The 57671-nt window shown below is 39.2% G+C and carries 48 protein-coding genes and 3 pseudogenes (1 of these 51 running past the window's edge); 44 read left to right on the plus strand and 7 right to left on the minus strand.

Going from position 1 to position 57671, the window contains the following annotated elements:
• The 7 genes from WYK_RS21525 to rarD all read left to right on the plus strand — a co-directional run.
• Positions 1–1192: septation ring formation regulator EzrA (locus WYK_RS21525; protein ID WP_040376485.1), on the plus strand; the 1192-nt coding region annotated here is incomplete at its 5' end.
• A 160-nt stretch (positions 1193–1352) separates the two neighbouring features.
• Entirely contained in the window at positions 1353–2489 is a 1137-nt protein-coding gene (locus WYK_RS21530) for a cysteine desulfurase family protein (RefSeq protein WP_040376486.1), read from the plus strand.
• A gap of 4 nt (positions 2490–2493) precedes the next feature.
• Complete coding sequence (gene thiI, locus WYK_RS21535) at positions 2494–3708, plus strand: tRNA uracil 4-sulfurtransferase ThiI (RefSeq protein ID WP_040376487.1); 1215 nt, start codon at positions 2494–2496, stop codon at positions 3706–3708.
• Between the two features lie 100 nt (positions 3709–3808).
• Positions 3809–4012, plus strand: coding sequence for an alpha/beta-type small acid-soluble spore protein (locus WYK_RS21540; protein WP_040376488.1), 204 nt, complete (start codon positions 3809–3811; stop codon positions 4010–4012).
• Between the two features lie 155 nt (positions 4013–4167).
• Complete coding sequence (mbcS, locus tag WYK_RS21545) at positions 4168–5751, plus strand: acyl-CoA synthetase MbcS (RefSeq protein WP_040376489.1); 1584 nt, start codon at positions 4168–4170, stop codon at positions 5749–5751.
• Positions 5752–5900: 149 nt separating this feature from the next.
• A complete protein-coding gene (locus WYK_RS21550; RefSeq protein ID WP_040376490.1) occupies positions 5901–7514 on the plus strand; it encodes an amidohydrolase in 1614 nt (537 codons plus the stop codon).
• A 29-nt stretch (positions 7515–7543) separates the two neighbouring features.
• Positions 7544–8467 carry an EamA family transporter RarD gene (rarD, locus tag WYK_RS21555; protein WP_040376491.1) on the plus strand — a complete coding sequence of 308 codons (924 nt, stop codon included), beginning with the start codon at positions 7544–7546 and terminating at the stop codon, positions 8465–8467.
• Between the two features lie 570 nt (positions 8468–9037).
• On the opposite strand, the gene WYK_RS21560 is transcribed toward rarD, so the two are convergent.
• Positions 9038–9832, minus strand: a complete 795-nt coding sequence (locus WYK_RS21560; protein WP_040376492.1) for an NAD kinase — start codon at positions 9830–9832, stop codon at positions 9038–9040.
• Positions 9833–9989: 157 nt separating this feature from the next.
• Here WYK_RS21560 and sppA point away from each other — a divergent pair, with 157 nt between their 5' ends.
• From sppA to argH, 13 genes and pseudogenes are all read left to right on the plus strand, one after another.
• On the plus strand, positions 9990–10991 hold the full coding sequence (gene sppA / locus WYK_RS21565) for a signal peptide peptidase SppA (RefSeq protein ID WP_040376493.1): 1002 nt from the start codon (positions 9990–9992) through the stop codon (positions 10989–10991).
• Between the two features lie 94 nt (positions 10992–11085).
• Positions 11086–11547 (plus strand): RDD family protein, encoded by a 462-nt coding sequence (locus tag WYK_RS21570; protein WP_051387831.1) that lies wholly within the window; start codon positions 11086–11088, stop codon positions 11545–11547.
• Positions 11548–11631: 84 nt separating this feature from the next.
• Complete coding sequence (locus tag WYK_RS21575; protein WP_040376494.1) at positions 11632–12309, plus strand: DUF2953 domain-containing protein; 678 nt, start codon at positions 11632–11634, stop codon at positions 12307–12309.
• A 16-nt stretch (positions 12310–12325) separates the two neighbouring features.
• Positions 12326–12892 carry a GerW family sporulation protein gene (gene ytfJ / locus WYK_RS21580; RefSeq protein ID WP_081705000.1) on the plus strand — a complete coding sequence of 189 codons (567 nt, stop codon included), beginning with the start codon at positions 12326–12328 and terminating at the stop codon, positions 12890–12892.
• A 132-nt stretch (positions 12893–13024) separates the two neighbouring features.
• On the plus strand, positions 13025–13525 hold the full coding sequence (gene tpx / locus WYK_RS21585) for a thiol peroxidase (protein ID WP_040376495.1): 501 nt from the start codon (positions 13025–13027) through the stop codon (positions 13523–13525).
• A 145-nt stretch (positions 13526–13670) separates the two neighbouring features.
• Positions 13671–14657 carry a class I SAM-dependent methyltransferase gene (locus tag WYK_RS21590; RefSeq protein WP_040376496.1) on the plus strand — a complete coding sequence of 329 codons (987 nt, stop codon included), beginning with the start codon at positions 13671–13673 and terminating at the stop codon, positions 14655–14657.
• A gap of 229 nt (positions 14658–14886) precedes the next feature.
• Positions 14887–16089: an acetate kinase gene (locus tag WYK_RS21595; protein WP_040376497.1), complete on the plus strand. Its 1203-nt coding sequence runs from the start codon at positions 14887–14889 to the stop codon at positions 16087–16089.
• Between the two features lie 398 nt (positions 16090–16487).
• Positions 16488–17405, plus strand: coding sequence for a hypothetical protein (locus WYK_RS21600; RefSeq protein WP_040376498.1), 918 nt, complete (start codon positions 16488–16490; stop codon positions 17403–17405).
• Between the two features lie 321 nt (positions 17406–17726).
• Positions 17727–18575 (plus strand): EcsC family protein, encoded by an 849-nt coding sequence (locus WYK_RS21605; protein ID WP_040376499.1) that lies wholly within the window; start codon positions 17727–17729, stop codon positions 18573–18575.
• Entirely contained in the window at positions 18566–19075 is a 510-nt protein-coding gene (locus WYK_RS21610; protein ID WP_040376500.1) for a MogA/MoaB family molybdenum cofactor biosynthesis protein, read from the plus strand. The genes WYK_RS21605 and WYK_RS21610 overlap by 10 nt, the downstream gene beginning before the upstream one ends.
• Before the next feature lie 146 nt (positions 19076–19221).
• A complete protein-coding gene (locus WYK_RS21615; RefSeq protein WP_040376501.1) occupies positions 19222–20895 on the plus strand; it encodes a glycoside hydrolase family 13 protein in 1674 nt (557 codons plus the stop codon).
• Between the two features lie 498 nt (positions 20896–21393).
• A pseudogene (locus WYK_RS21620) lies at positions 21394–22609 on the plus strand (argininosuccinate synthase).
• Entirely contained in the window at positions 22606–23979 is a 1374-nt protein-coding gene (gene argH / locus WYK_RS21625) for an argininosuccinate lyase (protein ID WP_040376502.1), read from the plus strand. Before WYK_RS21620 ends, argH begins: the two are co-directional and overlap by 4 nt.
• A 62-nt stretch (positions 23980–24041) precedes the next feature.
• On the opposite strand, the gene WYK_RS21630 is transcribed toward argH, so the two are convergent.
• On the minus strand, positions 24042–24488 hold the full coding sequence (locus WYK_RS21630; RefSeq protein WP_040376503.1) for a universal stress protein: 447 nt from the start codon (positions 24486–24488) through the stop codon (positions 24042–24044).
• 103 nt (positions 24489–24591) lie between these two features.
• Entirely contained in the window at positions 24592–25686 is a 1095-nt protein-coding gene (locus WYK_RS21635) for a M24 family metallopeptidase (protein ID WP_040376504.1), read from the minus strand.
• Between the two features lie 151 nt (positions 25687–25837).
• Here WYK_RS21635 and WYK_RS21640 point away from each other — a divergent pair, with 151 nt between their 5' ends.
• From WYK_RS21640 to WYK_RS21650, 3 genes and pseudogenes are all read left to right on the plus strand, one after another.
• Positions 25838–26521: a metal-dependent hydrolase gene (locus WYK_RS21640; RefSeq protein ID WP_040376534.1), complete on the plus strand. Its 684-nt coding sequence runs from the start codon at positions 25838–25840 to the stop codon at positions 26519–26521.
• 121 nt (positions 26522–26642) lie between these two features.
• The gene (locus tag WYK_RS21645) at positions 26643–26873 is read left to right on the plus strand and encodes a hypothetical protein (protein ID WP_040376535.1); all 231 of its coding nucleotides are present in this window, start codon (positions 26643–26645) and stop codon (positions 26871–26873) included.
• Positions 26874–26950: 77 nt separating this feature from the next.
• Positions 26951–28269: pseudogene (locus WYK_RS21650) on the plus strand (DRTGG domain-containing protein).
• Between the two features lie 55 nt (positions 28270–28324).
• Here WYK_RS21650 and WYK_RS21655 read toward each other — a convergent pair.
• Entirely contained in the window at positions 28325–28630 is a 306-nt protein-coding gene (locus tag WYK_RS21655; RefSeq protein ID WP_040376505.1) for a YtpI family protein, read from the minus strand.
• 174 nt (positions 28631–28804) lie between these two features.
• Here WYK_RS21655 and WYK_RS21660 point away from each other — a divergent pair, with 174 nt between their 5' ends.
• A complete protein-coding gene (locus WYK_RS21660; RefSeq protein ID WP_040376506.1) occupies positions 28805–29761 on the plus strand; it encodes a DHH family phosphoesterase in 957 nt (318 codons plus the stop codon).
• Positions 29762–29784: 23 nt separating this feature from the next.
• Here WYK_RS21660 and ytrI read toward each other — a convergent pair whose 3' ends face one another.
• Both ytrI and ytrH read right to left on the minus strand, forming a co-directional pair.
• The gene (gene ytrI, locus WYK_RS21665; protein ID WP_040376507.1) at positions 29785–30285 is read right to left on the minus strand and encodes a sporulation membrane protein YtrI; all 501 of its coding nucleotides are present in this window, start codon (positions 30283–30285) and stop codon (positions 29785–29787) included.
• Positions 30282–30617 (minus strand): sporulation membrane protein YtrH, encoded by a 336-nt coding sequence (gene ytrH, locus WYK_RS21670; RefSeq protein WP_407951440.1) that lies wholly within the window; start codon positions 30615–30617, stop codon positions 30282–30284. The genes ytrI and ytrH overlap by 4 nt, the downstream gene beginning before the upstream one ends.
• Before the next feature lie 179 nt (positions 30618–30796).
• Here ytrH and dnaE point away from each other — a divergent pair, with 179 nt between their 5' ends.
• The 10 genes from dnaE to aceA all read left to right on the plus strand — a co-directional run bounded on the left by dnaE (position 30797) and on the right by aceA (position 44232).
• Complete coding sequence (gene dnaE, locus WYK_RS21675) at positions 30797–34144, plus strand: DNA polymerase III subunit alpha (protein WP_040376509.1); 3348 nt, start codon at positions 30797–30799, stop codon at positions 34142–34144.
• Positions 34145–34267: 123 nt separating this feature from the next.
• Entirely contained in the window at positions 34268–35509 is a 1242-nt protein-coding gene (gene ystJ / locus WYK_RS21680) for an NADP-dependent malic enzyme (RefSeq protein WP_040376510.1), read from the plus strand.
• Positions 35506–36144 carry a FadR/GntR family transcriptional regulator gene (locus WYK_RS21685; RefSeq protein WP_040376511.1) on the plus strand — a complete coding sequence of 213 codons (639 nt, stop codon included), beginning with the start codon at positions 35506–35508 and terminating at the stop codon, positions 36142–36144. The genes ystJ and WYK_RS21685 overlap by 4 nt, the downstream gene beginning before the upstream one ends.
• 72 nt (positions 36145–36216) lie before the next feature.
• Entirely contained in the window at positions 36217–37080 is an 864-nt protein-coding gene (accD, locus tag WYK_RS21690; RefSeq protein ID WP_040376512.1) for an acetyl-CoA carboxylase, carboxyltransferase subunit beta, read from the plus strand.
• Positions 37077–38063 (plus strand): acetyl-CoA carboxylase carboxyl transferase subunit alpha, encoded by a 987-nt coding sequence (gene accA / locus WYK_RS21695; RefSeq protein WP_040376513.1) that lies wholly within the window; start codon positions 37077–37079, stop codon positions 38061–38063. The genes accD and accA overlap by 4 nt, the downstream gene beginning before the upstream one ends.
• A 394-nt stretch (positions 38064–38457) precedes the next feature.
• Complete coding sequence (gene pfkA / locus WYK_RS21700) at positions 38458–39417, plus strand: 6-phosphofructokinase (RefSeq protein WP_040376514.1); 960 nt, start codon at positions 38458–38460, stop codon at positions 39415–39417.
• A 39-nt stretch (positions 39418–39456) separates the two neighbouring features.
• Complete coding sequence (gene pyk / locus WYK_RS21705) at positions 39457–41217, plus strand: pyruvate kinase (protein WP_040376515.1); 1761 nt, start codon at positions 39457–39459, stop codon at positions 41215–41217.
• Positions 41218–41358: 141 nt separating this feature from the next.
• Positions 41359–41763, plus strand: coding sequence for an FxsA family protein (locus tag WYK_RS21710; protein ID WP_040376516.1), 405 nt, complete (start codon positions 41359–41361; stop codon positions 41761–41763).
• A gap of 475 nt (positions 41764–42238) precedes the next feature.
• Positions 42239–42907 (plus strand): aldolase/citrate lyase/malate synthase family protein, encoded by a 669-nt coding sequence (locus tag WYK_RS21715; RefSeq protein ID WP_040376517.1) that lies wholly within the window; start codon positions 42239–42241, stop codon positions 42905–42907.
• A gap of 35 nt (positions 42908–42942) precedes the next feature.
• Entirely contained in the window at positions 42943–44232 is a 1290-nt protein-coding gene (gene aceA / locus WYK_RS21720; RefSeq protein WP_040376518.1) for an isocitrate lyase, read from the plus strand.
• 49 nt (positions 44233–44281) lie between these two features.
• Here aceA and ytvI read toward each other — a convergent pair whose 3' ends face one another.
• On the minus strand, positions 44282–45412 hold the full coding sequence (gene ytvI, locus WYK_RS21725; RefSeq protein WP_040376519.1) for a sporulation integral membrane protein YtvI: 1131 nt from the start codon (positions 45410–45412) through the stop codon (positions 44282–44284).
• A gap of 186 nt (positions 45413–45598) precedes the next feature.
• Here ytvI and WYK_RS21730 point away from each other — a divergent pair, with 186 nt between their 5' ends.
• From WYK_RS21730 to polA, 10 genes and pseudogenes are all read left to right on the plus strand, one after another.
• On the plus strand, positions 45599–46057 hold the full coding sequence (locus WYK_RS21730; protein ID WP_040376520.1) for a DUF441 domain-containing protein: 459 nt from the start codon (positions 45599–45601) through the stop codon (positions 46055–46057).
• Positions 46058–46497: 440 nt separating this feature from the next.
• On the plus strand, positions 46498–47613 hold the full coding sequence (citZ, locus tag WYK_RS21735) for a citrate synthase (RefSeq protein ID WP_040376521.1): 1116 nt from the start codon (positions 46498–46500) through the stop codon (positions 47611–47613).
• Between the two features lie 115 nt (positions 47614–47728).
• Positions 47729–48997 (plus strand): NADP-dependent isocitrate dehydrogenase, encoded by a 1269-nt coding sequence (gene icd, locus WYK_RS21740; RefSeq protein WP_040376522.1) that lies wholly within the window; start codon positions 47729–47731, stop codon positions 48995–48997.
• A 101-nt stretch (positions 48998–49098) separates the two neighbouring features.
• Entirely contained in the window at positions 49099–50031 is a 933-nt protein-coding gene (gene mdh, locus WYK_RS21745) for a malate dehydrogenase (protein WP_040376523.1), read from the plus strand.
• Positions 50032–50143: 112 nt separating this feature from the next.
• Positions 50144–50617 carry a MaoC/PaaZ C-terminal domain-containing protein gene (locus WYK_RS21750; protein ID WP_040376524.1) on the plus strand — a complete coding sequence of 158 codons (474 nt, stop codon included), beginning with the start codon at positions 50144–50146 and terminating at the stop codon, positions 50615–50617.
• A 128-nt stretch (positions 50618–50745) separates the two neighbouring features.
• Entirely contained in the window at positions 50746–51462 is a 717-nt protein-coding gene (locus tag WYK_RS21755; protein WP_040376525.1) for a response regulator transcription factor, read from the plus strand.
• A complete protein-coding gene (pnpS, locus tag WYK_RS21760; protein ID WP_040376526.1) occupies positions 51459–53234 on the plus strand; it encodes a two-component system histidine kinase PnpS in 1776 nt (591 codons plus the stop codon). The genes WYK_RS21755 and pnpS overlap by 4 nt, the downstream gene beginning before the upstream one ends.
• A gap of 247 nt (positions 53235–53481) precedes the next feature.
• Positions 53482–54474 (plus strand): FtsH protease activity modulator HflK, encoded by a 993-nt coding sequence (gene hflK, locus WYK_RS21765; protein ID WP_040376527.1) that lies wholly within the window; start codon positions 53482–53484, stop codon positions 54472–54474.
• Positions 54464–55389, plus strand: a pseudogene (gene hflC, locus WYK_RS21770) (protease modulator HflC). Before hflK ends, hflC begins: the two are co-directional and overlap by 11 nt.
• A gap of 264 nt (positions 55390–55653) precedes the next feature.
• Positions 55654–57671: the 5' portion of a DNA polymerase I gene (gene polA, locus WYK_RS21775; RefSeq protein WP_040376528.1), read on the plus strand. The gene runs 616 nt beyond the window's last position; 2018 of the gene's 2634 nt are visible here — the first part of the coding sequence; it begins with the start codon at positions 55654–55656; the stop codon falls past the right edge of the window.

Consider the following 57671-nt stretch of genomic DNA (forward strand, 5'->3'; position numbering starts at 1 on the left):
AGAAACACTGCTGGATGAAGTTACAGGTATACTTCAGCAATATGAAACGGCTACTGAAAACGGAAATTATTTAAATGCTCGGGAGCTTGTTTTATTGATTAAGGACAAGCTGGCAAGTGTGGAACATAAAATGGAAATGATTCCAGATCTTATGGCGGAAGGACTAGTTGCTCTTCCTAATCAATTAGCAGAACTTAAAGATGGATATTTAGATATGGTAAATCAGGGATATCCTCTTGAACATCTTCAATTTGATAAGGAGATTTTTCAGCTGGAACAAGAATTGGAGCATTATAAAGCCCAAATAGATGTGGCTGAAACAGATGAAGTAGCAAAAGGCATTCAAGACCTCAATGAAAGTGTAAATGTTTTATACGACTTACTTGAAAAAGAGGTTCTTTCAAGACAATATGTCCTCGAAAATAAAGTGAAGATTAACGAGCAAATCCAGATTCTTGAATATGAAAACGATAAGCAGAAGGCGGAAACCGTTATCGTTCAGCATAGTTATCACTTGAATGAAAATGAGCTTGAAGGACAGAGAAAGCTTGAAAAACATATTCAATCGCTTTCGAAACGTTACCGTCTTCTTTCACTTAAGATAGCTGAAAATGCCTCATCTAATTCAGTTCTTGGAGAAGAAATGCAAGAGATTGCGGATAAAATTCAGAATTTAAAGGATGAACAAGTTATATTCACTGGTAAACTTCAAGCGTTGCGGAAAGATGAAATGGAAGCGCGTGAAACGCTTCAGGAATTAAGACGGAAAATGAGTGAAACAGCAAGAATTATTTCAAAAAGTAATATTCCAGGTTTACCGGAAGATTACAAGGCGTATCTGCGTGAAGCAAAAGAAAGCTTGGCAGATGTGGAAGATAAGCTGGAAGAGAAACCTTTGGATATGGCCTCTGTACAGATCTTCCTTGAGAAGACTGTAGCATCTGTTGGAGAACTTCTCGAAAAAACAGAAACACTAATTGAAAAGATGTATCTTGCTGAGAAGGTTATCCAACATGGAAATCGCTACCGCAGTAAATATCCTTCTGTAGCTGAAGCTTTAAGATTGGCTGAGGAGAAATTCAGGGATTATGAGTATGAAGACGCCTTGAATACGGCAGCGACCGCCATTGATAAAGTGGAACCTGGAAGCTTAAAACGAATGAATGCAGATTTAGAGCATATTTCTTCTTAATAGATGGAAAGAAAGGAACCAATGCGGGAAAGCATTGGTTCCTTTCTTTTGGAGTCAGTCCTTTCTTCCTATTCATCAATATGTTAAAATTAGTAGTTGCAAATATAAAAATTAAAAGCTGCCTAGCGTAGCTTCTTATAGAATACAGGAGGGTGAGGCTATGATTTATTTTGATAATAGCGCAACAACCAAGCCGTATCCTGAAGTGATTGAATCCTTTGCTAAAGTAGCAGGAGAATACTTTGGAAATCCTTCTTCTCTCCATGGACTTGGAGCCAGCGCAGAACGATTACTTCAGAAGGCACGAAAGCAAATTGCTGATCTCCTTCATACAACGCCTTCGGAGATAGTTTTTACTTCTGGAGGTACTGAAGGCAATAACCTAGCTATAAAAGGGGCCGTTCATGCAGCAGCTAAGAATGGCAATCATATTATTACTACCGAAATGGAGCATGCTTCAGTCCTTGAAACATGTCGTTCTCTTGAACAAGAAGGATTTGAGGTTACGTACCTGCCAGTTACTAAAGATGGCAGCATCGTATTATCAGACTTAATTCATGCAATTAGAGAGGATACCATCTTAGTATCCATCATGCATGTGAATAATGAAATAGGATCTATTCAGCCTATTGAAGAAATTGGCCGATATCTGGCAGACTTTCCGAAAATTATGTTTCATGTTGATCATGTCCAAGGAATCGGCAAAGTACCTCTGGATTTTAACAAATGTCACATCGATTTATGTACTATGTCCGGCCATAAATTTCATGGGTTAAAGGGTACAGGAATTCTTTATGTACGCAGCCATGTTAAATTAAGTCCGTTATTTACTGGCGGGAACCAGGAATCCAAATTTAGAAGTGGAACAGAAAATGTCGCTGGAATAGTTGCTATGGCGAAAGCATTACGGATGACATTAAATAAACAGAATCAAGCTAGTGATGTTGCTGAAATTCGTGATTATTTGATGAGTGAGCTTAAGAAAATCGAAGGAGTTAAGATAAATAGTCCAGAATCAGGTGCACCGCATATCGTTAATTTTTCGATTCCTGGTATCAAGTCTGAGGTGTTTATCCATGCTTTAGAGGAATCAGGGATATTCGCTTCAACGACCAGTGCTTGTTCATCAAAAAATAAGGCAATCAGTGAAACAGTATTAGCAATGTTCCATGATTTATCTCGTGCAGAAAGTGTCATTCGGATTAGTACGTCTTATGAGAACAATTTAGAAGAAGCAAAAGCTGTAATACAGGCTGTCATTGAGAAAATGGCAAAACTACAAAAGGTAATGAGGTAGCTAAATGGAATTTGATCATATTATTATCCGTTATGGAGAATTATCTACGAAAAAAAGAAATCGTAAAAGCTTTGTTGATAAAATGAAATCACATATCCGCTGGGCAATAAAGGATCTTAAACATGCAAAAGTGACTTCAAGCAGAGACAGAATGTATGTCCTATTAAATGGAGAAGACCATCTTGAAGTCATTCAGCGTATTAAAGGAGTCTATGGCATTCAATCCTTAAGTCCTGCCCTTAAGATTGGGAGAGATATTGAAGAAGTAAAGACAGCGGCTCTTTATTATTTTGAACAGCTCTCTAAAAGACCAGAAACGTTTAAAATTACTACAAGGAGATCTGATAAGGATTATCCATATGATACGAATGAGATGAATCACCTTATTGGGGGTCACCTTTTAATCAATAATGATGGCCACTTAAAAGTGGATGTGAAAAATCCAGACTTTAACCTGCGCATCGAAATACGACGTGAAGCGGTTTATCTAACTGGAGAGATTATAGAAGGTGCAGGTGGTCTTCCGTTTGGTTCAAGCGGAAAAGCTATGCTGATGCTTTCTGGAGGAATCGACAGCCCGGTTGCCGGTTTCCTTTCGATGAAGAGGGGCCTTGAAGTGGAGTGTATTCATTTCTACAGTCCCCCATTTACGAGTGAACGTTCTAAGCAAAAAGTGATTGATTTAGCTCACAAATTAGCGGAAGTGAACGGAACCATTAAACTTCATATCGTACCGTTTACAGATATTCAAGTGTTAATCCAAAAGCAAATTCCAGAGAATTATACGATGACAAGTACGCGTCGATTAATGCTTCGTATTGCGGATGCGATTAGGGAAAAAAATGAGGGTATGGCGATCATAACCGGAGAAAGTCTAGGACAGGTGGCTAGTCAGACGCTTGAAAGCATGTTTGCAATCAATGAAGTAACAAATACGCCTATCTTACGCCCGCTTATCACAGTTGATAAGACAGAGATAATTGCAATGGCCCGTGAAATGGAAACGCTGGAGATCTCCAATCAACCGTTTGAGGACTGCTGTACAGTATTCACTCCTGCGAGTCCGAAAACAAAGCCAAGACGAGAAAAGGTTAATTACTATGAAGGATTCGTGGATTTTGAACCAATGATTGAAAAGGCGGTTCAGGATACTGAAACTCTCCGTATTAGTGGTGAAAAGCAAGATAATGTGGATGAAACAATTGAAGATTTATTTTAAGATAATCCACTAAAAGATGAAGGTATCAATTACCAACTTTTTTATGAATGACGCCATGTGTTTTAACACATTCTATTATCACAAGGGAGGTGAAAAACACATGGCGAACAACAACAGCTCAAACCAATTGCTAGTACCTGGCGTATCGCAAGCTCTAGATCAAATGAAATATGAAATTGCTACAGAATTTGGTGTACAACTTGGTGCTGAAACAACATCTCGCGCTAACGGTTCAGTTGGTGGAGAAATTACTAAACGACTAGTACAAATGGCTGAACAACAATTAGGCGGATCACAAAGATAATTTCATAAATATGGCTGCAGGAAGCGGGTTTTTGCCCGCTTCCTTTATTTATTGTTTTGGAAAGGTACTGATAGGAAAGTTGTCTGTATATAAAAAAACGGAAATATTCTGTATAATAGAAAGTGGTAAGACCACTTTGGAACTGGAGGGAAATTATGAAACGAGAAGATTTAGTAGCTCCGGAAGAATATAACCTTGTATCTGAAATTGAAAAACATACTGATCGCGCTGAACGGATTGCCTTAAAGTGGGAAAACGAGAGCGGAGAGAAAAAAGAGATTACATATAAAAAGCTTATTGAAAATGTTAATAAAGCTGGAAATGTTTTTCTACAGTCAGGTCTGAAAAAGGGAGATCATGTATTAATTATTATTCCCCGCTTGATTGAGGCTTACGAAGTTTATATTGCGGCCTTAAAAATTGGGTTAGTTGTCATTCCTAGTTCTGAGATGTTGAGGACAAAAGATTTACGGTATCGTGTGATTCATGGTGATGTGAAAGGAATTATTAGTTATCATGAGTATACTTCACAACTTGATGATGTAGAAGAAGCAAAGGACCTGATTAAATATTCTGTTGGTTCAAAGGTTGAAGGATGGCATCATTTAGACGAAGATATGAAAACCGCGTCAACAGAATTGTCGATGGCAGACACGCTGCGAGACGATATGGCATTTTTATCGTATACCTCAGGCACAACTGGCAATCCAAAAGGTGTCGTGCACACCCATGGATGGGCGTATGCTCATTTAAAGGCAGCTGCATCTAATTGGCTTGGAGCAGAGAAAGATGAAATTGTTTGGGCAACTGCTGGACCTGGCTGGCAGAAATGGATATGGAGTCCGTTATTATCTATACTGGGATCGGGATCAACGGGGCTTGTGTATCAAGGAAAATTCGAACCTAAAAAATATTTGCAGCTGCTCGCTGATTATCATGTGAATGCCCTGTGCTGTACTCCAACGGAATACCGCCTTATGGCTAAGATAGATAACTTGTCTGAGTACCACCTGCCAGCTCTGCGCAGTGCAGTGTCTGCTGGTGAACCCCTGAATAGAGAAGTAATCGATATTTTTAATAGACAATTTGGCATTATAGTGAGGGACGGCTATGGGCAGACAGAAAATACCTTACTTGTCGGCGTTGTGAAAGGGATGGAGATTAAATTAGGTTCTATGGGAAAACCAATTCCAGGAAATAGGGTAGAGATTATCAATGAGGATGGTACTCTTTGTGAACCGGGAGTTGTCGGGGACATTGCGGTACATATTGAAACACCAGCCCTATTTAAGAACTATTTCAAAGATCCTGAACGGACTGCCATGCAATTTCGCGGGGACTATTATGTCACTGGAGACAGGGCCAAGATGGACGAGGAAGGTTATTTCTGGTTCGATGGCCGCAGCGATGATATCATCATTAGTTCTGGCTACACCATTGGACCATTTGAAGTGGAGGATGCGCTTGTTAAGCATACATTCGTAAAGGAATGTGCAGTCGTTTCCAGTCCAGATGAAATACGCGGTCAAGTAGTTAAGGCATATATTGTCCTTCAGGATGGCATTGATCCAGAAACTCCAACACTTGTGAAGGAACTTCAAAGCCATGTAAAGGCATTGACGGCACCCTATAAATATCCGCGAAGAATTGAATTCGTAGAGGAACTGCCAAAAACAACCTCTGGAAAAATCCGCAGGATAGAACTAAGGGAGCGCGAGGAAGCAATCGCTAAATCCTAAACCACAAAGGCTCTCCATTTGGGAGAGTCTTTTTTTATTAAATAAAAAAAAATATATTGGAATTCACAAGCTGTTTTCCCCCCTTTTTTATTGAAAAGGTGATACACTTTTTTTACAGAAAATAGGTCTATAGAAAGGACTGTGCGGGTGTGGGAACATTATGGACGAATGGACTTATTTATACAATGGAAAAGGAAAATGTTCGGGTCGAGGCAGTATATACCGAAGGTGATCTGATTATTGATATGGGAAACTCAGCTCAATTAAAAAGGGACTATTCAAACAGAATAGAGCGTGAAATTGATTTAAACGGACAGATGATGATTCCAGGACTCGTAGACAGCCATATGCATCTGGTTGGCTATGGTGAGTTGTTAATGCGTCTCAATTTATCGGCAATGACTAACAGACAGGATGTACTAGACGCTGTTAAAGAAAAATGTGAAGGAGCTGCACCAGGTAAATGGATTGTGGCCGAGGGGTGGAATGAGAATGAATGGGACAATACAGAGCTGATTTTATTAGACGAACTGGACAAAGTCTCGCCGGAGAATCCGGTTATCTTAAAACGAATCTGCAGGCACGCCTTGGTTGTAAATTCACAAGGCTTAAACGCTGCGGGGAATTCAATTAAAGAAGTACCTCCTGCAGGCGGAGTGATTGGCCGTTATCAAGATGGCCGATTGAATGGTTTGTTTAAAGAGGAGCCAGCCATGCAGTTGATTACGAATCATATCCCAGGTATTGACCAGGAATATGTAGAGAGTGCGATAAAACTGGCTATTGAGGATTGCTGGAGCAAAGGGTTAACGGGTGTTCATACAGAAGATCTTCATTATTACGATGGATTCATGTCTACCTATCAGGCATTTATTAATGTCATAGAAAAAAGATCCATGCCGCTGCGTGCGAACCTGCTTGTTCATAACGAAGAGGTCGACGAGATGATAGCTAACGGATACAGATATCGAGACGGCGGAACGTTTATTAAACTGGACGCAATGAAAATTTTTGCAGATGGTTCGCTAGGAGGGAATACAGCTTTATTAAGCAGACCGTATGCAGATCATCCTGAAACTAATGGTGTCGCGATTTATACGCAAAATGAGCTTAGGGCTCTTGTCCGAAAAGCACGTTCATATAATCTGCCAATTGCGGTACATACAATAGGGGACCAAGCCTTTGAAAATGTATTAAATGCCATTGAGGTCGACCCGCCGGCTGAAGGGCTGAGAGATCGTCTCATTCATGCACAGATTATGCGTAAGGATCTCCTTGAAAGAGCGAAATTATTACCAGTCATCTTTGATATTCAACCTGGTTTTGTTCCATCAGATTTTCCTTGGGTCATTGATAAAGTAGGACTTGAGAATTCCTCATACAACTATGCTTGGAAAACCTTTCTCGGTAATGGCATTCATTGTGCCGGCGGATCAGATGCACCGATTGAATCGGTTAATCCACTACTAGGCATTCATGCTGCAGTAACGAGAAGAAAGCCGTTTGGACTTGATAGGACTGTATATGATCCTGATGAACGATTATCAATGTTTGAGGCTGTCTCACTTTATACAACGGGCAGTGCCTATGCGACAGGAGAAGAAAAGAATAGAGGGAAGATTGCAAAAGGTTTCCTGGCAGACTTCTCTGTCTTAACAGAGAATTTATTTTCGATTTCAGAGGATGAGCTTTTAATGGTTGAAGCTGATATGACTATAGTCGGCGGTCAGATTGTTTATCAGAAAGAACGTAAATCACTTTAGAAGTGTGAAGGGAGAGTGTAGGAACCGAAATGAAACAGCAAAAAGAAGGAATTATTTATGCAGCACTCTCTTACTTTATATGGGGACTCATTCCTATCTATTGGAAGTTTGTTCAACATGTATCAGCTGGAGAAATTCTTGCACATCGGGTACTTTGGTCTTTTGTTTTCATGATAATCTTATTGTTGCTGATCAATAAGTGGCGTGGATTCCTTTCATTTGTAAAAGAAATAGTTTATCAGCCCAAAAAACTAGCAGCTTTACTGACCGCGTCAATACTCGTCAGTATCAATTGGGGAATCTTTATCTGGGCAGTCAACTCAGGTCATATTCTTCAGACCAGTCTTGGCTACTATATTAACCCGCTTGTGAGTGTGTTATTAGGTGTAGTGGTACTGAAAGAAAAACTAAGCGGTGCACAAATTCTTTCGTTTACCTTAGCAGGAATCGGTGTGCTTATCCTTACGCTTCATTATGGTGAGATTCCATGGGTTGCCCTTTCGCTTGCGGTCAGCTTTGGTTTATACGGTCTTGCGAAGAAAATGATTAAAGTAGATGCAGAAATCGGCTTAACGCTTGAAACAATGATGGTCACTCCATTGGCGATTATTTTTATGGTTTATTTGTTATTTACCTCAAAACCATTGTTTTTTGAATCAGCAAGTACCAGTTTTCTTCTAATGGGCGGAGGGATTGCTACCGCACTGCCGCTTTTGTTTTTTGCAAAAGGAGCACAGAAGGTACCACTTTCAATGATGGGGATTTTGCAGTACATAGCACCCACTATGACGTTATTAATCGGAGTGTTTATGTATCATGAACCGTTTACAAAAATCCATTTGCTTTCATTTATTTTTATTTGGTCTGCATTACTTATATACGCAGCATCACATCCTATACAATCAAAATTAAATAATCGCAATAAGAAAAACAGGATTAAGTACGGAGCTTAATCCTGTCAGTTTGTAGCCAAAAGAGGTGCGGAATGGTTCATTCCGTACCTCTTTTGGCATTTTTAACACATTTCATGGAATTTTCCCTGCTTATCAAGGCAACTAAGTCTCTAATAAGTACATTGTATCTGCTTTCAGGATCACTTGTGTTCTACTTAATAATCTTTGATTCTTCCTGTTCGAACGGATTTGTCGGAAAGAGTTTTCTCCGTAATTCCCCCGATTTGAATTGATCTCCTTCTAAGTCTGCTCTTGGGTAGCACGTGTTTTCATTTGAGCGTCGGACTAAAATCCAAATTAAATTTAGGAAGACCGTTGATTGGAGTGAAGACTCCTGCGGGAACAGCTGGACAGGTGAGACCCAGCAGGAGCGTAAGCGACGAGGAGGCTCACAGGCTCACCGCCCGCGGAAAGCGAAACGCTTGAACGGAAATCAACAGCCGCATTTTAAAAACTAAAAAAGAAGACTGTAAACAACCTCGATTTCCACCCGAGTTTGTCTACAGTCTGACAGGATTAAGTACGGAGCTGAATCCTGTTTTTTCTCTTCACCGATAAAAGAGAATTTCCTTATAAAAATGTTCTTTTAACTTTTTCCCAGAATGAGTTATCTTTTAGTTTTACGGTTTTAATTACTTTTCCACTTAGTGTTACTTGAATTTTCTTCACATCTTTAATACTCAGTGCTTCGTTATCCATTCCAAATGTAGGATAATCATCGCTTTCAGGTAACTGGATAGTAAGCGTACGTTCAGGTCCTAATATGAATGAGGAGTCGAGTGTACGGTAAGTATTGTTATTAATCGAAGCAAGTTCACTTACTTGAAAACACGGAAGGGTAGGGTCAACAACAGCACCTTTTACAGATTTATTATAGGCCGTACTTCCAGTGGGTGTAGCTATAATTATCCCGTCTCCGCGGAATGTTTCAAAGTGTAATGAATCAATGAAAACATCTAATACGAATGTTTTAATAATAGACGAACGTATACTTAGTTCATTAAGGGCATAAAAAGAAGGTTGATCATCAAGCTTAATCTCAATGGTTGGATAACGGCGGACTTCAATATTTTCTATGGAAATGCTTTCAATCATCTTACTGGTATCTTCCAATAGAAAATCACAGTACATGTTTAATTGACCGATTGCTATACCGGCATATAAACAATCATCGCGGAATCCTGTCTTTCTAACGGCTTGTAGAAAAGTTCCGTCATCCCCAATACTGACGATAATGTTTGCTTGCTTGAAATCGGAAACAATTGTAAATGAATAGGTTTCAGCCAATTCGTAAAGAGGTTGTACTCTTTTTATAAGTAAAGGGTCATTTTGATGAAAAAAATAAATATTGCGCCGATTCGTCATATTAAAACCTCCGTTGATTTACTCGATTTTTAAAAAATGATTCCTTTTCCATAATGGAAATAGTTTGCTACAATAGTAGAATATATCCTAGTTTATCATGTGTACATCAATATATAAAATGGCATATATGTGAATATTTGTATAAGGGGGCTTCAATATGAATGGAAAACGCTGGGCAGCGCTGGGGATTGCAGCTGTTTTATTTATCGCTTCAATGGGAATCAGTTTGGCTAGTACATTGGCATTTACTGATTTTAGCGGAGCTGTTGAAGATTTATTTGTCAGTGAAACAGGTTTTATGGAAGAGGTTGTTGAAGAAGGCAGCAGTTCAGATGTTATCGCTGTACTGGATGTTGAAGGAGTTATCGAAGATACAGGCAGCTCTACTTCGCTTCTGGATACTGTGACGTATAATCATCAGAGTTTCTTAGATAAGCTTGAAATGGTCGCAGAGGATGATTCGATTAAGGGTCTCGTCTTACGCGTTAACTCACCAGGCGGCGGTGTGGTAGAAAGTGCGGAGATATACGATAAAATCCAAGATATTAAAAAGACGAAAAAACCAGTTTATGTGTCTATGGGTTCTATGGCCGCATCTGGAGGATATTATATATCAGCGCCGGCAGATAAAATTTTTGCGACTCCTGAAACGATGACGGGGTCACTCGGTGTGATTATGCAAAGTATTAACTATGAAAAGTTAGCCAAAAAATATGGTGTGGAAACGGTGACGATTAAGAGCGGAAAATACAAGGATATTATGAGTCCAACTCGTGAGATGACAGAGGAAGAGCGGGTTATCCTGCAAGATATGATTGACAATTCATACAGCCAGTTCGTGAATATTATCGCGGATGGTCGCGGAATGTCAAAAGAAGAAGTGCGTAAAATTGCGGATGGCCGAGTGTATGACGGCCGGCAAGCAAAAGAAAACAAATTGATTGATGAATTTGGTTATGAGGAAGATGTTATAGCTGCCATGAAGAAAGATCTTAACATTGATGCATCAGCAATCCGTTATACGGAAGATACAGGATTTGGTTCTTTGTTCAGTATGACAGCACAAAAAGTCATGGGGAAAGATGTTGAAACAGCTGGCATTCTTAAGTTGCTCTCACACTCAAATTCTCCTCGACTAATGTACCTATATGCACAGTAAGGGGGGGGAATCCATGGATGAACGACAAAATCAGGATAACTTGAATGAAAATACGGGAGAAATTGAGCCGAAAGAAACCATCCATTCAGAAGTAATGGGTACAGAGCCATCACCAATCAATCCAGTAAATTTGACCGCAGAAATTCATTATGCCGGTTTTTGGATGAGGTTTTGGGCGTATCTAGCTGATTTAATTATCATTGGCAGCCTAACTCGGATATTCGTTTCATCTATTTTTAAAGCCTTAGGCGGGGGATATGTCGATTATAGTTTTTTTTCGCCGGCAACAATACTAGAAGTCACTATCTTTTATCTATACTTTGTCTTGATGACCAGGTACTTTGGACAAACGCTCGGCAAAATGATATTCGGACTTCAGGTTATTAGTTTGAAAGACGACAAGCTTACTTGGGGAACGTTGATATTCCGAGAATTTATAGGACGGTTTATTTCAAAGTTCACATCTATTGGTTATATATTGGTGGGCATTTTGCCAAAGAAACAAGGATTACATGATATTTTTGCTGATACAACCGTAGTTATGACAAGAAGATAAGTAGATAACCTGCAGACCGAAATGGTCTGCAGGTTTATTTTTTTTCACAGTGCTAATAATGGTGAGTTGAAAGGGTGTGTCCTGATGAACTGGATGCTCGTTATTATAATCTTACTCGTGTTTTTATTAATTCTGCTTATTTTCACGAATATTAACATAGATCTTCACTATCATCATGCAGGAATTGATGATCAACTTACTGTGAAATTTAGAGCTTGGTTTGGATTGCTGCAATATACAATTGATGTTCCATTCATTGACATGAGGGAAGATAAAGCAATCCTTTCTTTTACACAAAAGAAAGGAATCGATATAGAGGATGAGGAACCTCAAGCAGAGGAAGTGACGGCAAATGATATCCTGGAAAAAATAGAAGAGGTTAAGAAGCTTTTGCAGCACGTGATCGGTTTGCATAAAATCATTCGAAAGCTGCTGAAAAAGGTCTATGTTCATACATTCACTTGGCATAGTGTAATCGGAAATGGTAATGCTGCTCATACCGGAATACTGACAGGCAGTGCGTGGGCATTGAAGAGTTCGATTATGGGCGGCTTAACAACGTATTTACATTTTAAAAAAATGCCTGCTATTACGATTACTCCAGACTTTCAAAAATCAGCTGCCTCTACGTCCATATCTTGCATAATCTCTTTGAAACTCGGGGATGCTATCTGGGCAGGAATTAAGTTATTCCGCCATTGGAAAGGCGGTAGACTGAAGTTCAACAAAACTAAACAATCACAAGTAAAGCAGAACTTTTAGAATGGAGGCAAATGATATGTCGGACCATCCGATTACTGGCCTAATGTCAGCAGCAATGGAAAATTTAAAAGAAATGGTTGATGTAAACACAATTATTGGTGATCCGGTTGAGACGCCAGATGGCAGTGTTATATTAACAGTATCAAAGGTAGGATTCGGCTTTGCAGCGGGCGGCAGCGAATTTGCTATCGATCAAGGGCATTCCCAACAAGGACAGCAAACTTTACCATTTGGCGGTGGTACCGGGGGCGGCGTGTCTATCACGCCTATCGCATTTCTCATTGTAGGCGCAAAAGGTGTGAAAATGCTTCATCTAGATGAAGGGACTCATTTAGTCGATAAAATACTAGATATGGCTCCAGCCGTCGTCGGAAAAATTCAATCTATCCTTGCAGCGAGCAAAGAGAATAATAAGAACCAAAATGAAACAAAGAGCCAAGATAACAATCAAAAACATGAACAAAGCCAAGACAGGAACCAAAACCAATATAGAAATCAAAACCAAGACAGAAATCAAAACCAAGACCAAGATAGCAGCCAAAACCAAGGAAATGAGAAAAAGGAATCCTTTGATAATTTCTAATTTTATCTTTGTAAAAGGCTATTTCCAAGCGGAAATAGCCTTTTGAAAGTAAGTTAACGTGAATTCGTTGCATTATGAATACGAACCACCTATCATTAGCACTGTACATATTGAATTAAAGGAGGCGTTTTTTTGACACAGGTTACGTTTAAACACAATCCCGTGACAATCCTGGGATCAGAAGTCAAAGTGGGAGATCAAGCGAAAAACTTTACGGTACTTGCTAATGATCTTTCGGAGGTGACGTTGGACGATTCTAAGGGATCAGTTCGAATTATCAGCGTTATTCCTTCCATTGATACAGGAGTTTGTGAGAAACAAACTAGACGCTTTAATGAAGAAGCAGCAAAGATTGAGGGAGTAAAGGTATTAACCATTAGTGTGGATCTTCCTTTTGCTCAACGACGTTGGTGCGCGGCTGCGGGACTAGAAAATGTTCAAGTTCTATCGGATCATCGTGATTTGTCCTTTGGTCAAGCATATGGAGTCATCATGGAAGAACTACGCCTTTTAGCCCGTTCTGTATTTGTCATCGATCGAGACGATCGAGTTACCTATGTAGAGTATGTCGGTGAAGGATCTAATCATCCAGATTATGAGGCCGCATTAGATGCTGCACGTTCAGCTAAGTAATAGATAAAGGCTGCCGGTTATCCTAGGTAACCGGTTTTCTTTTTCTTTCCTCGTTAGAAAAAAGGTAATAAGTAATCTTCTCGCTTGTGTCCCCGTCATAAGAGATTTAGAATAAGTAAAAGAAACAAACAGGAGGAATTATGAAGTGAATTTTGCCCCAATTGAAGAGTTATTCCATAAATTTGATGAAACCGCTCAAATTCTGCAAGAAGACCTTTCGTGCACTTATTTAGATGCACTTGGTGAAACAGGTGAAAACTTCTTTCATGGATCAGTGGTTCAGGAAGAGATAAGCGAACTAGCCAAAAAACGTTTAACGAAAATTTATGCATCATTTAGAACCGATACGTTTTCGAAGGAAGATATTCGTAAAGCGTACCAGCTTGCGATTCTTAAAGGCATGAAAGAAAACGTTCAGCCCAATCACCAAATGACACCTGATGCTGTAGGTATGTTTGTCAGCTATTTAATTAATAAATTTACAGCTGAGAAAAAAGAAATGACGCTGCTTGAACCTGCCGTCGGTACAGGGAATTTGCTGTTTACCATCCTGAACCAATTGCCAGAAAAAGAAATATCCTCTTTTGGCATTGATGTAGATGAAACCTTAATAAAATTAGCTTACGCAGGGGCAAATCTTCAAGAGCACCCCATTCAATTATACAATCAGGATAGTTTAGAACCACTATTTATTGATCCAGTTGATCTTGTCGTCAGCGATCTGCCAGTTGGTTATTATCCGAACGATGTACGTGCTGCTGACTATGAGTTAAAAGCCGATCAAGGGCATTCATATTCCCATCATTTATTTATTGAACAAGGAATTAATCATCTCAAGGAAGGTGGATATTTATTCTTAATTATCCCCAATGAGCTGTTTGTCTCTACAGAGGCACCTAAGCTTAATAAATATTTGACCAGTCAAACACATATTCAAGGGATGGTTCAGCTTCCATTGTCCATGTTTAAAAACGAGTCAGCTGCCAAAAGTATCCTGATTCTACAAAAGAAAAAAGAGGGAATCAATCCTCCTAAAAAAGCATTGTTAGTCACACTGCCGAAGCTGTCAGATGCGGCTGCTACCCAAGCAATTCTTAATAAGATTGATGAATGGGTTAAAGTAGATAAATAATGAACAAGAAGTTGGTACTCTTAACGGGTATCAACTTTTTTTATGGCAATAAATTTGCAGAAATGTGTCGAAACTATGTAATTTGAACGATGTCACTCAATCTACCTAAGGCTAATTCTTGAAAGCTGGATCAGAGAATGTTTAAATGAAAGAAGATGGTAGTTATTAGTTGATAAGTGATTTACTAACAATTAAGATAGACGCGATAATAGGGAAATGGGGCAGAAACATGTCTAAAATACTAGCGATTAATGCAGGCAGTTCCTCTTTGAAATTCCAGCTTTTTAACATGCCTAGTGAAAATGTGATTACAAAAGGACTAGTTGAAAGAATTGGCTTGAAGGAGTCTATTTTTACGATTTCAGTGAATGGTGAAAAAGTCACTGAAACAAAAGATATCCCTAACCATGACATTGCAGTATCCTTGTTGCTTGAAAAACTAATAGAATTTGAGATTATCAATTCATATAAAGAAATTGATGGAGTTGGCCATCGAGTTGTCCATGGCGGCGAAGAGTTCAGCGATTCGGTAATTCTTACGAGTGAAATCATTAAAAAAATTGAAAATCTGTCAGATTTAGCACCTCTGCATAATCCGGCAAATCTTACAGGTATTCACGCTTTTAGGCAAATTCTTGGTGACGTTCCCTCGGTTGCTGTTTTTGATACGGCCTTTCATCAAACTATGCCAAGTAACTCTTATATGTACAGTTTACCTTATGAATATTACCAGAATTATCGGATTAGAAAATATGGATTTCATGGGACATCCCATAAATATGTATCACAACGGGCATCTGAGATGCTTGGGAGACCCATTGATCAACTGCGGATTATTTCCTGTCATTTAGGAAATGGAGCAAGTATCGCGGCTATTGAAGGCGGAAAATCAATCGATACTTCAATGGGCTTTACCCCGCTCGCGGGGGTTACAATGGGCACACGTTCAGGTGATATTGACCCAGCCTTAATTCCTTATATCATGGAGAAAACAGGTAAGAATGTAGAAGAAGTGCTCCAAATATTGAATAAACAAAGCGGTATGCTGGCCCTCTCTGGATTCTCAAGTGATCTTCGTGATATTGAAATAGAAGCGGATAAAGGAAATGAACGGGCAAAATTAGCCCTTGAAGTATTTGCAAGCCATATTCATAAATATATTGGATCCTATGCGGCCAGAATGAGCGGGGTGGATGCAATTATCTTCACAGCAGGAATCGGTGAAAATAGTACAACCGTCAGGGCTTCAGTCCTAAAAGGTCTTGAATTTATGGGCGTATACTGGGACCCTGCACTAAATCGTGTGCGTGGAGAAGAAGCTTTCGTAAACTATCCTCATTCTCCAGTAAAAGTCATCGTCATCCCTACTAATGAAGAAGTGATGATTGCGAGAGATGTGATCCGCTTAACAAGCGGCTCCAAGGTTTATTGATTTCTCATAAATGTGATTAACAACCTTCTACTGTGTTTAATTACACACAAGAGTGAAGGTTGTTTTTTTATGGCTCAACCTAAAAAGGAAATCATTGATAGGACTAACTTTTCAACGTGTAAAAGAGATGATAATCGGCGTGAAATAAGTGAAAGGTGAATCAACACCTCAATATATATAAAAGATGGTTATATATTAAAAAATAGTATATTAAAATAATTATAGTTTATTAGAAATATTCGTTATAATGTAGTAGGGTTTTACGAGCCAATCTGGTGAATAGTAATACTTCGACAATCGATATAAGTAGGAGTACCTACGCAGAAACAAACGTAAAGCGGTTTGAATTTCTGATCGTCATCATGGAAGCTATACCCTACAAATTACTGGAGTGATTAATGGTGAGTAATGTAAGTACTGGCAATAAGACATTGGGGGAGAAACAGATTATTAAAAAGTTAGTAAAGGTAGTAACAGTAGGAGTATTATCATTGGGATTAGCCGCAGGAATCGGAGGAACTAAATCAGAAGCTAGTGCATCAACAAAGCCTGCAGGATCGAACTTCTTGAGAAGTGATTCAATAGACGACAACTATCGTATGGTGCAAGATTCTAAAGGCAAAACGATTCGTGCAAAAACAACAGCTAAAGTTAGCTTGAAAAAATACAATAACACTTTTTCTTATAGTAACGTATCGTTTGTTGATTATGACAAAGTTAAGAAGGTAACTTACAAGACATCAACAAGCACACAGGCTTACACGAGAGCAAGCACAAAATATAAGTTAACGGCACGAAATTATAAAGGAAAATTAGTTAACGTAAAAGTTCCTGCGAAAAATGCCATGACAAAGCACAACACCTCTTGGTACAAAGATTCATTCAGCTACACAACTTATGTAAAAACAAAGGGAAAATGGGTCAAGAAAACTAAAACTGCGACAGTGTACATTCCTGCTAAGTATGTGAAGAAATACACTTCTAATGTTTGGACAAAGTACACCAAAAAAGCTAAAGGATACTTCTATACGCCGCAACCAATTACCATTACACTAAAAGAGTATAATAAGGTTGCAATAGGCATGACGTATAAGCAAGTAGTGGCGATCACTGGCGAAAAAATGACATTGAGTTCCGATTACTCTTGGAATGAGACTGTGTACGACGATGACTTCGAGGAAGTAGATGAAATAACTCATACATATAGATCTTATGAATGGGAGTATGAGAATGATGTTACTTATGATTACCGTTTTGTCGATTTCTACTTTGAAGACAACAAATTAACTAATAAATCTCAATCTGGATTAAAATAATGGATGAGATAGGCGAACTCCTTCATTAATCAATAAATAAATCAACAGTTACCTTAAATAGGTGACTGTTTTTTTGCAATCAGTAATAGCTGTTTAGGTGGCTCTTTGGATTCAATTTACCATTAGGTGGGCTTTTAACATAGATTCGACTCTGCATGATCACAAAGTTCTCCTCGTGTCCTAGCTTGACTTACAGAATCCGACACATTCAGGGAATGATTCATCGTATTCTGTACAATGTAGTACCTGCGCTTTCATTTTAAGAACAAGCAGGCCCTATGTTATAATGCAGGGAGAATAATCCAAATTGGAGGCGGGAAAATGACATTAACTAATCGCGAGATACAGGTTTGGAATGAGATAAGTGAATGGGAGGATAAGCTTCTTCAATATGGACCAACAGATTTTACTGCACTTTATGATAAATGGCTTGAACAAAGTTTTTCCTTGCTCCCAGAAAATGTCCAGGAACAATTTTTTTCAAAGCTGGATACATGGCTGTTTCATTTGCATGCTATGGTCCAAAGTTCACAGAATCAAATGGATGCGCGAGATCGGATTCTTGGTGCTGCTCGGGTATTCAATCAAGATATAACGACCATTGAAGATAATAAAAAGCTGACAATTGATCAATTGACATACATAGCTGATCAGCAAATTGCCAAGCATCGTCTATACTCATTTGTTCAGGGTGGAGCAAGTGGCTCAGGAGGAGTTCTGCTGCTTGGCGGAGATATTCCTGCTATGACAGTTATTAATGTACGTGTCGTTCAGTTAACAGCTATGAGTTACGGATATGAAGTGAATACGCCGTTTGAGATGATGATGGCTCTTAAAGTATTTCATATTGGAACGATGCCAAAGCGGCTTCAAGGAGCAGCCTGGGAAGGGTTAATTCGTGAAACGAAGAATATGGAAGATCCCTACTTTTACGAGGGAGCTGAAGAATTAACGAATCTTTCCTGGATGGAGCAGCCATTTAAACAGCTATTAAAAGCGATGATGATTGTAGTGTTCCGTAAACGAATCATTCAAGGGATTCCGATGATTTCTATGGCGATTGGCGCTGGTACGAATTATCAGATGACTAGACGGGTAAGTGAGTTTGCTCAGAAATACTACCAATATCGATATTTGAATGAAAAGCGGGATGATCAGGAATGGGCTTGAAAGAGCATAAGGAAACAACTGTTTCCGTACGCTGCAAAATAATAACGGTTAGTGATACACGAAATGTAGAGACAGATAAGAGCGGTATGTTAATGAATACATTAATCCATGACTATGGTCATCAGGTAACGGCTTATCAGATTGTTAAAGATAATCAAGAAGATATCACCACTGCTATTCAAACCGGGCTTAATCAAACTGAGGTAGATGTGGTTCTTTTAAATGGAGGGACAGGGATTGCCAAAAGGGATGTAACGATTGAAACAGTGAACAAGCTGTTTGATAAAGAAATCCCAGGGTTTGGTGAGCTATTTCGAATGCTAAGCTACCAAGAAGACATTGGCTCTGCCGCAATCCTTTCACGAGCCACAGCCGGTACCGCAAATAATAAAGCCATCTTTGCTACTCCCGGCTCATCAGGGGCTGTAAGGCTTGCTATGGAAAAACTTATCCTCCCAGAGATAGGTCATATAGTCAAAGAATTAAAAAAGGATTTATAAGGTGCAGCCATAAGCTGCCCTTTTTTTAATGATGGTTGTATCCGTTTGCAAAAAAGAAACATATTTTCACATAATTAGCAGGTTTAGGCTGATAAATTATGCTACCATTACAATGAATCAATAAACGTTGTTTAGGGGTTGAGGAATTGAATACGAATGATAATAACTGGTGGAAGAAAAGTGTAGTCTATCAAATCTATCCACGAAGCTTTATGGATGCTAATGGTGATGGGATCGGAGATTTAAACGGAATTATTGAGAAACTTGATTATTTAGCTTCACTAGGTATTGATGTGATTTGGTTAAGCCCGATTTACGATTCACCAAATGACGATAACGGCTATGATATCCGCGATTATTATTCCATCATGAAGGAGTTCGGCACAATGGCGGAGTTTGACCGCTTGCTTGAAGAAGCGCATAGCCGAGGACTGAAAATAATTATGGACTTAGTCGTTAATCATACATCGGATGAGCATGAATGGTTTAAACAATCTCGGAGCAGTAAGGATAACCCTTACCGAGATTATTATATTTGGAAACCAGCGGTGTCCGGTAAAGCTCCGAATAACTGGGGGTCAATTTTTAGTGGTCCTGCTTGGGAATACGATGAGACAACTGATGAATACTATCTGCATCTTTTTTCAAAAAAACAGCCTGATCTTAATTGGGAAAATAAACATCTTAGACAAGATATTTATAAGATGATGCGATTCTGGCTGAATAAAGGAATCGATGGATTCAGGATGGATGTCATTAACTTTATTTCTAAAGCACCTGGACTGCCTGACGGTCCAACTCATGGAGGATTATATGGCGATGGCAGTTCCTTTTTTATGAACGGACCGAAAATCCATGAGTATTTAAAGGAAATGAATGAAGAAGCTTTGGCGGGTTATAATGTGCTGACCGTCGGAGAGATGCCGGGTGCAAGTCCTGAAGATGCCATACTCTATACAGATCCAGTGAATAAGGAATTGAATATGATTTTCACATTCGAGCATATGGATTTGGATAGTGGAGCAGGAGGGAAATGGGATGTGAAACCCTTACATCTACCTGACTTAAAGGCTAACCTAGCAAAATGGCAGACTAGTCTTAATGAAAGAGGCTGGAACAGTTTATATTGGAATAATCATGATCAACCGCGCGTTGTTTCACGTTTTGGTAACGATACCCAATATAGAACTCTATCAGCAAAAATGCTGGCAACCTGCCTGCATATGATGAAAGGTACTCCGTATATTTATCAAGGTGAGGAAATCGGTATGACCAATGTCCAATTTTCATCTATTCAGCAATATAAAGATGTAGAAACCCTGAATATGTATCATGAAAAGGCGGTCTTAGGAGTTGAAAAAGAAACTATTTTAAATTCCATATATATAAAAGGTCGTGACAATGCCCGGACTCCAATGCAATGGGACAATCGTGAACATGCAGGCTTTACGACAGGTACCCCATGGATAGATGTGAATTCACGTTACCCGGATATCAATGTTCAAAATACGCTGGCAGAGGATTCGTCTATATTCACGCATTATCAGCAGTTAATAAGCTTGCGTAAAACCCTGGAAATAGTAACGAACGGTACCTTCAAGTTGTTACTAAGTGACCATCCTTCCATCTTTGCTTATGAAAGAATAGATAAAAGCGAGCAATTACTGGTTCTTTGTAATTTCAGTGAAGAACCACAGCAAATTGAAGATGACTATGTGATGGCGGCTATACAAAAAGGAAAACTGTTAATAAGCAATTACAGCAGCCAAACTAAACAAACACTACAGCCTTATGAGTCTAGTGTTTACTATCATATTTAGTCCAAAAAAGGGAGTGCTGACATTAGCACTCCCTTTTTGAATGGAACGTTTAAGACAGGATAACTTGTTTTATAAAAATTATATAAGAATCATTGAATTTATATACAAGAAAATGGTTGTTTTGAAAAAAGGCTCTGCTTAGGATTAATCATCAGCAGAGAACGCGTAGAAATACCTTTCTACTTGTTACAAAGATGCATATTTAATCTTGGCATTCATCTAAGTTAGATGTGATTTATCTTTTCGTGAGCATAGTTCCACCTGATGAGGTGAATAAAGGCGATAATTGGTACAATAAAAGCCAATTATGAATAATTTAGTTATTTATTCCTACACGCAGGTGTAAGTTTTTATGCACAAATAGGTATTTTTATAATAAAACAGAAAAATCTATGAAAATCCCTTGCAAAACGATAATAAAGCTGATAAAGTAACTATCATAGATTGAATAAAAATTAAAACATATGAATTTTTATTCATAAAAAGGGGACGATATTAATGGCAAACAAAAAAGTGGTATTAGCATATTCCGGAGGTCTCGATACTTCTGTAGCAATTAAATGGTTACAAGATAAAAATTATGATGTTGTCGCGTGTTGTTTAGATGTAGGTGAAGGAAAAGATTTATCCTTTGTTAAAGAAAAAGCGTTAACAGTTGGAGCTGTTTCTTCATATATGGTAGATGCTAAAGACGAATTCGCTGAAGAATTTGCGTTAATTGCCATGCAGGCTCATACACTTTATGAAGGTAAATATCCGCTTGTTTCAGCTTTATCGCGTCCGTTAATCGCGAAGAAATTAGTCGAAATTGCTGAAAAAGAGAATGCAGTAGCAGTTGCTCACGGATGTACTGGAAAAGGAAATGACCAAGTACGTTTTGAGGTTTCTATTCAAGCATTGAACCCAAACCTTGAAGTCATTGCTCCGGTAAGAGAGTGGGGATGGTCACGTGAAGAAGAAATCGAATATGCAATCAATCATGATATTCCGATTCCAATTAACCTTGACAGCCCATATTCAATTGATCAAAACCTTTGGGGAAGAAGTAATGAATGCGGAATTCTTGAAGATCCTTGGGCAACACCGCCTGAAGGAGCTTACGATTTAACAGTCAGTCTTGAAGAAACGCCAGACACTGCAGATATTATTGAAATCGGATTTAACGCAGGTGTACCTGTAACATTAGACGGAAAGTCTTATAAGGTAGCTGATTTAATTCTAGAGCTTAATGCAATTGCAGGTAAACATGGTGTGGGAAGAATTGATCATGTTGAGAATAGATTAGTAGGAATTAAATCACGTGAAGTCTATGAATGCCCAGGTGCAATGACATTAATTAAAGCACATAAAGAACTTGAAGATATAACACTAGTAAAAGAAGTAGCACATTTTAAACCAGTAATTGAAGAAAAAAATCACTGAACTAATTTATGAAGGCCTTTGGTTCTCACCGCTTCAAAAAGCATTGAGTGCATTCTTAAAAGAAACGCAAGTAAATGTTAATGGTGTAGTTCGTGTGAAACTATTCAAAGGACACGCAATTATTGAAGGAAGAAAATCAGAAAACTCATTATATGATGAGAAATTAGCAACATATACGAAGAGTGATGAATTTGATCATGAAGCAGCTGTAGGTTTCATTTCGCTATGGGGTCTTCCGACTAAAGTAAACAGTATCGTAAATAACAAGAGCTCCAAGAAGGTGACAGTGTGAGCAAATTGTGGGGAGGCAGATTTACAAAGTCTGCTGAAGAATGGGTAGATGAGTTCGGTGCGTCGATTTCCTTTGATAAGGAGCTTGTATTGGAAGATATTCAAGGAAGCTTGGCGCACGTAATGATGTTAAAAAAATGTAAGATTCTAACCGTTGAGGATGCAGATTTAATTATCTCGGGCCTTCAGATCCTGCGGGAAAAAGCGAAACTTGATGAGCTTACCTTCTCGGTTGAAATGGAAGATATTCATCTAAATCTCGAAAGTATGCTTATAAGTGAAATTGGTCCTGTCGGCGGAAAGCTTCATACGGGCAGAAGCCGGAATGACCAAGTTGCAACGGATATCCACTTATATCTACGTACTCAAACAGAGGAAGTAGTAAAGTTAATAAATGGTTTACAGGCAGCGATAATCGAGCAAGCGGAACAACATGTTGAAACGCTTGTTCCTGGTTATACGCACTTACAGCGCGCACAGCCGATTTCATTTGCCCATCATTTAATGGCCTACTTCTGGATGCTTGAGCGTGATAAACAACGTTTTAATGAGTGTCAAAAGCGAATTAATGTATCCCCGTTAGGAGCAGGTGCTCTTGCTGGAACGACTTTCCCGATTGATCGTTCGTATAGCGCTGAGCTGCTAGGGTTTGCAGGAATCTACGAAAATAGTCTTGATGCAGTAAGTGATCGTGACTTTGCGCTTGAATTCTTAAGCAACAGTTCAACCATGATGATGCATTTATCTCGTTTCAGTGAAGAAATTATTCTCTGGTCTAGTCAAGAGTTTCAATTTGTTGAATTAGATGATGCGTTTTCAACAGGAAGCAGTATTATGCCGCAAAAGAAAAACCCTGATATGGCAGAACTTATCCGTGGAAAAACAGGACGAGTGTACGGGAATCTTACAGGCATGCTGACTGTCTTAAAAGGACTGCCGCTTGCGTATAATAAAGACATGCAAGAAGACAAAGAAGGAATCTTCGATACGGTAAAAACGATTATTGGTTCTTTGAAGATTTTTGAGGGAATGATTTCGACAATGAAAGTGAAAACAGAAGTAATGGAGAAAGCAACAAAAAATGACTTCTCTAATGCTACTGAATTAGCTGATTATCTTGCGGCGAAAGGTATGCCATTCCGTGAAGCCCATGAAGTTGTCGGGAAACTAGTCCTTTTCTGTGTTCAGAACGGATGTTATTTAGCTGATTTAAACCTAAATCAGTTTAAAGAAGCTTCTGAGCTTTTTGAAGAGGATATCTATAAAGCGTTAAATCCTTACGAAGCTGTGAAACGACGGAATAGTCAAGGTGGAACAGGTTTTGAACAAGTGAAGTTAGCGATAGAAAAAGGGAAATCTCTGCTAGTTTAACATCAACCTTGCTTAATAGAAAAAAAGACTCGTGCTTTTTAGCGCGAGTCTTTTTTTGCTGATTAATTCTCTTTTTCGCTGCGAATAATTAAAACATCGCAAGGAGAAGTGCGGACAATATTTTCCGAAACGCTTCCGATTAAGAAACGTTCCACTGCATTTAACCCTGTAGCTCCACACATAATCAGATCCACGTTATGTTTGACGGCCATCGATTTTGTGATTTTGACTTTGGGAGACCCAAGTTCAATTTCAGTCACTGCTTGAATACCTTCTTTGTCAGCTATTGCTTTGTATTTATTGAGAATCTCTCCGGCAAATTCTTCTGCACGATCACGAATTGTCATGTCATAGGCTTCTAGTGTCGGGTAATTTCTTGTATCAATTACGTGGCCAATCACAAGTTCTGCATGATTTCGTTTACAAACCTCAATTGCCTTTTTCAAAGCCCATTCAGCTTCTTTTGAACCATCCACTGCTACTAATACTTTTTTATACTGCATAGTCATGGAATCTCCTCCTTTTACTAAATTATAACCTAATATTTACATAAAAATAGACAAAATTTTCATAACATAAGCAGGAATGGAACTTTACGTTGTGGTTTCAACCTTATTTTATTTGCAAGGTTTTAGGGAACTTAGTTAGTATTTCACAGCCTGTTTCAGTGATGTAGATATCATCCTCAATTCGAACACCAGCGACGTTCGGAACATAAATGCCGGGTTCAATTGTAAATACCATCCCAGGTTGAAGTAATAGAGCATTTGTTTCGGTAACAGATGGATATTCATGAACACTTATTCCAAGGCCGTGGCCGAGGCGATGCGGGAAGTAATCACCATATCCACGGCTCTCAATGATTCTTCTTGCCGTTTGATCAACATGTGAACAAGAAATGCCCGGTTTGCTGACGAGTACAGCAGCCTCCTGAGCCTTTAAAACACTTTCATAGATATCTCGCTGCTTGTCTGAAATATCTCCATAAGCGACTGTCCTAGAGATGTCAGAACAGTATCCTTCATACACAACGCCAAGATCGAAGAGGACGAGATCTCCTCGTTTAATTTTTGTGTTTCCTGGAGTGCCGTGTGGGGAAGCAGCATTGATGCCGGTAAGGACCATGGTTGAAAAGGACATCTGGCTGACACCTGATTTTTTCATTTCAAATTCAATTGCAGCGAGTATTTCCATCTCTGTTTTCCCATCAGCAATTTCATTTACGCCTACTTCTACAGCATAATCAGCAAGACGGCATGCTTCCCTGATTTTTAGTAATTCATCTTCTGTTTTAACCATGCGTAATAAACGAAGTTTTTCCTCCGCAGGAAAGAGTGCTGGATGCGAAAAGCGGCCTTGAATGGTTTCAAGTCGTTCAACGGTTAGATGCTCTTTCTCAATCGCCAATTTTCTAATTTGAACAGAACGTTTTTGGATGCAGGTACTAATTTTCTCCCAAGGATCTTCAATATCATTATAGCCAAGGATATCTCCTGACCATCCAGCGTGCTTGGCGTCTTCTATTTCCATTTGCGGGCAAACAAGAAATGGTTCTGCTTCAGGAAAAAGAACAAGAGCAAGTACTCGTTCATGGGGATCACTTAGAAATCCGCTGCAATAAAAAATATTATCTGGCGCAGTTATAAAGAGTGCATCGAGATTTTTTTCCTGCAGCCAGTCGGTTAGTTCGTTGATTCGTTGATTCATGGTTAATAGCCCCCAAATTGTGTTGTATACAATGACCATATCAATAAGAAAAATAATTGTAAATAGTTAGACTTTTAAAAATGGGGGTAAAATGATAGAGTTGTGGAAAATCACTATTTCAACAGAAAAAAGAAAGGGTGGGATTATATATATGAATATTTCGTATCATGGCCATTCCGTAGTCAAAATTGAAACCAACGGCACGACAATCTTAATTGATCCATTCATTAATGGAAACAGTTTAACAGATTTAGTGGTAGATGACGTGAAACCTGATATTATTATTCTTACTCATGGTCACGGTGATCACCTTGGAGATACGGTAGAACTTGCAAAAAGACATAATGCATTAGTTATTGCTGTAGCAGAATTAGAACATTACTTATCTGCACAAGGTGTTGAACGAACACATGGAATGAGCATTGGCGGTGCCTATCAGTTTGACTTTGGAAAAGTGAAGTTCACACCGGCTTTTCATGGAACAGGACTCATGCAGGAAAATGGTGAAATCATTTATCTTGGGATGCCAGCAGGAATATTGTTTATGGCAGAAGGAAAAACCGTTTATCATGCGGGGGATACCGCAGTCTTTTCGGATATGAAGTTAATCGGTGAAAGACATCCAATTGATCTAGCTTTCTTACCAATAGGAGATAACTTCACAATGGGTCCGGAAGATGCAGCGCTTGCAGCGGAGTTTTTACAAGCTAAACAGGTAGTACCGATTCATTTTAATACTTTCCCAGTCATTAAACAGGATCCACAAACCTTCATTGACTTACTGACCAATAAAAACGGAAAAGTTCTAGAAGCTGGAGAGTCAATTGAGCTATAAAAATTTCAAATATGGAAGAAGTAATGGTCGTTTCATGAATATAAGACCATTTCTTCTTCTTTTTTCTTTGGTCGACGCATACAATGTAGCGCGGCGTGATGCCCAAAGAAAGGGGATTACCATGAAACAGCGGTTATTGCTTTGTTTGTTGTTATGTTTCTGTATGTTGTATTATGCGTTGCCACAGCTGTCCATTCGGGCAGAAGGACCAGAAGGAGTATTTGCAGTTTCCTGGCTTTGCATGCTTTTGTTTGCTATTGCGGGCAATCTTTCAAGCATCCTGTATACTCCGAAAAAAAGGAAGCCGTTACCGAAAGGAAAAGAACAGCGGCTGCGGGAAAGAATATATTAAAAACGATCGTTCGTTGAATAGCGGGTTACTTCACTCTATAATAAAGAAATAGAATTACCATGAAAAGGGTGAAGAACTTGGCTACTAAGCATGAACAAATACTTAAACATATTGATGGGCTCCCAGTTGGAGAAAAAATATCAGTTCGTCAAATTGCTAAGGTCTTGAGTGTAAGTGAAGGAACAGCTTACCGAGCAATTAAAGAAGCGGAAAATCAAGGATATGTTAGTTCTATTGAGCGGGTAGGAACCATTAGAATTGAACGAAAAAAAGAGAAAATATTGAAAAACTAACCTTTGCAGAGGTGGTTAATATTGTAGACGGCCAAGTGATGGGCGGCCGTGAAGGGTTGCATAAAACCTTAAATAAATTTGTTATAGGCGCGATGAAGCTTGAAGCGATGATGCGCTATACGGGACCGGGAAATTTATTAATCGTTGGTAATCGGACGAATGCTCACGAACTTGCCCTTCAGGCAGGAGCTGCCGTTTTAATTACCGGTGGTTTTGACACAGAAGAAAGTGTCAAAAAACTGGCTGATGAAGTACAAATGCCGGTCATTTCTACGAGTTATGACACATTCACAGTTGCAACAATGATTAACCGGGCGATTTACGATCAGTTAATCAAAAAAGAAATTTTATTTGTGGAAGACATATTAACACCTGTGCATGAAACGACCTTCCTGAAAACGGGCGACCGTATTTCGGACTGGCTTAAATATAACCGGGAGACGGGACATAGCCGTTTTCCAGTTGTTGATGAGCAGATGAAGGTTATGGGGATGGTAACGTCTAAGGATATTATGGGACAAGAGGACACCGTGCTTCTGGATAAGGTTATGACTAAAAGCCCGATGACGGTTGGCTTGAAGACGAGTGTAGCCTCTTCTGCACATATGATGGTTTGGGAAGGGATAGAATTGCTGCCAGTCGTCAATGATGCCCATATCTTGCAAGGAATCATCAGCAGGCAGGATGTCTTGAAGGCACTGCAAATGAGTCAAAGGCAGCCTCAGGTTGGTGAGACAATTGATGATACGATCACGAGTCAGCTCGTGATGACAGATAACCGCCCTAAAGGGGAAGATATCTATCAATACCAAGTTACCCCGCAAATGACGAATTATTTAGGGACCATCTCAAATGGAGTATTTACCACACTTGTTACTGATTCAGCCAATAGAGTGCTGAGAAGCTATAAACGAGGGGATTTGGTTGTAGAGAATATGACCATCTATTTCATTAAGCCAGTACAAATTGAAAGCTTATTGGAGATACATCCAAGAGTACTCGAAGTTGGTAGAAAGTTTGGGAAAGTGGACGTCGAAGTGTACAATGAAGGGAAGTTAGTAGGTAAAGCCCTTTTGACCTGTCAGCTTTTGGATCGTTCATAAGACAAAAAAAGAATGAGCCGGCCGGTAAGGCTGTCTCATCCTTTTTATTGTATAGTTAAACTTGCTTAGATTCTTGTGCTTCTTTAATGGCAAACGGAAGATAATGCTTATACATCTTATATCCGCCAAATATACTGAAACCGCCAATCAGAATAAATAAAGCCGCTACAATATAAGTGGTGGTAGTAGGGTATAAAAACAATTGGTTTACACCAAATACGAAAACGAATAAGCCAAGCGCTATGGATGACTTACCGGAAAGCCATTTCTTTTCCATAGGTCTATGGGTTCTAAATGATTTAATTTTATAGAAAAGATAAAATGCGAACGATATAACAATGATGACAACAAGAATTGGCATTAGTAACAAATCCTCCAAACATTTTGTAATCTTTCCTTATTGTAACGGGATATGACTTGGAAAGCTACTTTAATGAAGGCAATTAAACTGTATGGCAGGATATTTAAGATCTACCTAGAATAGATGGTAGTAACACCTTGTTAAGAAAACTGTTCGCTCTAAAAGGAGAAACCTATGAAAGCACTAATTATTCAAGAAATAAAAAACTATCAAACGATTATTATTCATCGTCACGTCCGTCCAGACCCTGATGCCTATGGGTCACAAGGTGGACTGGCTGAAATGCTGAAAGTCTCTTTCCCAGAGAAAACGATTTATACTGTTGGGGAAGAAGAAAAATCGCTGAATTACTTAAGACGTTTGGATACGATATCGGATGAGACCTATCAAGGCGCACTCGTCATTATATGTGATACGGCAAATGCCGAGCGAATTGATGACACTCGATATACCCTGGCTGATAAACTCATAAAAATTGATCATCATCCAAATGAAGATCGATATGGTGACCTTCTTTGGGTGGATACGAATGCAAGCTCGACCAGTGAAATGATCTATGAGCTGTATGAGTATGGAAAGAACTCCGGGCTTGTTTTAAATGATGAAGCAGCACGCTTGTTATTCGCGGGAATCGTCGGTGATACAGGGAGGTTTTTGTATCCGAGTACGACAGAGAAAACGTTAGTCTATGCGGGTGAACTGGTTTCTTATGCCTTTTCACGTCCACAGCTTTTCAGTCAAATGTATGATGTAGAAGAAAACATTATCCGATTGAATGGTTATGTACTGCAGCATTTTAGTATTCTCGAGAACGGTACAGGTAAAATGATTCTTACACGGGATATCATGGAGCAATTTGGTGTTACTCCGGCTGAGGCATCGCTGCTTGTCAGTACACTAGGTTCGGTTAAAGGAATAAAGGCATGGGTTTTCTTTATAGAGGAAGAAAAGGAAATTAGAGTCAGACTCCGCTCAAAAGGTCCCGTCATTAATGGGATTGCTAAAAAGTACAGCGGAGGCGGTCATCCTATGGCTGCAGGTGCTTCTATTTATTCATGGGCAGCAGCAGATCGTGTCCTTGAGGATTTAGAAGAGGCATGTGCGAATTATCGGGAAAGATTCATCGATTAGAGAAGCGGCGGATGACCACACTTCTATAATCGATGTAGTTTGACTTCAATCTCCATATTTTTATAAAAAAAGATTTCGGTAATTTCAATCCGATAGCGCTTTTTATTGATTTCGAGGATTTTATTTTCAATCGACTTCTTTAAGAGCGCTTTTGTTTTATAAACATCTTCAACATTTTTGGTTATTAACGTAGTGAGATCCGTCCGAATGACTTCTTCCGCTTCAGCGACACTGAGTTTGTCTAAATCATAAAACCGATCATTGACGATATTAACTCGAATCTCCTTAACTGAAAGATGCTTTTCCGTTTCTTCATTTAATTTGTTAAAATCTTGTTCCCAAATCCCTACTTTGATTTTTAATTCATGGATTTCTTTTCGTTGAATTTCAATAATGCTGATTTGTTTTTCCTGAAGGACACCATACATGTAGAAGAAAATAAACCAGCTGCCGATGGCTCCGATGACGACTCCGGCAAAGAATCGCTGCCAGGTAGGCAGTCGATAATAAGGTGGAATTCTCATGATGAAATATGCTCCTGGGTAAACCAATAAATAATTAGTGCTCCACTCTGTGCACCTCCTAGTGCAGAAAGAATCAGTAAGAATTGTTTTAAAATGTCCTTCGTTTCTCCATGGAAAAGGCCCCGCTCAAAAATATAAACGGTATCAAAGGTTCCGCCGATTGCGGCTACAATTGCCCAGATGCGGAGAGAATCTGATAATCGTGAGACAACCGTTAATGGAGCTTGTCCAGTGAAAAAGGCAGCGAGTCCACCAATTAAGGAACCTCCTAAAAGCACTCCAAATGAAATGAAATAACTGTTAATAAATGCAGGGAAAAAGGCTTCCTTCATCAACATCATCCTTTAGTTGTTAGATAGATTAAAAAATTATATGACCTGAATGAAATAGATATGATTAAAAGCAAAATTAATCGTACAAAGCAGGAAACCGAAAATGAGAACATATTTTCTTTTTTTCTCTATAAACACTATAATTAAAACAAAAAAGGTTCACTAAGGGGTGAAAAAAGATGTTTATTCATCTCCACATACAAAGTGCGTACAGTTTACTGTCGAGTACAGTTAAAATAAATGAATTAATTACGAAAGCAAAACTGCAAGGATATTCATCTCTGGCATTAACTGATCGGAATGTCATGTATGGATCACTCTATTTTTATAAGGAATGCCGTAAGCAAGGAATTAAGCCGATTATCGGTTTACTCGCTGATATTTTAGATGAAGAAAATCAAGCATATTCACTCCTTTTACTAGCAGAGAATAATGATGGCTATCAAAATCTTTTGAAGATAAGCAGTGCCATCAAAACCAAATCTCCACTCGGTCTGCCGCTTAAGTGGCTTAAACATTATTCAGCGGGACTAATCGCTGTCTCACCGGGCAGCGAAGGAAAGATTGAAACCCTGATAAAAGAAGGAAATACGCTGGAAGCGCAAAAAACGCTTGCTGCCTACACAGAGATTTTTGGAGATCATTCCTTTTTCTTGTCACTTCAACGTCAGGGTGGAAATGAAGAATGGTTTACCGAAGTCCAAGATTTTGCGAAAGAGAATGCGATAGAACTCACTGCCACTAATCCAGTCTTCTACTTGGAAAAAGACGATGCACTCTCACATGAAGTCATACTAGCCGTAAAGAATGGGAATAAGCTTGCGGATGAAGAACGTGAGAGGATGGACGCTCCTGAACATTATTTAAAAAGTGAAGAAGAAATGGTTCGAATGTTCGAGGATTGTCCAGATGCGTTAGAAAATACCATGAGGATTGCGGCTCGGTGTGAAGTGGAGATAGCCTTTAATCGGCCGCTTCTGCCCAAATATCCGGTTGAAGAAGGCGATAGTGCTTCCAAGATGCTCGAGCGTCTCTGCTGGGAGACATTAACGAAAAAAACAGATGCCTCTGAAGACTATAAAGACCGTCTAAAATACGAATTAACCATTATTAACAAGATGGGATTTAGTGATTACTTCTTAATTGTTTGGGATTTCATGAAATATGCCCGAGATAATGGGATACGTACTGGTCCAGGACGGGGATCAGCTGCAGGATCAATGGTTGCTTATGTTTTATCCATTACGGATGTTGATCCAATAGCCCACCATTTATTGTTTGAGCGGTTTTTAAACCCTGAACGTGTGACAATGCCCGATATTGATATTGATTTTCCAGATAACCGTAGAGACGAAGTGATTGAATATGTGGCGCGTAAATACGGTGAACTTCATGTGGCGCAAATCCTTACCTTTGGTACTATGGCTGCCAAAGCAGCTCTGCGTGATACAGGAAGAGCCTTTGGATTAAATCCTAAAGAGCTGGACAAATTGTCAAAAATGATCCCAGGGAGATTAGGAATTACCCTAAAGGACGCGTTTAAGGAATCGAAACAGCTGCGTTCTTTTGTGGATGAAAGCGGGTTGAATCAATCCCTTTTTGAAACAGCCCTAAAGTTAGAAGGGCTGCCGCGCCATACCTCAACACATGCTGCCGGCATTATCATCAGCGATCAGCCACTGACAGAGTTAATAGCTATTCAAGGTGGTCACGAAGGAGTTCATCTTACTCAATTCCCTATGGATCTGCTTGAGGAACTGGGATTATTAAAAATGGATTTCCTGGGTCTGCGGAATTTAACGTTAATTGAAAATATTGTCGTTTCGGTACAAAAGGAAACGGGAAGGAAACTGGATTTATCAACTATTCCCTTAGACGATGAGGCATCCTTTAATCTGCTGGCTAAAGGAGAAACAACTGGGATTTTTCAGTTTGAATCATCAGGGATTACGAATGTATTAATGAAGTTAAGGCCGACGCGTTTTGAGGACATCGTGGCAGTAAATGCCCTCTATCGACCGGGTCCAATGGATAATATACCGCTGTTTATTGAACGTAAACATGGTTTGACACCCATTGATTATCCACATCCGGATCTTGAAGAGATTCTAAAAGATACCTATGGTGTCATTGTCTATCAAGAGCAAATTATGCAGATTGCTTCTAAGCTTGCCGGCTTCTCTCTTGGAGAAGCAGATCTGCTTAGAAGAGCGGTTTCTAAGAAAAAGAAGGATATTCTTGATCAAGAACGTAAGCACTTTACAAGCGGAGCTGTTTCTCAAGGGTACACGGAACAAACGGCAAATGCTATATACGATATGGTTGTCCGGTTTGCTAATTATGGGTTTAATAGGAGCCATGCCGTTGCATATAGCTTTATTGCTTATCAGCTCACGTATTTAAAGGCTCGATATCCACAACATTTTTATGCATGTCTGCTTACCTCTGCTATCGGCAATGACGTGAAAATAGCACAGTACGTGCAAGAATCAAAGAAGCAGGGAATTGAGATTTTACCTCCATCCATTAATATGAGCCAATTTCCTTTTCAGGTTGAAAAGGCAGGAATACGCTTCAGTCTTGCTGCGATTAAAGGAATCGGCGGCACCGTACTTAAAGAAATTTTTGCTGCCAGAAGGGTTAAACGATTTGACGACTTATTTGATTTTTGTATCCGGGTTTCTGCGAAAATTGTTAATCGAAAAATTTTAGAAGCCCTTGTCCATTCAGGGGCATTTGATGAATTTAATGTGGACCGTGCGACACTGCTTGCCAGCTTGGATGTTGCGATCAGTCATGCAGAATTGGTGAATCCTGGTGATAATCAATTTGATCTGTTTGAACACAGCGATTTTTCATTAAAGCCGAAATACAACGAAGTCGATCCAATCCGATCAGAAGATAAGCTCTTTTTTGAAAAAAATGTCCTTGGATTTTATTTATCTGCTCACCCGGCAGCTGGATACAGAAAGATCTTTCAGCACTTTGGGGCAGTAACAATTGATATTGCACTTGAGCGAAGTGAAAAGAAAATCTTGTTGGGCGTTTATGTATCAACGGTAAAAAGCATTCGAACAAAAAAGGGTGAGGTGATGGCCTTTTTCACTATTAGTGATGAAGGAGGAGACATGGAGGCAGTTGCTTTTCCTGAGCAGTATAAGCAAGCTGCCGTTGAATTAAAGGCTGGAAATATTTTAATGATTCAAGGGAATTTAGAAGAGCGGGATGGAAAACGACAAGTGATCATTAAAGACGTATACTCCTTGGAAAGCTGTATGGAAATGGTGAAGGATAGCGGCCGTTTGTTTATTAAAATTGAGGCAGCTAAACAAACAAATAAATCGCTGCAGCAAATAAAAAGCCTGTTGGTAAAGTATAAAGGTATGACAAAAGTCATGCTTTATTATGCTAGTGAAGAGCGCTATATCCAGCTTCCACTTTGGGATTGGGTAGCACCTTCGCAAGCGCTTTTACAACAGCTTGAAGAAATTGTAGGGAGTGGGAACATCGTCCTCAAAAAAGAATAAAGTATTTACAAGCTGGATGGATATGTTATATTAACAAATAGGATAAAACGTGGTCTGACCACTATGATTGTATATAAAAAGGCCGACTTTTCCAACTACCGGCTAGTCTAAGGAGTGAAGACATTGACATTAAGAGAAGAAGCATTGCATATGCATCGTATACATAAAGGAAAGCTGGAAACTGTTTCTAAGGTAGCTGTGCAAAATGCGCAGGACTTAAGCCTGGCATACTCACCTGGTGTGGCTGAACCGTGTAAAGAAATATATGATAAGCCGGAAACAGTTTACGATTATACGATGAAAGGCAATACTGTAGCTGTCGTAACAGATGGGACGGCTGTTCTCGGTCTTGGGAACATTGGTCCAGAGGCTTCACTACCGGTAATGGAAGGGAAGGCCGTATTATTTAAAAGTTTTGCAGGTGTGGATGCTTTTCCAATTTGCCTTAAAACTACGGATGTTGAAAAAATCATTGAAACGGTTAAACTGCTTGAACCGACGTTTGGCGGAATCAATCTAGAGGATATTGCGGCGCCGAATTGTTTTGAAATTGAAGAACGATTAAAAAAAGAAACCAATATACCCGTTTTTCACGACGATCAACATGGAACAGCAATTGTAACGGTAGCCGGCCTTGTTAACGCACTTCGCATTGTGGGTAAAAACATGACTGAGATTAAAGTTGTAGCAAGCGGTGCGGGTGCAGCCGGAATAGCGATTATAAAGCTGCTTTACCATTATGGTGTCCGGGATATTATTATGTGTGATTCTAAAGGAGCCATTTTTGAAGGACGTACCTATGGCATGAACGGAGTAAAGGACCAGATTGCAAAGGTAACGAACCGTAATCGAGTTGAAGGCAGTCTGGAAGAAGTGATTCAAAGTGCGGATGTATTCATTGGAGTCTCAGTCGCTGGTGCGCTGAGTGAGCGTATGGTCGCATCCATGAATGTAGACCCAATCATTTTCGCGATGGCGAATCCTGATCCTGAGATTATGCCCGATACAGCAAAGGCTGCAGGAGCCAAAGTAGTCGGTACCGGCCGATCTGATTTCCCTAATCAGGTAAATAATGTCCTAGCTTTTCCAGGAATCTTTAGAGGGGCGTTAGATGTACGGGCAACCCATATTAACGAAGAAATGAAAATTGCTGCTGTCGAGGCAATTGCGGGCTTAATAAACCCAGACGAACTTCATGCGGACTATGTAATTCCAGCTCCATTTGATCCAAGAGTGGCACCAGAGGTCGCTGCAGCTGTGGCAAAGGCTGCAATGGAAACTGGCGTCGCTAGATTACAGGTGGATCCAGAAGTCATAAAGGAAAAAACAAGGAAACTTGCATTAATAGGAAAAAGTGAGGAATGACCGAAGTGAATGGTTCGACATCGAAAATTTACTTGGAAGTGGTAGAAAAGCTAAGAAATATGATTGAAAAAGATGGATTAAACCCTGGAGATAAAATCCCTTCAGAACGTGAACTTTCAGAACGCTTGAGTGTTGGGCGTTCTTCTGTACGTGAAGCATTGCGTGCTTTAGAACTTCTTGGACTAATTGAGACAAGAAGAGGAGAGGGCACATTTATTAAAGATTTTCAGGAGCATAAACTAGTAGAACTCCTCGGAACTTTTTTTCTACAAAATACGAAGGTTAAGAAAGATTTAGCAGAAACGAAGCAGCTTCTTGAATTAGATTGCATACAAATTATTTTACTCCAGGCATCAAGTGAAAGTCTTGACAGTTTTGCTAAATGGGCTGAACAGGGCAATTTTGATGACCAATCCTATTTTGGAAAACTTCTTGAAGTTAATCCGAATAAGCTTTTGGAAAGAATGTGGAGTATTGTTAATACCTATGCACAGGCTGCACAAGTTGAATTCATTCAAGCAGACTTACAGGCCTACATCGACCTCGCACTTGCTCTGAGACAACGTCAAAAAGCGCAGACGGAACAAATATATCGAGAAAGAATTAGACAAGGTGTCAGCATTAAACTGACATAGTTAACTACTATTTTTACCCGCTTTTTACTGTAAAACGGTAAAAAAGCATGAGTGGTAAAGGGAGGATTCATCTTGCTTAAAGATTTATTTGCAAAACCAAAGAAGAAGAAATATGCGACGATTCCTACTGAGCGGGATAAGCAGGATGTGCCAGAAGGAATCATGACTAAATGTCCTAGCTGTAAGAAAATCATGTATACGAAAGAACTAACCAAAAATGTGAAAGTCTGCCTTCACTGCAGCTATCATCATCCGATGACGGCCTATGAACGAATTAATAGTTTATTTGATGCCGGATTTGTTGAAATGGATCGTGGAATGATTTCGGTTAATCCATTAGATTTTCCAGATTATATGGAAAAGCTTGAAAAAGATAAAGTGAAAACAATGATGAACGAAGCCGTAGTAACAGGTATTGGAAGAATTTCTGGGTATGAACTATCTGTTGCCGTTATGGATTCAAAGTTTCGAATGGGAAGTATGGGTTCTGTTGTCGGGGAAAAAATTACCCGTGCGATTGAAAAAGCATGTGAAAAGAAAATTCCTTTCTTCATCTTTACAGCATCAGGAGGAGCTAGAATGCAAGAAGGTGTGTTAAGTTTGATGCAAATGGCCAAAACGAGTGCAGCCTTAAAAATGTTTAGTGATGAAGGCGGTCTAATTGTCTCAATTATGACTCATCCCACCACTGGAGGCGTCTCGGCGAGTTTTGCTTCGCTTGGTGATATTAATTTAGCTGAACCTGGGGCTCTAATTGGGTTTGCAGGGAGACGAATTATTGAACAGACCATTAGAGAAGAACTTCCCGAAGACTTCCAAACAGCCGAGTTCTTGATGAAACACGGCCAACTTGATGCGGTTGTACCACGTCAAGAATTAAAGGATACATTGACCAATATCTTAAAAATTCATGTACCTGGTGGTGAACGAATATGATCGGGGAATTAGAATTTGAGAAACCGGTTAAAGAGCTCAGAAAAAAAATTGATGAGCTGAAACATTTGACTAAACATGCTGATATGGACTTAACAGAGGAAATTGAACAGCTGGAAAGCCGTTTAGAGTTGTTAAAAACAGAAACCTATGAAAATATACAGCCTTGGGATCGTGTCCAAGTGGCAAGACATCCTGGGCGGCCGTCAACACTTGATTATATTCCGATTCTATTTACTGATTTTCTTGAATTACATGGAGATAGAAATTACGGAGATGACGAAGCAATTGTCGGTGGGATTGCTCAATTTGACGGCAAACCTATTACCGTAATCGGTCATCAACGAGGAAAAGATACAAAGGATAATATTCGGCGGAATTTCGGAATGCCTCATCCAGAGGGGTATCGTAAAGCTTTGCGCTTAATGAAGCAGGCTGAAAAGTTTCATCGTCCTATCATTTGTTTTATAGATACAAAAGGCGCATTTCCGGGCAAGGCGGCAGAAGAAAGAGGCCAAAGTGAAGCAATCGCCAGAAACTTGTTTGAAATGGCAGGGTTAAAGGTACCCGTTATTTGTATTGTCATTGGTGAAGGTGGTTCAGGCGGTGCATTAGCTTTGGGCGTTGGAGACAGAATACATATGCTTGAGAATTCGACGTACTCTGTTATTTCTCCGGAAGGAGCAGCTGCCTTACTTTGGAAGGATGCCTCACAAGCGCAGCGAGCAGCAGAAACAATGAAAATTACAGCACCAGATCTTCATAGCCTTGGGGTAATTGATGAAATTGTTCCTGAAGCCATGGGCGGTGCCCATCGAAATCTTTCCTTGCAAGCCGAATCTATTCGATCTGTCATTAAACGATCTTTAGCAGAGCTTGAGCAGCTGACGCCTGTAGAACTTGTTAATCAACGGTATGCTAAGTATAAGAAAATTGGCTCATACTCAATGAATGAAGAACGAGTAGAAAATGGACTATTTACCTAATATTACACGTACTGCCGGTTGGCGGTACGTTTTTCTTGTCTGAAATCGATTCCAAAAAATAAATTCAATTTGAGTACACAATTTATAGTTTTGGGTGTTTTTAGGATAAAATAATAATTTTCTAGACAAAATACTTAAGTAAAACGGTTACATCAGACGAAATTACAAATTTTCTATAAAAAATATTCGGGTTTGAAAAATATATCCTGATTTTTAACTTGAAATGCGGCGTTTATGCTTTTTCTTGTAAGGGATTTTGCTTCAATTTTCGTGATAAATAATGTAGTCTTAAAGGGCAATAGTATATATAAGAAGTATCTACATTCGGCAATTGGAAATTCATGAAGGTTATGAATATTTGCGGAATTCCCATGCCACGAAGAGGTGAGCTGTTATGAAAAAAATTGGTGTATTAACAAGCGGAGGAGATGCTCCGGGAATGAATGCAGCCGTACGTGCTGTGGTCAGAAAAGCAATTTATCATGAAGTTGAGGTTTTCGGAATTTATCATGGATACCAAGGACTTATGGAAGGGGAAATACGTCCTCTTGAAATTGGTTCTGTTGGGGATATCATTCATCGCGGAGGTACTATACTTCACTCTGCCCGCTGTCTTGAATTTAAAACAGAAGAAGGTCAACTAAAAGGGATAGAACAATTAAATAAATTCGGAATTGAAGGGCTAGTCATTATTGGTGGTGATGGTTCATACCGTGGAGCAGAAGCATTAACTAAGCGCGGCTACCCATGTGTCGGTGTTCCAGGTACGATTGACAATGATATTCCTGGTACTGATTTTACCATCGGTTTTGACACAGCCTTAAATACGGTTATTGATGCCATTGATAAAATTCGTGATACGGCGACATCACATGAGCGTACGTACGTAATTGAAGTTATGGGTCGTGACGCGGGGGATATTGCTTTATGGGCGGGTCTTGCAGGTGGAGCTGAAACGATCTTAACTCCTGAATTTAAGTATGATGCTGATGATTTAGTTACGAAGTTAAAACGTGGTCATGATCGCGGTAAGAAACACAGTATTATTGTTGTCGCAGAAGGCGTTGGCAGTGCTGTTGATGTTGCTCGTCAAATAGAGGAGTTAACCGAATTTGAAACGCGTGTAACCGTTCTTGGTCATGTTCAGCGTGGAGGCTCACCATCAGCAAGTGACCGTGTTCTAGCTAGCAGACTTGGTGCTAGAGCAGTTGAATTGCTATTGGAAGGTAAAGGCGGACGTGCTGTTGGAATTGAAAAGAATCAATTGGTTGATTATGATATTGTTGAAGTATTAGAACAAAAACACACTATAGATAAAAAAATGTTCGATTTATCAGCAGAACTGTCAATATAAAAGCAGTCTGAATGTAACCTAACTGGAGGAAAAAAAAATATGCGTAAAACGAAAATCGTCTGTACTATTGGACCAGCAAGTGAAAGTGTAGAAAAATTAGTAGAACTGATTGAAGCAGGTATGAACGTAACACGACTTAACTTTTCTCATGGTGACCATGAAGAACATGCAGCTCGAATTGTAAACATTCGTAAAGCAGCTGAAAAAACGGGTAAACAAGTTGCCATTTTACTTGATACTAAAGGACCAGAAATCCGTACCCATCAAATGGAAAACGGAACGATGGAGCTTGTAGCTGGAGACGATATTATCATCTCAATGACTGAAGTTCTAGGTACAAAAGAGAAGTTTTCAGTATCCTATGAAGGATTAGTTGATGATGTTGAGGTTGGGTCTAAAATTCTTCTTGATGATGGTTTAATCGGTCTTGAAGTAACGAAAATCGATCGTGATAACAGAGAACTTCATACTAGAATTTTAAATACTGGTGTATTGAAGAACAAAAAAGGTGTTAACGTTCCTGGCGTTTCAGTTAAATTACCAGGTATTACAGAGAAAGATCAAAACGATATTATCTTCGGTATTGGACAAGGAATTGACTTTATCGCGGCATCATTCGTACGCCGGGCTTCTGATGTGTTGGAAATTCGTGAATTGTTAGCGAATCATGATGCATCACATATCCATATTATCCCGAAAATTGAGAATGAAGAAGGCGTAGAACGCATTGATGAAATTCTTGAAGTATCAGACGGATTAATGGTTGCTCGTGGAGACCTAGGTGTAGAAATTCCAGCTGAAGAAGTACCACTTGTGCAAAAAGAATTAATCAAAAAATGTAATGCAGTTGGAAAACCGGTTATTACAGCAACTCAAATGCTGGACAGCATGCAGCGTAACCCGCGTCCTACTCGTGCAGAAGCTAGTGATGTAGCAAATGCTATCTTTGATGGTACAGATGCGATCATGCTTTCAGGTGAAACAGCTGCAGGAACATATCCAGTTGAAGCAGTTCAAACTATGCACAACATTGCATCAAGAGCAGAATCAGCATTAGATTATCGTGGGATTTTATCGAAGAGAAGCAAAGATAATCGTCATAATGTAACGGATGCAATTGGTTCATCTGTGGCTCATACTGCATTGAATCTTGAAGCAGCAGCAATCATCACATCAACTGAAAGTGGACATACAGCTCGAATGATTTCTAAATACCGTCCAAAAGCTCCAATTATCGCTGTTACATCTAACGAGCATGTTTCACGTAAATTAGAGTTAGTTTGGGGAGTTTATCCACAAGTTGGCGAAAGAACAGCTACTACTGATGAAATGTTTGATCTATCAATTGATGTAAGCTTAAACTCTGGTTTAGTTACTCATGGTGATTTAGTTGTTATTACTGCAGGAGTTCCTGTTGGTGAAACGGGTACAACAAATCTTATGAAAATTCATGTGTTAGGCGATGTCCTAGTAAAGGCTCAAGGTATCGGACGTAAATCAGCAAAAGGTAAAGTTGTAGTGGCTAGATCAGCTGCTGAAGCAAATGCTAACTGTGAAGAAGGCGATGTTCTTGTAACGATTGCTACCGATAAAGATATGATGCCGGCTATCGAAAAGTGTTCGGCTCTTATCACTGAAGAAGGCGGCTTAACCAGCCATGCTGCAGTTGTAGGTGTCAATCTAGGTGTTCCAGTAATTGTTGGAGCAGATAATGCAACAACAATCTTTAAAAATGGTCAAAGCATTACAGTAGATGCTTCAAGAGGCATTATCTATAATGGCCATTCAAACGTACTATAAGTTTTAAATTGAATCTGCAGCTGGGGCATAGTACCCCGCTGCTTTTTTTATTGTTTTTTTTCATAGTTACTATTCTTAGAATAATTCATTGGTGATGAAGTATAATGAATATACAAGCCAAATAAGGGGTTGTTCTAAAGAATGAAGCTAAAGTATCTTTTATTATCAATCGTTGCTTTTCCAGTGATTGAGATTATCATACTGCTGTTATCCGGAAAGGTAATAGGATTCTGGCCAACATTATTTGCCCTCATATTAATGGGAATCGCAGGTGCATATTTAGCGAAAAAGCAAGGGCTGGAAACTCTACGAAGAGCACAAGCTCAAATGAATGTAGGTCAACTGCCTGGCAATGAAATGATAAATGGATTATGTATTATGATTGGCGGGATTTTATTAGTCCTTCCAGGATTTATTACTGATCTTGCAGGCTTACTGTTGATATTGCCGCCCACACGGAAACTATGTAAGCCGCTGCTAATGCGCTGGATTACAAAGAAAATAAATAAAAATAAGAATAAAGGGATTATCACCATCATCCAATAGATAGCATCCGGCTGCATGACTGCATCCGGATTTTTTGTGCGCATTTTTAGCTTCAAGATAAATCCAATGTTCAGATGACTCGGGTTGATGAAAATGGGTCATTATGTGGATCAATCTATTCATTCCAAGCAGCCTAAGAGCCAGTTAGTCTTATTTTCACAAGCCCAACCGCTCTGAAGCTGTGCTAGTGGGGTGTTTTTGTGTGTTGCGCGGAATGGAAGAGTTTGTGTGCAAACCGACCGATTTTCTGTGCATTTAGACTTTTTGAAGGAACCGACAAAGTTCCACTTAGGCAAATTATTTCAACTATTGAAGCTGTGTTCTTAGGACTTTTTAACAGAATAAAATAAATTTTTAGATTATTTAAATAAAAACTGGTGACAAAAATAATATCTGTGTTATATAATACTTTTAAGAAAATAAATAACTGTATTATAACAAAAAGGATTAGCTTGAGAGGATGTGAAGCTTCTACATGAAAATAGGATGGGGACAATCAGGAGAAAAACTTGAGTATGAACATATTCTTTTACCTGATGCGCTGGCATTCTTGAATCGGATTGATTATCATTTCGGGGAAAAGCGAATTGAGCTCCTTAAACGGCGTCATACATTCAATGAGCAAATAAATCATGGACCAAGCTTCCTAAATGAGACCAAGCGTATCCGGGAAGGAGATTGGACAGTCAGCCGAATTCCAAAGGATATAAAGGAGATGGCTGTACAGAAAAAATTGCTGCGCGGTTTGCACCTAGAAGAGCACGTGGATGGACATCTCGCTAGCTTCTATGATTTTACAAATCACTTTTTACGCCATAATCATTATTTTTATCTTCCGACAATCGAAAATGCGTTAGAAGCAAGGCTCTGGAATGACGTATTTGTTTACGCTCAGAATGATCAGAGACTACCGCTTGGAACCATTAAAGTGATTGCCGTAATTAATAGCAATGCGGCTATGGAGACGGATGAGATTCTTTATGAGCTTAAAGAGCACTGTTTAGGTGTACAGCTTAGTAAGATTTCTAGATTCGAAGGTGGACTTACTTCTTTTATGAATATTCATTCAGTAGTTAGAGAGACATGTGAAAAGCGCCGTGCCTTAGTGTTTGATAATAGAACAGCGGAAATTACGCATACGTAAAATAAGTTGACTAAAACCAATAGGAGGAATTAAATATGAAAAAGCAAAGAGCTGCTCAATTGGAACAAAATTGGAAAAGTGATGAAAGATGGAATGGGATTACACGCCCGTACACTGCTGAAGACGTAATTCGCTTAAGAGGTTCGATTGATATTGAACAAACCCTTGCACGCAAAGGTTCAGAAAAGTTGTGGAATTTGCTTCATACAGAGGACTTTATTAATGCACTTGGCGCTTTAACAGGTAACCAAGCAATGCAACAGGTAAAGGCTGGTTTGAAAGCGATTTATTTGAGCGGCTGGCAAGTAGCGGCGGATGCAAATCTTTCAGGCAACATGTACCCGGATCAAAGTTTATATCCTGCTAATAGTGTTCCACAGGTAGTTAAACGTATCAATCAAGCCCTCCAACGTGCAGACCAAATTGATTATATGGAAGGGAACGATGAAATCGATTGGTTCGCACCAATTGTTGCTGATGCAGAAGCTGGATTTGGCGGACAATTAAATGTATTTGAACTAATGAAAAGTATGATTGAAGCGGGAGCTGCAGGCGTTCACTTTGAAGATCAGTTATCTTCAGAAAAGAAATGCGGCCACCTTGGAGGGAAAGTCTTGCTGCCTACTCAAACGGCAGTACGTAACCTAATTGCTGCTCGTTTTGCAGCAGATGTTATGGGTGTACCAACGGTTCTTGTGGCCCGTACGGATGCTAATGCAGCGGATCTGATTACTAGTGATATTGATCCTATTGATGCACCGTTTATTGAAAGTTCAGAGCGGACTCCTGAAGGGTTTTATCGGACTAAAGCAGGGATTGATCAAGCCATTGCACGAGGACTTGCTTATGCACCATATGCGGATCTGATTTGGTGTGAAACCTCTGAGCCAAACATTGCAGAAGCCCGCCAATTTGCTAAAGCCATCCATGCTGAGCACCCTGGTAAACTGCTTGCTTATAACTGTTCACCATCCTTTAATTGGAAATCTAAATTAGATGATGAAGCGATTGCTAACTTCCAAGTAGAACTAGGGAAGATGGGCTATAAATTCCAATTTGTAACGCTTGCTGGATTCCATGCTTTGAATCACGGAATGTTCGAGCTTGCACGTCAGTACAAAGATCGCGGCATGGCTGCTTATTCTGAACTTCAACAGGCAGAATTTGCGAGTGAACAATATGGTTACACAGCAACAAGACATCAACGTGAAGTAGGTACAGGTTACTTTGATGAAGTCGCACAGGTAGTTGCTGGGGGGAATTCATCAACAACCGCCTTAAAAGGATCCACGGAAGCAGAACAATTTGAAACGTCTAAACACTAAAAAGTGTAAAAACTGCCCGGACACCTGTCCGGGCAGTTTTTATTTTGTCCTATAGATTATCCCTGCGACCTTCTTTCCCTATAATAAATGACCAAATATCTTTGAAAATATTTGCTCGTTGAAGGGTGTTGATAATAACAAGTGTGACCGGACCGGCAATAAGTCCGAGAATTCCAATCATCTTATAGCCGACGAATAGTGCTACTAAAGTAGCAAGGGGATCGAGTCCGATACTTGATGATAATACTTTAGGTTCGATCAGCTGTCGTTGGACAATGACAATAGTATATAAGACGGAAAGGCCTATTCCTAAACTCGTATTTCCCGAAATAAATTCATAGATAATCCAAGGAATAAAAATAGTGCCTGTCCCAAGGTAGGGAACAATATCAACCAGTCCACAAATAAGTGCAATGGTAATTGAATAGCGTACTTTAAGGAAGAGCAGTCCGATTAATACGGTAACAGTCGTGATAGATACCAAAGTAAATTGAGCTTTTATAAAGCCAAATAATGCACGTTTCAGATCTTTAATGATCCTGACAGTACTTACATAGACCTTATCAGGAAGGAGTTTGTTACTTAAATTTGATAGGCGGTACCAATCCTTGCTGATAAAAAAAGTGGCAAGTGCCGAAAAGACAAGAACAGTTGCCGTATTGGGAATCCAACCTATAATACCGGGAATATTCTGAAAAAATGACTGAATAAAATTACCGGCTGTCGTAGCAATGGTCTGTCCAATATTTTGGATATTATCAAGAATCGTGTCTTGCTGCCCAGTGTCTAGATTTTTAAACAAAGCGGCTGTTTGATTATAGAGCGGCAAAATTTGTTTAACGATAAGGTCTTCAATATAATCAACCACTGTGACAAGGTGTTTAGGGACAACTTCTCCTAAATAATCCGCTCCAGAGACAATTTCAACCACAAGAAGAGTAATTAAACCGGCAAAGATAGAAAGAATAAGGAGTAGAGAGACGAGGACAGCAAGTCCTCTGGGCATTCGGGCCTTTTTTTCAAAAAAATCGACCAGTGGATTCATAAAAAAGGCGATGAATATAGCGATGATAAAGGGGTATGTATAGGTTGAGAGATAAAACAATGCGACCCCGCCTAATACGACAATTCCAATGGCAACGAAAAAACGGACGAACCGATAAATGTTAACGGGATTCATGCTTTTTCCCCCCTTTTAATCGCTCATTAACTATATAGTTTATTGTAACTAGGCTTCAAGATAAAAGATAGGTCAATTATCTGACTATTTTCTTCAAAGCAGATAAATAGGGACAGTTTTTTTACAAATACTTGTCCCTTTTGCTATGTTAAAATAACAAGAGTTCGATTTATGGAGGAATGTTAAATGTATGGTCCTTATCTATTTTTACTTATGCTTCTCATTATCGGCCTCATTGCTAAAAACTCATCATTGATGGCTGCCGCAGGAATTTTATTATTAATTAAGCTGACAGGGCTTGATACGAAAGTATTTCCTTTCCTCTCATCAAAGGGAATTAATCTTGGTGTGACCGTGATCACCATTGCCGTGCTAGTCCCAATTGCGAGTGGTGCAATCGGGTACAAACAGTTGGCAGAAGCCATAAAGTCACCCTATGCATGGATTGCGTTACTATCAGGAATTGCAGTGGCGCTGATAGCGAAGAATGGTCTCACCCTGCTTGCTGATGATCCTCATATCACCGTGGCACTTGTCTTTGGTACCATTTTGGCTGTTGCCCTATTTAAAGGAGTAGCCGTTGGACCTTTAATTGGTGCAGGGATTGCTTACTTATTTATGCAGCTTTTTAATCTAATTAAATAGCAGATAACAGAACAGGAAACCTGACTCAGGTTTCCTAATACGAAAATAATTTGAATAATTATCCAATAAGCTATTTATGAGTTTTTCTAATAAAATAATAATATTTTCAAATTTTAAGTGCTTTCCGTTTCCAAAAAACTGATAATTGTTTATAATAGGGTCTGTAACTATCGCTGACTTTTCTACAAAGATATGGAACAGTATCTATTAATAGGATTGGTATGCCGTTACCTGAGCAAGCGCTCGATAGGAAGTTTTAAGGAGTAGTTTTTAGGGTAAAAAATGCTGGTGCCGATTGAAGTACTCTCATTTTTTCAGGGGGAACTACAACCCTAGGAATTACATATTGCATGATACTTATTTAAATTTCTTTGGAAGCGCTATATTATAATGAGCATTGGACAAAGGGGAATTTTTTTTTAGAAAAGGAGAGATTTTGTATGACAGCAACAAAGGGTCTAGAAGGTATCGTGGCAACTACTTCAGCGATTAGTTCAATAATCGATGATACATTAACATACGCAGGGTATGACATTGACGATTTAGCGGAAAATGCCACATTTGAGGAAGTTATTTATCTGCTTTGGCACGGTAGTCTCCCTACACAAAGTCAGCTGGAAGAACTGACAAAACAACTGGCAGAAAATGCGGCCATTCCTGAAGAAGTATTAAACCACTTTAAAACATATCCTATTGGCAAAGTTCATCCAATGGCCGCTCTTCGGACAGCGGTTTCATTACTAGCCCTTTATGATGATGAAGCAGATACGATGAATGATGAAGCGAACTACCGTAAAGCCATCCGAATTCAAGCACAAATGCCGACTCTTGTTACAGCATTTGCTCGTGTACGTAAAGGTCAGGAACCAGTTGCACCGCGTACCGATTTAAGCTTTGCAGCAAACTTCTTATATATGTTGACTGGCAACGAACCAGAAGCAATAGAAGAAGAAGCATTTAATAAAGCCCTTGTTCTGCATGCAGATCATGAATTAAATGCATCAACCTTTACAGCTCGGGTGTGTGTTGCTACATTAGCAGACATCTATTCTGGTGTGACATCTGCCATTGGTGCATTAAAAGGACCGTTACACGGTGGAGCAAATGAACAAGTGATGAAAATGCTTACTGAAATCGGTTCTGTGGATAAGGTAGAATCGTACATCAATGAAAAATTACAAAACAAAGAAAAAATCATGGGCTTCGGCCACCGAGTATATCGTAAAGGAGATCCACGGGCAAAGCATCTTCGTGATATGTCTCAGAAACTGACGGAATTAACTGGTCAGCCTGAATACTACGAAATGTCCGTGAAAATTCAAGATTTGGTAACAGGACAAAAAAATCTTCCGCCAAATGTGGATTTCTATTCGGCATCCGTGTACCATAGTCTAGGTATCGATCATGATTTATTCACACCTATTTTTGCAGTCAGCCGTACGTCTGGATGGATTGCTCATATTCTTGAACAATACGCTAATAATCGACTGATCCGCCCGCGTGCAGAGTATACTGGACCAGGCATGCAAAAATATGTATCTATCGAAAAAAGATAAATAATATTTAACTAGTTTTGAATTTTGTAGTAAATTTAGTATTGTGAGTAAACAAGGTTAGTAACTCTTCGATGAAGAGTAAGCTAACCTTTGATATTGAATCGGGGGTATAAACATGACACAAGGTGAAAAAATTGCAGTAGTTAACGGTACTTTACAGGTACCAAACAATCCAATCGTTCCATATATCGAGGGAGACGGAATTGGACCTGATATTTGGGCAGCAGCTTCTCGTGTTTTAGACGCAGCGGTAGAAAAAGCGTATAAAGGTGAAAAGAAAATCGAATGGAAAGAAGTCTATGCTGGACAGAAAGCTTTCGATAAAACAGGTGAGTGGCTTCCAGCTGAAACACTTGACGTAATTCGCGAATACCTAATTGCGATTAAAGGACCACTAACTACACCAATCGGCGGCGGAATTCGTTCCCTTAACGTGGCATTACGCCAAGAACTTGATTTGTACGTTTGTCTACGTCCTGTTCGTTACTTTGAAGGTGTACCATCACCGGTTAAACGTCCAGAAGATACTGATATGGTTATTTTCCGTGAAAATACTGAAGATATTTACGCTGGAATCGAATATGCAAAAGGTTCTGACGAAGTAAAGAAATTAATTGATTTCTTGCAAAATGAATTTGCAGTTAAAAATATTCGTTTCCCTGAAACTTCAGGTATTGGAATTAAGCCTATTTCTGAAGAAGGGACAAAACGTTTAGTACGTGCTGCAATTAACTACGCAATTAAAGAAAACCGTTCTTCTTTAACACTTGTGCATAAAGGTAATATCATGAAATTCACTGAAGGCGCATTTAAAAACTGGGGATATGAAGTGGCTGAACAAGAATTCGGCGATAAAGTATTCACATGGAATCAATACGATAAAATCAAAGATGCTGAAGGAACAGATGCTGCTAATAAAGCACAAGCTGCTGCTGAAGCTGAAGGAAAAATTATCGTTAAAGATTCAATTGCTGATATCTTCTTGCAACAGATCTTAACTCGTCCAAAAGAGTTTGATGTAGTAGCTACAATGAACTTGAATGGTGATTATATTTCGGATGCTCTTGCTGCTCAAGTTGGTGGAATTGGTATTGCTCCAGGAGCAAACATCAACTACGTGACTGGACATGCTATCTTTGAAGCAACACATGGTACAGCACCTAAATATGCTGGTTTAGATAAAGTTAATCCTTCATCTGTCTTACTTTCAGGCGTATTAATGCTTGAACACTTAGGCTGGACTGAAGCTGCTGCATCAATTACAGCTTCTGTTGAAAAAACGATTGAGTCTAAAGTAGTAACATATGACTTTGCTCGTCTAATGGAAGGCGCTACTGAAGTTAAATGTTCAGAGTTTGCCGATGAATTAATTAAAAACCTATAAGTTTATAATCGGCTTCGTGAAGGGATTGGTACGGACTAACTCCCTTTACGGAGCTTTTTAAAAAAGACAACATACTACGTAACTCGGGAGGATTATAAATCATGTCTCGTAAAAAAATCACAGTGGTTGGTGCTGGTTTTACTGGAGCTACTACTGCCTTCTTATTAGCGCAAAAAGAACTTGGTGATGTAGTAATAGTTGATATTCCTCAAGCAGAAAACCCTACAAAAGGAAAAGCACTAGATATGGCTGAAGCAGGTCCAGTACAAGGATTTGATGCAAATATTAGTGGTACTTCCGACTACGCAGAAACAGCACAATCTGATTTAGTTATCATCACTGCAGGTGTTGCACGCAAACCTGGAATGAGTCGTGACGATTTGGTGCAAATTAATCAAAAAGTGATGAAATCAGTGACACAAGAAATTGTGAAGTATTCCCCTAACACAACCATTATCGTACTGACTAACCCTGTTGATGCAATGACATACACGGTATTCAAAGAATCAGGATTCCCTAAACACCGTGTCATCGGTCAATCAGGTGTGCTGGATTCAGCACGTTTCCGTACATTTGTTGCCAAAGAATTAAATCTTTCTGTTAAAGATATCACAGGTTTTGTACTGGGCGGACATGGAGATGATATGGTTCCGCTTGTCCGGTATTCATACGCTGGAGGTATTCCTTTAGAAACATTAATCCCGCAAGATCGTTTAGAAGCCATAGTCGCTCGTACACGTACAGGTGGAGGAGAAATTGTGAATTTGCTTGGAAATGGCAGTGCGTATTATGCACCAGCAGCTTCAATTGTCGAAATGGCAGAAGCAATTCTTAAGGATCAACGTCGTGTCCTTCCGACCATCGCTTACCTAGAGGGTGAATACGGGTTTGAAGGTATATATTTAGGTGTACCAACGATTATAGGGGCTAATGGGATTGAACAGATTATCGAATTAAACTTGACTGAAGATGAAAAAGCAGCTCTTTCTAAATCTGTGGACTCTGTACGTCAAGTAATGGACGTTTTAAATTAATGCGAAATGGTTAGACAAAAGCTATCGAAAGATTAGAAGCATGGAGGTGGTCTTTCACCTCCATTATGCCTACTCTTTGGTGGCTTTTTAGTATAAATCAGGAGGACTGCTAATGCTTTTAAAGAAGAAAAAACCTGGACGAAAAATTGAAGAAATCAGCTTAGGTGAAAAATTGACGCTGACGGAGAAGATGGAAGACAAGGAGCTGCTTCTTTATTTAGGGCTGACTAATGATGCGAATCCATTATATATTCAACATGATTATGCTTCACAAACACCATTTAAAAAACCGCTGGTTCCTGCCATTATGTTAGCAGGTATTGTCACTTCTGCTGTCTCTAAATATATTCCAGGTCCAGGGAGCTATATTTTGTCGCAAGAGATGTCTTATCCTAGACCCGTTTATCATGAACAAACGATTACGTTCTTTTTTGAAGTAACTTCTATCAGCTTAGACCAAAACAAAGTTGAAATCAGCGTAACAGCAAAAAATGAACAAGATGAGTCTGTTTTAATGGGGAAATTACTAATCATTCCACCTTCTTTTGAACAGCGGTCTACGCAGGTAAATACCGATCCTTTTTGAGAACCTCGCATACATGTGCGAGGTTTATTTGTCACTAGAACTATGCGTTTTCTCTCGCATTCATTTATAATGGGGATGGATGAACAGACTCTAATGAGTTAGGGGTAATACATATTCAGGAGGAAATCATGGTTAAAAAAATTCTCGTAGTGGATGATGAACAATCAATTGTAACTTTGCTTCAATATAACTTGGAGCAAGCAGGCTTTTCTGTACTGACAGCATCTGATGGCGAAGAAGGGTTGAGACTGGCAAGTCTTGAAAATCCGGACTTAATGGTATTAGATTTAATGCTGCCTAAACTTGACGGGATTGAAGTATGCAAACGGCTTCGTCAGCAAAAAGTCATGGTCCCTATTCTCATGCTGACAGCAAAAGATGATGAATTCGATAAAGTACTGGGCCTAGAATTAGGTGCAGATGATTATATGACAAAACCTTTCAGTCCACGTGAAGTAGTCGCTCGAGTGAAAGCAATTTTACGAAGAATGGAAATTCAAGCTCCTGTTAAAGAAAACAAAGAAACAGATGAGGAATTAATCAAGCTTAGCGGTCTTGAAATTTTCCCAGAGCGTTATGAAGCGTATTTTGAATCGACTTTGCTGGAGCTGACGCCAAAAGAATTTGAATTGCTGCTGTATCTAGCGAGATACAAGGGGAAGGTACTAACACGTGATCAACTGTTAAGTGCTGTTTGGAATTATGACTTTGCAGGTGATACACGTATTGTTGATGTTCATATCAGTCATTTGCGTGAAAAAATTGAACATGATACACGAAAACCTCTCTACATAAAAACCATTAGGGGATTGGGTTATAAACTTGAGGAACCGAAAGCGGAATGACAAAGTTTAGAACGAAGCTTCTCCTGGCATTGATTCTATTAATCATGGTCGTTTTTCTGGCCGTGGGCTTATTGTTAGGATTGCTGTTTAAAACCTATTATGCGAATGCGTTTAACGAGCGTATTGAAAATGAAACCTTATTTATCACTAATTATATTGAAGAAATTGGCGGGATTACGCCTTTTTTAAATAATGAGAACATAGAACTTATTAATTCGATGGAAGATCATAACTGCACAATTATCTCAAGCGATGGTCAGGTTCTCTTTGATTCCAATGTTAATCGTTTCGACAATGTCGGCACGCATAAAGTCCTGTTAAAGAATATAGTCGAAGAAAAAGACAGTACTAAACGGTACGGCTATAAGAAAATTGTCGGTGAAAATGAACTCCGTTATTACTGGGGAAAGATAGAAATTGGCGGTAAATTAGAAGGATTCGCTATCTTCAGTAATGAAGAAGAAAGCATTAAACAAGCGAATAAACAAGCGTGGATCATACTTGCTGTCAGCCTCGGAGCTTCTTTACTCATTATTATTATGCTGGGAAGTCGTATTGCTACCCGTTATACGCGTCCAATTGAAACAGCTACCAAAACGGCGATCGAGCTGGCGAAGGGGAATTACCGGGCAAGGGCTTCCTCGGCGCAGGCAGATGAAACCGGAAAATTAAATACTTCACTGAATATCCTTGCGAGAAACCTGCAGGAAATGGAAATTTCTCGCGAGATGCATCAGGATCGTCTGGAGACACTGATTGAGAATATAGGCAGTGGTGTATTGTTGATTGATAATAAAGGGTACATCACTCTCACAAATCGTGCCTATAAACATATATTTAAGGTTGATCCATTAACCTTCTTATATCATGTTTATTACGAGGTCATTGAGCATAAAGAAATTATAAGCATTATTGAAGAGATATTTATGACAGAAAAAAGTATGAAGCGGCAACTGTTGATTCCACTTGCTTTTGAGAGAAGGCATTTTGAAGTTTATGGGGCGCCAATTATCGGAAATAATGATGAATGGAAAGGGATATTGGTCGTTTTTCATGATATATCTGAGCTTAAGAAATTAGAACAAATGAGAAAAGATTTTGTTGCTAATGTTTCTCATGAGCTTAAAACACCCATCACTTCTATTAAAGGATTTTCTGAGACACTTTTAGACGGAGCGTTAAAGGATGAAGAAGCATTAAAGAGCTTCCTAATGATTATTCTAAAAGAAAGTGACCGGCTTCAAGCACTGATTCAAGAGCTTTTAGACTTGTCTCGGATTGAACAACAGGAATTTGAACTTAATATTAAGCCTTTAGAATTGACTCCTATTCTTGAGGAAACACGAACCATTCTTAATGGAAAAGCAGTCGAAAAAGATATTGAGCTTACCTTGAACACACCTGAAAACCCTGTCTGGATAGAAGGAGATTCCTACCGGATTACACAGGTTTTTCTAAATTTAATGACCAATGCTTTGACTTACACACCCAATGGCGGAAGGGTTGAAGTAGAAGTAGAGGAACAAATAGACGACGTAATCGTGACGATTCGAGACACTGGGATTGGAATTGAAACGGAAGAACTGCCTCGAATATTTGAACGGTTTTATCGAGTAGACAAAGCACGGAGTCGTGATTCTGGCGGGACAGGTCTAGGGCTAGCCATCGTAAAACACATTCTAGAAGTCCTTCATGGTGAAATTACAGTAGCCAGTGAACCAGGAAAAGGGACCGTGTTTACAGTAGTATTAAAAAAACAAATTAACAAGTAAACGGATGAGGGAAAAGATCATTTACAATAAATTAACAATGAATTCAAATGTTCTTAATATCAATAGTTTACAATTACTATTGAAAACCCCCTTCATCCAAGGAAAGGAATGGCGTGGACGTACCTAGTCTGCGCCATTCCTTTTTTTTGCATCCCAATACTTGTTAAAAATATCCTTATTATGAATTTTTTGAAACATTTCTTCTTGTGTTACGTAAATAAAAGGAGAACAAAAAAGGGGTGGGGAAATGATCAGCTTAAAAAGAATCTATATATTAACAGGTCTAGCATTCTTAATTATCATTCTGTTAATAACAGCAATCACAACCTGGTATACAGTTGATGAATCAGACCAAGCTGTGATTCATACATTCGGTAAGGTTGAAGAAACGGTCATTGAGCCAGGTCTGCATTTTAAATTACCTTGGCCAATTCAAACGGTGGAGAAGCTTTCTAAGGAAACCTTTAGTCTTCAGTTTGGCTTTTCAGAAAGCAACGGAGAAGTGCAGGATTATCCAAGAGAAACGAAAATGATTACCGGGGATGAAAATATTGTCTTAGCTGACATGGTCGTTCAATGGAAAATTACCAATCCGCCAAAATATCTTTACAATGCTGATAATCCAAAGGAAATATTGTATGATACAACGTCAGCCGCTTTACGGAGTATAATTGGCAGTTCAGCAATTGATGATGCCTTAACCTCTGGAAAAGCAGTAATTGAAGGAGACGTTCGGGATTTACTTTCAAAACTTATTGATAACTATGACATTGGGATTTCTATTTTAGCAGTTAAGCTGCAGGATGTTGAGCTTCCAAATTCCGAGGTGCGTAAAGCATTTACAGAAGTTACAGATGCAAGAGAAACAGCGAATACAAAAGTCAATGAAGCGAGGAAATATGAAAATAAGCGAATGAATGAAGCAAATGGTGAAGCAGCAGCCATTTTATCAAAGGCCAATGGGGAGAAAATAGCCCGTACTGAAGGAGCACACGGTGATGTGGCCGTCTTTGACAAATTATATAATGAATATAAGAAAAATCCTGAAGTAACAAAAGATCGGCTGATTATAGAAACGCTTGAGCGGGTACTTCCAAATGCAGAAATGTATATTATGAATGACGATGGAAATACACTTAAATATTTCCCAATCCGTCCATTGGAAAAAGAAAAGGAAACAGGAAACGAAACCGAAAAAGTGACACCGAAAGAGGAAGGAGAGACTAAGGATGGCAAATAAAGTCGTGAATATTAACGAACTTAAAAATAACTTTTCTTGGAGAAAGTATGTTAAGGTCGGGATCTTCTTTATTGTTCTCCTTGCTCTTTTACTGTTTCTGTTCACGAATGTTTATATTGTTAAAGAGGGAGAATTTAAAGTTGTCCGTCAGTTCGGTGAAATCGTTCGAATCGATAAATCACCAGGACTGAAGGTTAAGGTTCCGTTCGTCCAAAGTATAACAACGCTGCCAAAGTACCAAATGGGTTATGATGTATCGGAAGCGGAAATCAACACTAAAGATAAAAAACGAATGATTATTGATAACTATGCAATTTGGCGAATAGATGATCCGATTAAGATGATTACGAATGCAAGATCATTAGAAAGTGCAGAAACGAGAATGGAAGAATTTATTTATTCAGTTGTCCGGACTGAGCTTGGCCAGCTTGATTATGACCAAATAATCAATGAAAAATCATCAAGAGGCAGTATTAATGACCGGATCACCCAAAAGGTAAATGAATTATTAACCAATGATAATTATGGGATTTCTGTAACCGATGTGCGAATAAAACGGACTGATCTTCAGCAGAAAATGAAGAATCTGTTTATAAACGGATGATATCTGAGCGTGAATCAAAAGCACAGGAATACCTTTCTAAAGGTGACGCAAGTAAAAATGAAATTACGGCTGAGACGGATCGGAAAGTAAAAGAACTTCTCGCAAAGACTGAGGCAAAGGCAGAAATCATTCGAGCGGAAGGTGAAGGAGAAGCAGCAAAAATCTATAATGCTTCTTTCTCTAAGGATACTGAATTTTACTCACTGTACCGAACCCTAGAGTCATATACAAAAACGGTCAATGATAAAACAGTCATCGTTCTCCCTTCAGATTCACCATATGCTAAATTACTCTCAGGAAATACAAAGTAAAAAGACGTCTATCTACCTATCAGGTGGATAGACGTCTTTTTTTGCTGAGGATTAAGTTTATCCTTGTTTGTATCGTCAAAGGAAAAACAGGTCGTATCTATTCATGACCAGCACAGCTGCCTTCGCTTTTCTTTGCCCTTCTGGTAGAATAAAAGTAGATAGAATCCGGATTTTTAAAGGGTACGCTAGAGGATGATTTACTATTGTTTAGTAAAAAATAGGAAGCATAAAAAGAGCGTATTAGTTTGTCAGGAGGAAGTTAATTTGGAAAAAAAATTAGTATTAATAGATGGTAATAGTATAGCGTATCGAGCTTTTTTTGCTTTACCGCTGTTAAATAATGATAAAGGGATTCATACGAATGCAGTGTATGGATTTACCATGATGCTGAATAAAATCTTGGAGGAAGAGAAACCAAGTCATATTCTAGTTGCCTTTGATGCAGGGAAAACGACGTTTCGACATGCAACGTTTAAGGAGTATAAAGGCGGCCGTCAGAAGACGCCTCCGGAGTTATCAGAACAGTTTCCATTTATAAGGGAATTACTTGATGCTTTTGGAATCACCCGTTACGAGCTTCCAAATTATGAAGCAGATGATATTATCGGGACACTGTCCTTACAGGCTGAGCAAGATAACTTTGAGATCAAAGTCATTTCTGGGGATAAGGATTTGACGCAATTAGCCTCGACTGCAACAACAGTTGGGATTACTAAAAAAGGAATTACGGATATTGAGCTGTATACACCAGAACATATTCGCGAAAAGTACGGTCTTGCTCCGCAGCAGATTATTGATATGAAAGGACTGATGGGAGATGCTTCAGATAATATCCCAGGCATTCCGGGTGTAGGCGAGAAGACGGCGTTAAAGCTATTACAGCAATTTAATACAGTGGAAATCCTACTGCAATCACTTGATGAAGTTAGTGGGAAGAAGCTGAAAGAAAAGATTGAAGAGCATCAGGACTTGGCTGTCCTAAGTAAGCAGCTTGCGACTATTACAAGAGAAGCACCAATCGAAGTGACACTTGAAGAAACAGAGTACAAAGGGATGGACCTGACAAAAGTGGTTGAAATGTACAAAGACCTCGGTTTTAATTCCTTACTTGATAAGCTGGGTGACCTGGCAGACATTTCTGAGGAGATCGTTCAGGAAGAGATCCAGGTAGAAGTAGTCTCCGAAATCAGTGAGGCGATGTTTGCAGAAGAAAATGGGTTCTTTTTAGAAATCCTAGAGGATAACTATCATCAAGCTGGCATTATTGGAATGACGATTTCTAATAAGCATGGTCAGTTTTATTTAAAGGCAGAACAGGCGGAAGCATCAGCTATTTTTAAAGAATGGGCCAGTGACGAAACGAAAAAGAAAGCTGTGTATGATGCGAAAAAGACGATTGTTGCTTTGAGTAAGCGCGGTATTGACTTAAAAGGCATTGATTTTGATATTTTTCTGGCTTCGTATATTCTCGATCCCGCTGATGCTGCTGAAGATTTGGCGGCTATTGCCAAAAAACAAAATTATTCACCACTAATGCCTGATGAATCGTTTTATGGAAAAGGGGCTAAGCGGTTGATTCCTGGTGAAATGGAATTAAGTGAGCACCTTGCTCGAAAAGCGAAAGCTCTCTTAGAATTAAAGCCGATTATGATCGATACACTTGAACAAAACGAACAGTACGGTCTGTTAATGGATCTTGAAATCCCGTTGTCCATTATACTAGCGAAAATGGAAACTCAAGGAATTAAGGTAGATGTTGAGCGCCTCAAGCAATCTGGAAAAGAACTGGCGATGAGATTGAATGAAATAGAAGCCAATATCTTTGAAGCAGCCGGTGAGTGTTTCAATATTAACTCACCGAAACAGTTGGGTGTGATTTTATTTGAGAAGCTTCAGCTTCCTGTTTACAAAAAAACAAAAACGGGTTACTCTACTTCGGCAGATGTGCTTGAACGATTAGAAAGTCAGCATGAAATTGTGCGGGAAATTCTTCATTACCGTCAGCTGGGCAAACTGCAATCTACTTATATTGAGGGATTATTAAAGGTAGTTAACGCCGATAGTGACAAAGTTCATACTCGCTTTAATCAGGCGCTGACACAAACAGGACGCTTAAGTTCCACTGATCCTAATTTGCAAAACATCCCGATTCGTCTAGAAGAAGGCAGAAAGATTAGACAAGCTTTTATTCCTTCAGAAAAAGATTGGATTATTTTTGCAGCAGATTACTCGCAAATCGAATTACGGGTTCTGGCTCATATTGCGAATGATGAGGGGCTGGT

Source organism: Peribacillus psychrosaccharolyticus ATCC 23296, assembly GCF_000305495.1.
In the GTDB taxonomy this organism is placed as follows: Bacteria; Bacillota; Bacilli; order Bacillales; family DSM-1321; genus Peribacillus; species Peribacillus psychrosaccharolyticus.

What these genes read in the sequence shown, in the direction of transcription:
- mbcS (WP_040376489.1), top strand. Translation starts at nt 4,168, where the DNA reads ATGAAACGAGAAGATTTAGTAGCTCCGGAAGAATATAACCTTGTATCT.
- WYK_RS21635 (WP_040376504.1), bottom strand. Translation starts at nt 25,686, where the DNA reads ATGAATCAACGAATCAACGAACTAACCGACTGGCTGCAGGAAAAAAAT.
- WYK_RS21610 (WP_040376500.1), top strand. Translation starts at nt 18,566, where the DNA reads ATGGGCTTGAAAGAGCATAAGGAAACAACTGTTTCCGTACGCTGCAAA.
- rarD (WP_040376491.1), top strand. Translation starts at nt 7,544, where the DNA reads ATGAAACAGCAAAAAGAAGGAATTATTTATGCAGCACTCTCTTACTTT.
- WYK_RS21710 (WP_040376516.1), top strand. Translation starts at nt 41,359, where the DNA reads ATGAAGCTAAAGTATCTTTTATTATCAATCGTTGCTTTTCCAGTGATT.
- WYK_RS21605 (WP_040376499.1), top strand. Translation starts at nt 17,727, where the DNA reads ATGACATTAACTAATCGCGAGATACAGGTTTGGAATGAGATAAGTGAA.
- WYK_RS21560 (WP_040376492.1), bottom strand. Translation starts at nt 9,832, where the DNA reads ATGACGAATCGGCGCAATATTTATTTTTTTCATCAAAATGACCCTTTA.
- ytrI (WP_040376507.1), bottom strand. Translation starts at nt 30,285, where the DNA reads ATGAGAATTCCACCTTATTATCGACTGCCTACCTGGCAGCGATTCTTT.
- WYK_RS21755 (WP_040376525.1), top strand. Translation starts at nt 50,746, where the DNA reads ATGGTTAAAAAAATTCTCGTAGTGGATGATGAACAATCAATTGTAACT.
- WYK_RS21530 (WP_040376486.1), top strand. Translation starts at nt 1,353, where the DNA reads ATGATTTATTTTGATAATAGCGCAACAACCAAGCCGTATCCTGAAGTG.
- ytrH (WP_407951440.1), bottom strand. Translation starts at nt 30,617, where the DNA reads ATGAAGGAAGCCTTTTTCCCTGCATTTATTAACAGTTATTTCATTTCA.
- WYK_RS21595 (WP_040376497.1), top strand. Translation starts at nt 14,887, where the DNA reads ATGTCTAAAATACTAGCGATTAATGCAGGCAGTTCCTCTTTGAAATTC.
- dnaE (WP_040376509.1), top strand. Translation starts at nt 30,797, where the DNA reads ATGTTTATTCATCTCCACATACAAAGTGCGTACAGTTTACTGTCGAGT.
- WYK_RS21575 (WP_040376494.1), top strand. Translation starts at nt 11,632, where the DNA reads ATGAACTGGATGCTCGTTATTATAATCTTACTCGTGTTTTTATTAATT.
- ytvI (WP_040376519.1), bottom strand. Translation starts at nt 45,412, where the DNA reads ATGAATCCCGTTAACATTTATCGGTTCGTCCGTTTTTTCGTTGCCATT.
- pyk (WP_040376515.1), top strand. Translation starts at nt 39,457, where the DNA reads ATGCGTAAAACGAAAATCGTCTGTACTATTGGACCAGCAAGTGAAAGT.
- WYK_RS21730 (WP_040376520.1), top strand. Translation starts at nt 45,599, where the DNA reads ATGTATGGTCCTTATCTATTTTTACTTATGCTTCTCATTATCGGCCTC.
- hflK (WP_040376527.1), top strand. Translation starts at nt 53,482, where the DNA reads ATGATCAGCTTAAAAAGAATCTATATATTAACAGGTCTAGCATTCTTA.
- citZ (WP_040376521.1), top strand. Translation starts at nt 46,498, where the DNA reads ATGACAGCAACAAAGGGTCTAGAAGGTATCGTGGCAACTACTTCAGCG.
- WYK_RS21685 (WP_040376511.1), top strand. Translation starts at nt 35,506, where the DNA reads ATGACCGAAGTGAATGGTTCGACATCGAAAATTTACTTGGAAGTGGTA.
- WYK_RS21715 (WP_040376517.1), top strand. Translation starts at nt 42,239, where the DNA reads ATGAAAATAGGATGGGGACAATCAGGAGAAAAACTTGAGTATGAACAT.
- aceA (WP_040376518.1), top strand. Translation starts at nt 42,943, where the DNA reads ATGAAAAAGCAAAGAGCTGCTCAATTGGAACAAAATTGGAAAAGTGAT.
- pfkA (WP_040376514.1), top strand. Translation starts at nt 38,458, where the DNA reads ATGAAAAAAATTGGTGTATTAACAAGCGGAGGAGATGCTCCGGGAATG.
- WYK_RS21640 (WP_040376534.1), top strand. Translation starts at nt 25,838, where the DNA reads ATGAATATTTCGTATCATGGCCATTCCGTAGTCAAAATTGAAACCAAC.
- WYK_RS21655 (WP_040376505.1), bottom strand. Translation starts at nt 28,630, where the DNA reads ATGCCAATTCTTGTTGTCATCATTGTTATATCGTTCGCATTTTATCTT.
- WYK_RS21600 (WP_040376498.1), top strand. Translation starts at nt 16,488, where the DNA reads ATGGTGAGTAATGTAAGTACTGGCAATAAGACATTGGGGGAGAAACAG.
- WYK_RS21540 (WP_040376488.1), top strand. Translation starts at nt 3,809, where the DNA reads ATGGCGAACAACAACAGCTCAAACCAATTGCTAGTACCTGGCGTATCG.
- WYK_RS21750 (WP_040376524.1), top strand. Translation starts at nt 50,144, where the DNA reads ATGCTTTTAAAGAAGAAAAAACCTGGACGAAAAATTGAAGAAATCAGC.
- WYK_RS21660 (WP_040376506.1), top strand. Translation starts at nt 28,805, where the DNA reads ATGAAAGCACTAATTATTCAAGAAATAAAAAACTATCAAACGATTATT.
- accA (WP_040376513.1), top strand. Translation starts at nt 37,077, where the DNA reads ATGATCGGGGAATTAGAATTTGAGAAACCGGTTAAAGAGCTCAGAAAA.
- icd (WP_040376522.1), top strand. Translation starts at nt 47,729, where the DNA reads ATGACACAAGGTGAAAAAATTGCAGTAGTTAACGGTACTTTACAGGTA.
- mdh (WP_040376523.1), top strand. Translation starts at nt 49,099, where the DNA reads ATGTCTCGTAAAAAAATCACAGTGGTTGGTGCTGGTTTTACTGGAGCT.
- WYK_RS21630 (WP_040376503.1), bottom strand. Translation starts at nt 24,488, where the DNA reads ATGACTATGCAGTATAAAAAAGTATTAGTAGCAGTGGATGGTTCAAAA.
- sppA (WP_040376493.1), top strand. Translation starts at nt 9,990, where the DNA reads ATGAATGGAAAACGCTGGGCAGCGCTGGGGATTGCAGCTGTTTTATTT.
- ytfJ (WP_081705000.1), top strand. Translation starts at nt 12,326, where the DNA reads ATGTCGGACCATCCGATTACTGGCCTAATGTCAGCAGCAATGGAAAAT.
- pnpS (WP_040376526.1), top strand. Translation starts at nt 51,459, where the DNA reads ATGACAAAGTTTAGAACGAAGCTTCTCCTGGCATTGATTCTATTAATC.
- WYK_RS21645 (WP_040376535.1), top strand. Translation starts at nt 26,643, where the DNA reads ATGAAACAGCGGTTATTGCTTTGTTTGTTGTTATGTTTCTGTATGTTG.
- WYK_RS21570 (WP_051387831.1), top strand. Translation starts at nt 11,086, where the DNA reads ATGGGTACAGAGCCATCACCAATCAATCCAGTAAATTTGACCGCAGAA.
- thiI (WP_040376487.1), top strand. Translation starts at nt 2,494, where the DNA reads ATGGAATTTGATCATATTATTATCCGTTATGGAGAATTATCTACGAAA.